Source organism: Streptomyces sp. NPDC044984 (genome assembly GCF_040646935.1).
Classification (GTDB): Bacteria; Actinomycetota; Actinomycetes; order Streptomycetales; family Streptomycetaceae; genus Streptomyces.
Genome location: NZ_JBEZBE010000043.1, coordinates 1 through 55,838, shown reverse-complemented (window position 1 = coordinate 55,838; position 55,838 = coordinate 1). Strand labels below are relative to the sequence as shown.

Below are 55,838 nucleotides of genomic sequence, written 5' to 3'. Positions count from 1 at the left end.
AACCCGTCCGTACCGAGCACCTTGTCCACGTGCTCCGCCAGCTCCGCCGGCATCCTCCGCGTCCCCCGCTCGATCTCGCTGAGGTGGCTCGGCGGAAACCCCGTGCGGCACGGCGCGTACGCGCGTCAGGCGGCCTCAGGCTCCAGTTCACGGGCGTACGGCGGTTCCGCGCCCGCGCGTGAGCAGGTGATCGCCGCCGCGCGCGCCGCGAAGCCGAGCAGCTCCGCCCAGCCCTCGCCGCCCAGCGCGGCCACCCCCGCTTCACTGAGCGCGTCCCGCACCGCGAGTCCGTGCAGCAGCGCCGCGTTCACCGTGTCACCGGCGCCGATCGTGTCCACCACCTCGACCCGTTCCCCCGGCACGGCGTACTCGCCGCCGTCGCGGGTGAACACGGTCAGTCCGTCACCGCCCCGGGTGACCACGACCGCCGCCGGACCGGCCGCCAGCCACTCCTTCGGGGACCCGCCGAGCCACTCGGCGTCCTCCGCGGACAGCTTCAGCAGTGACACCGACGGCAGCCAGCTCCGGAACCGGGCCCGGTAGGCGTCGGGGTCGGGGATGAGACCCGCCCGGATGTTGGGGTCCAGCGCGGTGAAGACGCCCCGCGCGAAGGCGGCGCGCATCAGCTCCTCGTAGGCGCTCGCGCCCGGCTCCAGCACGAGCGAGCAGGTCCCGAAGGACACCGCGCGGGTACCCGTCGGCAACGCCTCGGGGGCCGTGAACAGCCGGTCCGCGGTCCCCTCCACATAGAAGGAGTACGCCGCGGAGCCGTCCGCGCCGACCGTGGCCACGGCGAGCGTCGTCGGCTCGTCGCCGCGCTGCACCGACGACACGTCCACACCGGTCTCCCGCAGCCGGTCCAGCAGCGCCGCACCGAAGGCGTCACGCGACACCCGGGAGCAGAACGCGGTGGGGGAGCCGAGGCGACCCAGTGCCACCGCCGTGTTGAACGGGCCGCCGCCGAGCGCCGGCGTCAGCGCCGCGAGCGCGCCCGCACCGCGCGGTACCAGGTCGATCAGTGCCTCACCGGCTACGACGATCACGAGGAGTTCCCTTCTTCGAAGGACCGGGCTTCCCGGTCCCCGACTTCGCACAGCTGTGCACCGCGTGCCACTTCTGGGGTGGGGACCGTATCCCATCCGCCGGACGTGCGTAAACGCTTGTGGACGCCTGCTCGGCCACCCCACGACAGCACCCGCCCACAGCCGGAACGGTCACCCCCGGTATCGTCCCCGGTGTCCACCCCGCACCGCCGTCCCACCTGTGGAGCCCGCATGTCCGCCCGCCCCGCCGCGACCCGCCGTACCGTCCTGCGAGGCGCGGCCCTGACCTCCGTGGCCGGACTGGGCCTCACCGCGTGCGGACCCACCGAGAAGGGCGCCGCCCCGCTGACCGGTCCCGTCGAGCTGGGCCCCGAGGACGAGGTCGCCAAGGGCGGCGCGAAGCTGTACCGGGACCACAACGTCGTGGTCAGCCGGAGCGGGGACGGCACCCTCAAGGCGTACAACACCGTCTGCACACATGCGGGATGCCCCATCAACAAGCTCGAGGGCACGAAGCTGATCTGCCCCTGCCACGGCAGCGAGTTCGACGCCACCACCGGCAAGGTACTGCGCGAGCCGGCCGTGGCCCCCCTGAAGACGCTGGCCGTCGGGGTGGAGAACGGCACGCTGGTCGCCAGGCCGCAGGCCTGACCGGGGTCAGTCCCAGTCCCAGGCGATCCCCACGTAACCCGACCGCACGCGCGGTTCCACCAGGTGCACCGAGCGGTGCCGCCCGCTGAGGGCCAGCTCCTGATGGCCGCCGCGCGGTGCCGCCGCCGAGTGCTGGGTGAACCGGTGGCAGCGCACCGGGAGAACCCCGGAGCCGAAGCACACCTGGAGCGCGTACTGGCCGCCGGGGGACTCCGCCCCGCGCACGTACTCGCGCGAGACGCCCGCCGTGCCGTCCTCGACGGCGTAGCGGAAGAGGAAGGTGTCACCGGCCCGCAGCCGGGTGTCGAAGAGCAGCTCGGCGGCGAGCACCCCGGTGTCGTGGTGCCAGCGCACACGCCCGGTACGACAGTTCTCCAGCGCCTGCACGGTCATCCGCTCCGGCGCGGCACCGGGGTCGCCGTGGTGGACGGCCACATAGCGGTCGACGCCGTCCCGGTGGGCGCGCACGATGTGGTGCGACTCGCGCTCCGCCAGTTCGCGGCGCGCCCCGATCCGTATCCGTTCGTGGTGCCCCAGGGTGTGCAGTCCGCCGTCGCGCGGGGCGCCGAACTCCGCCAGCAGTCGTTCCCGTACGCCCGAGGCCTCGACCAGGGAGCGGTAGGACCGCCCCGGGGAGTGCCGGTCCGCCGCGTGCTCGTCCGGCTGGGCGAGCAGCCGGATCAGCGACTCCTCCGGCAACTGCAGGATCTCCTCCAGCGCCCGTACGGCCCGCAGCGACTCCGGGCGCTGCGGGCGGCGGGCGCCCTGTTGCCAGTAACTCAGACTGGTGACGCCGACCTTCACGCCGTGGCGCGACAGATGGTGCTGCACCCGCTGCAACGGCAGCCCCCGCGCGGCGATCGCCGCGCGCAGGGCGACGTGGAAGGGGCCGCCGCGCAGGGCCGAGTCCAGTTCCGCGGTGACGAGGTCCGCGTGCGGTGTGGCGTGCGGCATGCAGGGGCCTTTCTGTGAAGTCCGCGACGGCTGGTCAGACCGTCGCGCGGGCACCCCGGAGCCGCCCCCGCCGGCGCGGCGGAGTCTTCACGTCCGTACGCCGTCGTTCAGGTCCCGGAGTTCCCCCGCATTGAAGCGTGTTGACCAAGCCCCGACAACACCTGACGCCCGACAGCGGCCCGCCCCGGCCCTGCGACGCGCCGCTCCCGCCCCGGCCCTACGACGCGCCGCCCCCGTCCCGGTCCTCCAGCCGCGGCCGCAGGCGCTTCGCGCGCACGATGTCGGGATCGCGCGGGTCGAGGGAGTCGAGGAGGCCGGACGTCTCGTCCGCGTACCGGCGGGTCCGGGCCGGCCGTCGTGTCTTCCCGATCCGCGTCCGTCGCATCCGACCAGCCCTCCGACTCGTGACCGCCCTCGTGACCGTCCGCCGATCACCCGAGGGACGGACCCCCCACCTTCCCGCTTCCCGCACGCCGTAACCCCTCCGGACCCGGCCGGGCCCCCGCGTCCACAGGCCCGCCGCGGTGTCGGTCCCCGCCAGTAGGGTGTGAGACATGGCCGACCCCTCCAGCTACCGCCCCAAACCGGGTGAGATCCCCGACTCGCCGGGGGTCTACCGGTTCCGCGACGAACACCGCCGGGTGATCTACGTCGGAAAGGCGAAGAGCCTGCGCCAGCGCCTGGCGAACTACTTCCAGGACCTGGCCGGGCTGCACCCGCGCACCCGCTCCATGGTCACCACGGCCGCGTCCGTGGAGTGGACGGTGGTGTCCACGGAGGTCGAGGCGCTCCAGCTGGAGTACTCCTGGATCAAGGAGTACGACCCCCGGTTCAACGTCAAGTACCGCGACGACAAGAGCTACCCGTACCTCGCGGTGACGATGAACGAGGAGTTCCCGCGCGTCCAGGTGATGCGCGGTCACAAGAAGAAGGGCGTCCGGTACTTCGGCCCGTACGCGCACGCGTGGGCGATCCGGGACACCGTGGACCTGCTGCTGCGCGTCTTCCCGGTACGCACCTGCTCGGCCGGGGTCTTCAAGAACGCCGCCCGCACCGGCCGCCCCTGTCTGCTCGGCTACATCGACAAGTGCTCGGCGCCGTGCGTGGACCGCATCTCCGCCGAGGACCACCGCGCGCTGGCCGAGGAGTTCTCCGACTTCATGGCCGGCCGCACGGGCACCTACCTCCGCCGTCTGGAGCGGCGGATGACGGAGGCGGCCGAGGAGATGGAGTACGAGCGGGCCGCCCGCCTGCGCGACGACATCGGGGCCCTGAAGAAGGCCATGGAGAAGAGCGCGGTCGTGCTCGCCGACGCGACCGACGCCGACCTGATCGCGGTCGCCGAGGACGAGCTGGAGGCGGCGGTCCAGATCTTCCACGTGCGCGGCGGACGCGTGCGCGGCCAGCGCGGCTGGGTCACCGACAAGGTCGAGGAGATCACCACCGGCGCCCTCGTCGAGCACGCGCTGCAGCAGCTCTACGGCGAGGAGACCGGCGACGCGGTCCCCCGGGAGGTCCTGGTCCCGGCCCTGCCCGATCCGGTGGAGCCGGTCCAGCAGTGGTTGACGGAGCGGCGCGGTTCGGGCGTGTCCCTGCGCATCCCGCAGCGCGGCGACAAGAGGGCCCTGATGGAGACCGTGGAGCGCAACGCCCAGCAGGCGCTCGTGCTGCACAAGACCAAGCGCGCCTCCGACCTGACCACGCGCTCGCGCGCGCTGGAGGAGATCACCGACGCCCTGGAGCTGGACAGCGCCCCGCTCAGGATCGAGTGCTACGACATCTCCCACCTCCAGGGCGACGACGTGGTGGCCTCCATGGTCGTCTTCGAGGACGGACTGGCCCGCAAGAGCGAGTACCGCCGCTTCCAGATCAAGGGCTTCGCCGGGCAGGACGACGTCCGCTCCATGCACGAGGTGATCACCCGCCGCTTCCGGCGCTACCTCGCGGAGAAGGAGCGGACGGGGGAGTGGACCGACGGCGAGGAGCCCGGGGCCGAGGCCCCCTCCGCGGGCCTCGCCGAGCCGCCCGCGAACACCCTCACGGAGGACGACGGCCGCCCCAGGCGTTTCGCCTACCCGCCGCAGCTCGTCGTCGTCGACGGCGGCGCGCCGCAGGTCGCGGCGGCCCGGCGGGCGCTGGACGAGCTGGGCATCGACGACATCGCCGTGTGCGGCCTCGCCAAGCGGCTGGAGGAGGTCTGGCTGCCGGGCGAGACCGACCCGGTGGTGCTGCCGCGCACCAGCGAGGGCCTCTACCTGCTCCAGCGGGTCCGCGACGAGGCCCACCGGTTCGCGATCACCTACCAGCGCACCAAGCGCGCCAAGCGCTTCCGGGCCGGCCCGCTGGACGACGTGCCCGGCCTCGGCGAGACCCGCAAGCAGGCACTGATCAAGCACTTCGGTTCGGTGAAGAGGCTGCGATCGGCGACAATCGACCAGATCTGCGAGGTTCCGGGCATAGGCCGCAAGACGGCTGAGACGATCGTCGCGGCGCTCGCCCGGGCGGTGCCCGCCGCCCCCGCCGTGAACACGGCGACGGGCGAGATCATGGACGACACGGGCGAGATCATGGATGACATGGGAGAACCCGGGCAGGCGACGGATTCTCCCGGGGAGCCCGTGTCCACGGGCGCCCCGGACGAACGACGGGGGCAGGAGCGATGACCGAGCACGAGACGGGGCCCGCGCCGGAGCGGGACCGGACCCAGCAGGAGACGGGCGGGGAAGGCGCCGGCCCGGCCGCCGCCCGCCAGGACGACGGAGCACAGGTGAGTACGGGCAAGGAAAAGGCCGGGGCGCCCGAGGTGGCCATCCCCGAGCTGGTGATCATCTCCGGTATGTCCGGGGCCGGCCGTTCGACGGCCGCGAAGTGTCTGGAGGACCTCGGCTGGTTCGTCGTGGACAACCTGCCGCCCGCGCTGATCCCCACCATGGTGGAGCTCGGCGCGCGCTCCCAGGGCAACGTGGCGCGGATCGCGGTCGTCGTCGACGTCCGCGGCCGGCGCTTCTTCGACAACCTCCGCGAGTCCCTCGCCGACCTCGACGCGCGGGGCGTCACCCGGCGGACCGTCTTCCTGGAGTCCTCCGACGACGCCCTGGTGCGCCGCTTCGAGTCGGTGCGCCGCCCGCACCCCCTCCAGGGCGACGGCCGCATCGTCGACGGCATCGCGGCCGAACGGGAGCTGCTGCGCGAGCTGCGCGGCGACGCCGACCTCGTGATCGACACCTCCAGCCTCAACGTGCACGAGCTGCGCGCCAAGATGGACGCCCAGTTCGCCGGCGAGGAGGAGCCCGAGCTGCGGGCCACCGTCATGTCCTTCGGCTTCAAGTACGGCCTCCCGGTCGACGCCGACTTGGTCGTGGACATGCGGTTCCTGCCCAACCCGCACTGGGTACCCGAGCTGCGCCCGTACACCGGCCTCAACGAGGAGGTGGCGTCGTACGTGTTCAACCAGCCCGGTGCCAAGGAGTTCCTCGACCGGTACGCCGAGCTGCTGCGGCTGGTCGCCGCGGGCTACCGTCGTGAGGGCAAGCGCTATGTGACCATCGCCGTCGGTTGCACCGGCGGCAAGCACCGGTCGGTCGCCATGTCGGAGAAGCTCGCCGCCCGGCTCGCCGCCGAGGGCGTGGAGACGGTGGTGGTCCACCGGGACATGGGACGGGAATGACACGACGTACTCCGCGGCTGAGCCGGCTGCGCAGGGCGGTCCCCGAGGGACGCGCGAGTCGGCCGGCCGAGACCCGTGGCGCGAGACCGCGCCGCCGGGGCGCCCAGCCCAAGGTCGTCGCCCTCGGCGGCGGCATGGGCCTGTCCGCCTCGCTCGCCGCGCTGCGCCGGATCACCGGTGACCTCACCGCCGTCGTCACCGTGGCCGACGACGGCGGCTCCAGCGGGCGCCTGCGCGACGAGCTGGGCGTGCTGCCGCCCGGCGACCTGCGCAAGGCCCTGGCCGCGCTGTGCGGCGACGACGACTGGGGCCAGACCTGGGCCCGCGTCATCCAGCACCGCTTCCAGTCCCAGGGCGATCTGCACGAGCACGCGGTCGGCAATCTGCTGATCGTCGCCCTGTGGGAGCAGCTCGGCGACCACGTCCAGGCGCTGGACCTGGTGGGCCGGCTGCTCGGCGCGCACGGGCGGGTGCTGCCCATGTCCGCCGTGCCGCTGGAGCTCCAGGCCCTGGTCAAGGGCCACGACCCCGACCGGCCCGACGAGGTCGGCACCGTCCGCGGCCAGGCCACCGTCGCCCTCACCCCGGGCGAGGTGCAGTCCGTGCACCTCGTGCCGAACGACCCGCCCGCCGTCCCCGAGGCGGTCGCGGCGGTCCTCGACGCCGACTGGGTGGTGCTCGGCCCCGGTTCCTGGTTCTCCTCGGTCATCCCGCACCTGCTCGTGCCGGAACTGCTGGACGCCCTCATCGAGACCAAGGCGCGCCGGGTACTCTCCCTTAACCTCGCCCCGCAGCCAGGAGAAACCGAGGGCTTCTCCCCGCAGCGTCATTTGGAGGTTTTGGGGCGACACGCCCCTAAACTCGCCCTGGACGTGGTGCTGGCCGACGAGGCCGCCGTGCCCGACCGCGACTCGCTGACCGACGCCGCCCGGCGGTTCGGCGCCGCGGTCGAGCTGGCCCCGGTGGCCAGGCCCGACGGAAGCCCCCGGCACGACCCGGAGCTGTTGGCCGCCGCGTACGACCGTATTTTTCGGATGCATGGAAGGATCGGCCCATGGCGATGACGGCAGCGGTGAAGGACGAGATCTCCCGGCTCCCCGTCACCCGGACCTGCTGCAGGAAGGCGGAGGTCTCCGCCGTTCTGCGGTTCGCCGGCGGCCTCCACCTGGTGAGCGGGCGCATCGTGATCGAGGCGGAGCTGGACACAGCGATGGCGGCCCGCCGCCTCAAGCGGGACATCCTGGAGATCTTCGGCCACAGCTCCGAACTGATCGTGATGGCCCCGGGCGGACTCCGCCGCGGCTCGCGCTACGTCGTCCGGGTGGTCGCGGGCGGCGACCAGCTGGCCCGTCAGACCGGCCTGGTGGACGGCCGCGGCCGCCCGATCCGCGGTCTGCCCCCGCAGGTGGTCTCCGGGGCCACCTGTGACGCCGAGGCGGCCTGGCGCGGTGCCTTCCTGGCCCACGGCTCCCTCACCGAGCCCGGCCGCTCCTCCTCCCTGGAGGTGACCTGCCCCGGTCCCGAGGCCGCGCTCGCCCTGGTCGGCGCCGCCCGCCGGCTGTCGATCGCCGCCAAGGCGCGCGAGGTGCGCGGCGTGGACCGGGTCGTGGTCCGTGACGGCGACGCGATCGGCGCGCTGCTCACCCGGCTCGGCGCGCACGAGTCGGTGCTGGCCTGGGAAGAGCGCCGGATGCGCCGCGAGGTGCGCGCCACGGCGAACCGGCTGGCCAACTTCGACGACGCCAACCTGCGCCGCTCCGCCCGCGCGGCCGTGGCGGCCGGTGCCCGCGTCCAGCGCGCCCTGGAGATCCTCGCCGACGACGTCCCCGAGCACCTCGCCGCGGCCGGCCGGCTGCGCATGGAGCACAAGCAGGCCTCCCTGGAGGAGCTGGGCGCGCTCGCCGACCCGCCGCTCACCAAGGACGCCGTGGCCGGCCGGATCCGCCGGCTGCTGGCGATGGCCGACAAGCGCGCCTCCGACCTCGGCATCCCCGGCACGGAGGCCAACCTCGGCGAGGAGCTGGACGACAAGCTCATGGTCTGACGGCCGATCAGGGGACCGGCGTCGGCGCCCACTCGGGTGGCCGGCGCCGGTTTCCACGTGTCGCGACGGCACCCTTGACTCGATCATGATGTGTCATGAGCCTGGCATCTGTTCGCCGCTGTGGCGGACCACTTCCAGGGGGGCTCATGAGACACAGAGCGAGATCGATCCTCGCTGTCGGCACGCTCCTGATCGGCGGAGCGAGCCTCGCACCTATCGCCCAGGCACAACCCGGAAACCCCGCGGCCTCGGACACCGACGAGGTCAAGGTCTTCCGCGCCGACGTCACCAAGGAGCAGGTGTCCCTGCTCCTCGCGGCGGGGCAGGACGGCCACGAACTCGGTGAGCGGGTGCCCGACAAGGGCACGGCCACCGTGGAGGTCTACCTCACCGAGGGGCAGGCCGAAAAGCTGGAGGAACAGGGCGTCGACCTCACCGAGCACACGCTCTCCGCCCAGGCCGAGACCCGTGTCGAGGACGCCGCCGAGGGCGTGTTCCGCCCGTACAGCGGTGAGGGCGGTCTGCGGGAGGAGATCCTGCGCACCGCGCGGGAGAACCCCGACCTCACCAAGGTCGTCTCCATCGGCAGGACGGTCAAGGGCCAGGACATCCTCGCCCTGAAGCTCACCAAGAAGGCCAAGAAGACGAAGGACGGGTCGAAACCGGCCGTCCTCTACCTGTCCAACCAGCACGCGCGCGAGTGGATCACGCCGGAGATGACCCGGCGGCTGATGCACCACTACCTGGACTCGTACCGGACGGACAAGCGGATCAAGAAGATCGTCGACACCACCGAACTGTGGTTCGTCCTCTCCGCCAACCCCGACGGCTACGACCACACCTTCGCCGACGAGGACAACCGCCTCTGGCGCAAGAACCTGCGGGACGTCAACGGGGACGGCGCCATCGGCACCGGCGACGGCGTCGACCTCAACCGCAACTTCCCCTACAAGTGGGGCTACGACGACGAGGGCTCGTCCCCCAACCCCACCAGCCAGACCTACCGCGGCGCGAGCCCCGGCTCCGAGCCCGAGACCAAGGCCGTCGACGCCTTCCAGAAGCGCATCGGCTTCACCTACGGCATCAACTACCACTCCGCGGCCGAACTCCTCCTCTACGGGGTCGGCTGGCAGGTGGCCACGCCGACCCCCGACGACGTCCTCTACGAGGCCCTGGCCGGCACGCCCGGCAACTCCGCGATCCCCGGCTACCACCCGCAGCTCTCCTCCGAGCTGTACACCACCAACGGCGAGGCCGACGGCCACGCGGCCAACGTCAACGGCATGGCGATGTTCACCCCCGAGATGTCGACCTGCCAGACCGTCTCCGAGTCCGACCCCGACGACGAGTGGAACGCCGGCGACTGCCAGTCGGGCTTCAACTTCCCCGACGACGAGAAGCTGATCCAGCAGGAGTTCGCGAAGAACATCCCGTTCGCGCTCTCCGTCGCCGAGTCCGCCTCCCACCCCGACCGGCCGTCCTCCGCGGTCGGCCTGGAGGCCGCGGACTTCACCCCGGCGTCCTTCGGCACGTCGTACGCGCGCGGCGCCGGCCAGGAGGTCTCCGTCGTCGTCCGCAAGGCCGTGCGCGACAAGGAGCTGAAGTACCGCGTCAACGGCGGCCGTACGCACGACGTGGACCTCAGGCCCTGGAAGGGCGGGGAGCGGTACGGCGGTGAGGACAACCTCTACTTCGACGAGTACCGGGCGAAGGTGAGGCACGGCGGGCCCGGCGACAAGGTCGAGGTGTGGTTCACCGGGGAGAGCCGCGGGGGCAGGGACGTCTCCAGTGAGCACTTCACCTACACCGTCGCCGAGCGGCCCCGCGCGGACGTCCTCGTCGTCGCCGAGGAGGGCGCGAAGAGCACGCAGGCCCAGAAGTACGTCGACGCGCTGAAGGCCAACGGCCGCCGCGCGGCGGTCTGGGACGTCGCCGAGCGGGGAGCCCCGGACGCGCTCGGCGTGCTGGGCCACTTCGACACGGTCGTCCACCACACCGGCGCCGCCACCCCGGGCATCGCCACCCAGCTCCAGCTGCGGGCCTTCCTCAACGAGGGCGGCCGGCTGATCGAGGCGGGCGAGCAGGCCGGCGGCAGCGTCGACCTCGGCGGCGGCACCCTGTCCGACGACTTCAGCCAGTACTACCTGGGCGCCTACTCCCGCACCTCCACCCCCGGGGCCACGGCGTTCACCGGCTCCGGCGGCCTGGACGGCTTCACCGGCCCGCTCGGCGACACGCCCGGCAACCCGCTGGACGAGGCCGGCACCTACGGGGTCACCTCCGACGAGCTGCCCGCCGAGCGGTACCCGCAGTTCGCGAGCGCCGGTGCCGGGCGGTTCCCCGGCACGGTCAACCCGTACGGGCCCTACGCCGGCTCGTACATGGCGGCCGCCGTGCACACCGACGACGGCTACAAGCGCCTCACCCGCACCATCGACCTCACCGGCACCGCCGCGGCCGACGCGCCCGCCCTGCGCACCCAGCTGCTGTGGGACACCGAACCGGGCTACGACCACGTCGTCGTCGAGGCGCGCACCACCGGCGCCGACGACTGGACGACCCTGCCCGAGGCGGGCGGCGCGACCCGCACCACCGTGCCGAGCGAGTGCGCGGCCGGGTTCTACATGGGCGAGCACCCCTGGCTGGAGCACTACCTGACCCTGGGCGACGACGGCTGCGCCGCGACCGGCACCACCGGTTCCTGGAACAGCCTCACCGGCTCCTCCAGCGGCTGGCAGCAGGTGGAGTTCGACCTGAGCGCCTACGCAGGCAAGATGGTCGAGGTCTCCCTCGCCTACGTTACCGACCCGGGCAGCGGCGGCCACGGCGTCCTCGCCGACGAGGCCTCGCTCGTGACCGGCGGCACCGCGGCCGGCACCGAGGGCTTCGAGAGCTCGCTCGGCGCCTGGACGGTGTCCGGACCGCCCGCGGGCAGCCCGGCCGTCCTGAAGGACTGGACGCGCACCGGAGCGCTGTTCCAGACCTACGGAGCGGTCACCACCGGCGACACCGTGCTGCTGGGCTTCGGCCTGGAGCACCTCACCTCCGCGGCCGACCGGACCGCACTGCTGAGGAAGGCGCTGGCCGCCCTGGACGGGTGACACCTCGCGTCGACGCACGCTGACGATCCGTAGCGAGATCGAGTGACGACGGAGCGTCGGACGGGGCGGTCCGCACCCTACTGACGGGTACGGGCCGCCCTGCCGGGTATGGGGCAACTCGATGTCACGGCCGGGGCCCCGGAGAGGTAGGGTCGGCAGTGGTCGGGGACATCCCAAATACAGCTCGCCGGCGACGAGAGCCGGCGTACCAACGAGGAGATCGGTTCGTGACGATCCGCGTAGGCATCAACGGGTTTGGCCGCATCGGTCGCAACTACTTCCGCGCATTGCTGGAGCAGGGCGCCGACATCGAGATCGTGGCCGTCAACGACCTGGGTGACACGGCGACCACTGCGCACCTGCTGAAGTACGACACCATCCTGGGCCGCCTCAAGCAGGAGGTCTCGCACACCGCCGACACGATCACCGTCGCCGGCAAGACGATCAAGGTGCTCTCCGAGCGCAACCCCGCCGACATCCCGTGGGGCGAGCTGGGCGTCGACATCGTCATCGAGTCGACCGGCATCTTCACCAAGAAGGAAGACGCCGAGAAGCACATCGCCGGCGGCGCCAAGAAGGTCATCATCTCCGCCCCGGCGAAGAACGAGGACATCACCCTCGTCATGGGCGTCAACCACGAGCAGTACGACGCGGCCAACCACCACGTCATCTCCAACGCCTCCTGCACCACCAACTGCGTGGCGCCGATGGCGAAGGTGCTCGACGAGAACTTCGGCATCGTCAAGGGTCTGATGACCACGGTGCACGCGTACACGAACGACCAGCGCATCCTGGACTTCCCGCACAAGGACCTGCGCCGCGCCCGTGCCGCCGCCGAGAACATCATCCCGACCACCACCGGTGCCGCCAAGGCCACCGCCCTGGTGCTCCCGCAGCTCAAGGGCAAGCTGGACGGCATGGCCATGCGCGTCCCGGTCCCGACCGGCTCGGTCACCGACCTGGTCGTCGAGCTCTCCCGCGAGGTCACCAAGGAAGAGGTCAACGCCGCCTTCCAGAAGGCCGCCGAGGGCGAGCTCAAGGGCTACCTCGAGTACACCGAGGACGAGATCGTCTCCTCCGACATCGTCAACGCCCCGGCGTCCTGCACCTTCGACTCCTCCCTGACCATGGTCCAGGAGGGCAAGAGCGTGAAGGTCATCGGCTGGTACGACAACGAGTGGGGCTACAGCAACCGCCTCGTCGACCTGACGGTCTTCGTGGGCAACCAGCTCTGATCGCGGAGCGGGCAGCCTGATATGAGTGCAGGGCTCGGCCGGTGCGGCAACGCGCTGTCCGAGCCCTGACGCACGTATCGGAACGGTCGCCCGCTTTCGATCACGAGCGAACACGAGCGAACACGAGCTCTAGCCAGGGAGCCCCCATGAAGACGATCGACGAACTCCTCTCCGAAGGCGTCGCGGGCAAGCGGGTCTTCGTCCGCGCCGACCTCAACGTGCCGCTGGACGGCACCACCATCACCGACGACGGCCGCATCCGCGCCGTGCTGCCCACCGTCAAGGCCCTCGCCGAGGCGGGCGCCCGCGTGGTCGTCGCCTCCCACCTGGGCCGCCCCAAGGGCGCCCCGGACCCCGCCTTCTCGCTCGCCCCGGCCGCCGCGCGCCTCGGGGAACTCCTCGGCGCCGACGTCGCGTTCGCGACCGACACCGTCGGCGAGTCCGCGACCGCCACCGTCGCGGGACTGGCCGACGGACGGGTCGCGGTCATCGAGAACCTGCGCTTCAACGCCGGTGAGACGGCCAAGGACGACGCCGAGCGCGGCGCCTTCGCCGACCGGCTCGCCGCCCTCGCCGACGTGTACGTGGGCGACGGCTTCGGCGCGGTGCACCGCAAGCACGCCTCGGTCTTCGACCTCCCGGCGCGGCTGCCGCACTACGCCGGCCACCTCATCGCCACCGAGGTCGGCGTCCTGAAGAAGCTCACCGACGACGTCCAGCGGCCCTACGTCGTCGCCCTCGGCGGCGCCAAGGTCTCCGACAAGCTCGCCGTCATCGACGAGCTGCTCGGCAAGGCCGACCGCATCCTCATCGGCGGCGGCATGGCGTACACCTTCCTCAAGGCCCAGGGCCACGAGATCGGCACGTCCCTGCTGCAGGAGGACCAGATCCCGGCCGTCCTGGAGTACCTGGAGCGCGCCGAGAAGAACGGCGTCGAGCTGGTGCTGCCCGTCGACACGCTGGTCGCCGCGGAGTTCCCCGACATGAGGACCAAGGCGCCGTCCCACCCCGCCAACGTGGCCGCGGACGCCGTCCCGGCCGGCCACATGGGCCTGGACATCGGTCCCGAGACCCGCAAGCTGTACGCCTCGAAGCTCGCCGACGCCGCCACCGTCTTCTGGAACGGCCCCATGGGCGTCTTCGAGCACCCCGATTACGCCGAGGGCACCAAGGCGGTCGCCCAGGCCCTCATCGACTCCCCGGCCTTCACCGTGGTCGGCGGCGGCGACTCCGCCGCGGCCGTCCGCATCCTGGGCTTCGACGAGCAGGCATTCGGCCACATCTCGACCGGCGGCGGCGCCTCCCTCGAATACCTCGAGGGCAAGACGCTCCCCGGCCTCGCCGCACTGGAGGACTGACCCCGATGACCACCCGCACGCCGCTGATGGCGGGCAACTGGAAGATGAACCTCAACCACCTCGAGGCCATCGCCCACGTCCAGAAGCTCGCCTTCGCCCTCGCCGACAAGGACTACGAGGCCGTCGACGTCGCCGTCCTGCCGCCCTTCACCGACCTGCGCTCCGTGCAGACCCTGGTCGACGGCGACAAGCTGAAGATCACGTACGGCGCCCAGGACATCTCGGCGCACGACGGCGGCGCCTACACCGGCGAGATCTCCGGCCCGATGCTGGCCAAGCTGAAGTGCACCTACGTCGCCGTCGGGCACTCGGAGCGGCGCCAGTACCACGCCGAGACCGACGAGATCGTGAACGCCAAGGTGAAGGCCGCCTACAAGCACGGCATCACCCCCATCCTCTGCGTCGGCGAGGAGCTGGAGGTCCGCGAGGCGGGCAACCACGTCGCCCACACCCTCGCCCAGGTCGAGGGCGGTCTGAAGGACCTCCCGGCCGAGCAGGCCGAGACGGTCGTGATCGCCTACGAGCCGGTGTGGGCCATCGGCACCGGCAAGGTCTGCGGCGCCGAGGACGCGCAGGAGGTCTGCGCCGCCATCCGCGGCAAGCTCGCCGAGCTGTACGGCCAGGAGCTGGCCGACAAGGTCCGCATCCAGTACGGCGGCTCGGTCAAGGCCGGCAACGTCGCCGAGATCATGGCGCAGGCCGACATCGACGGCGCCCTGGTCGGCGGCGCCTCGCTGGACGCCGACGAGTTCGTCAAGATCGTTCGTTTCCGCGACCAGTGAGTATGCGGTAACCACGTTTCGTCGTACCCTTGCGGGGTCCAGCACTGTGCTGGGCCCCGCGTCGTCCATCCGAATCCGAGGAAGTTGGTCCAGCCGTGGTTATGGGGTTCTCCATCGCCCTGATCGTCTTCAGCCTGCTGCTGATGCTGCTGGTGCTGATGCACAAGGGGAAGGGCGGCGGCCTCTCCGACATGTTCGGTGGTGGCATGCAGTCCTCCGTCGGCGGCTCCTCGGTCGCCGAGCGCAACCTCGACCGGATCACCCTCGTGGTCGGTCTGCTCTGGTTCGCGTGCATCGTCGTGCTCGGCATCACCATGAAGATGAACAACTGATCCGAGGGCGCGTCGCGCACCCATTTCCCAAGCATTCCGCACGTAAGGCCCCATGTTCGGTACGCGCAGCTGAGCGCGGCCTATCATGGGGCCTACGTCTGGATACGGGGTCGGTAACTCCCCACACTGGACGTGCGTTGGGCCTTACGTAGACTGAGGCGCTCGCAGCGAAGCGGAACGCCGACTCGCTTCGCGGCACCATCACGCAGGGAGTTACGACCGTGGCAAGTGGCAACGCGATCCGGGGAAGCCGGGTCGGGGCGGGCCCGATGGGCGAGGCCGAGCGCGGCGAGTCCGCGCCCCGGCTGCGCATCTCCTTCTGGTGCTCCAACGGGCACGAGACACAGCCGAGCTTCGCGAGCGACGCGCAGGTGCCCGATACCTGGGACTGCCCCCGCTGTGGGTTCCCGGCCGGGCAGGACCGCGACAACCCGCCGGACCCGCCGCGCACCGAGCCCTACAAGACGCACCTCGCCTACGTGCGGGAGCGGCGCAGCGACGCGGACGGCGAGGCGATCCTCGCCGAGGCGCTCGCCAAACTGCGGGGCGAGATCTAGCAACCGCGGGGCGAGACCGGGAAACCGCGGGGCGAGATCTGGACCGGTCCGCTTCGGTTTCCTTCCGTCTTCTTCTTCCGTCCTGTTCACCACTGATCAATTAGGTTGGACACAGCGGGGACACCCAAGGAAGAAGGCTGAAGTCCGAGATGAACGCAGACGGTCGTACCAGGCTCAACCAGACGCCCGAGTGGACCGCACTGGCCAAGCACCGTGAGGAGCTCGGCGAGGTGCGGCTGCGCGAGCTGTTCGCCGCCGACCCCGGCCGCGGCACCGGGTACGCCCTCCGGGTCGGTGACCTGTACGTCGACTACTCCAAGCACCTGGTCACCGACGACACCCTGCGGCTGCTGAGGGAACTGGCCGTCGCCACCGACGTGTTCGGGCTGCGCGACGCCATGTTCCGCGGCGAGAGGATCAACACCACCGAGGACCGGGCCGTCCTGCACACCGCGCTCCGGGCCGCCCCGGACGCGGTGACCGAGGTCGACGGGGAGAACGTCGTCCCGGCCGTGCACGCCGTCCTCGACAAGATGGCCGGCTTCGCGGACCGCGTCCGCTCCGGCGAGTGGACCGGTCACACCGGCAAGCGCATCCGCACCGTCGTCAACGTCGGCATCGGCGGCTCCGACCTGGGCCCCGCCATGGCGTACGAGGTGCTGCGCGCCTTCACCGACCGCGACCTCACCGTCCGCTTCGTGTCCAACGTGGACGGCGCCGACCTGCACGAGGCGACACGGGACCTGGACCCGGCGGAGACGCTGTTCGTCATCGCGTCCAAGACCTTCACCACCATCGAGACGGTCACCAACGCCACCTCCGCGCGCAGTTGGCTGCTCGACGCACTGGGTGACGAGGAGGCGGTCGCCCGGCACTTCGTCGCCCTGTCGACCAACGCCCAGAAGGTCGCCGAGTTCGGCATCGACACGGCCAACATGTTCGAGTTCTGGGACTGGGTCGGCGGCCGCTACTCGTTCGACTCGGCGATCGGCCTGTCGCTGATGATCGCCATCGGCCCGGACCGCTTCCGGGAGATGCTCGACGGCTTCCGCCTCGTCGACGAGCACTTCCGCACCGCCCCCGCCGAGTCCAACGTCCCGCTGCTGCTGGGCCTGCTGGGCGTCTGGTACGGCAACTTCCACGACGCGCAGTCGCACGCGGTCCTGCCGTACTCGCACTACCTGTCGAAGTTCACCGCCTACCTCCAGCAGCTCGACATGGAGTCCAACGGCAAGTACGTCGGCCGGGACGGGCGCGAGGTCGACTGGCAGACGGGACCGGTGGTGTGGGGCACGCCGGGGACCAACGGACAGCACGCCTACTACCAGTTGATCCACCAGGGCACGAAGCTGATCCCGGCGGACTTCATCGGCTTCGCCGAGCCCGTCGCCGAGCTGAGCGACGAACTCAAGGCCCAGCACGACCTGTTGATGGCCAACTTCTTCGCCCAGACCCAGGCCCTGGCCTTCGGCAAGACCCCGGACGAGGTGCGCGCCGAAGGGGTGCCGGAGGAACTGGTCCCGCACAAGACGTTCAAGGGCGACCACCCCACGACCACGATCCTCGCGCGGGAGCTCACACCGTCCGTGCTCGGCCAGCTCGTCGCGCTCTACGAGCACAAGGTGTTCGTGCAGGGCGCGATCTGGAACATCGACTCCTTCGACCAGTGGGGCGTCGAACTCGGCAAGGTCCTCGCCAAGCGCGTCGAGCCCGCCCTCACCGAGGGCGCCGACGTGCCGGGCCTGGACGCCTCCACCAAGGCCCTGGTCGCCACCTACCGGGAGCTGCGCGGCCGGCAGTGAGCACGGTGCGGGAAGCGGGCGGCGGGATGCCGCCCGCTTCCCGCGGGATCCCCGGAGACCACCACGGCGGCCGACCGGCCCGGACCCGGGCCTCAGGCCACCGCGCCCAGGGTGTCCGCGAGACGGCGGCGGGCCGCTCGCGCGGCCGGCAGGGCGGCGAGAGCGGCGGCCCCCAGCACCGCCGCCGCGCCGAGCGGCACGAGCAGCGCGGGGGAGGGCAGCTGGGCGATCCCGGCGCCGATGCCGCTCGACCTCCCCTGGGCGTCGATCAGCCAGCGGGCCAGCGGCAGCCCCAGGGCCGTGGCGAGGAGCACGGCCGCCAGGGCCGTACCGGCCGTGGCGGTGACCGTGACGGCGGTGATCTGCCGGGGGGTCAGGCCGATGGCCTTGAGCGCCAGCAGATCGCGTTCGCCCTCGCGGACCGTGCCGCCGATCGCCGTCAGCAGCTCGATCAGCCCGATCAGCGCGAGGACCACGACCAGCCCGAGGACGACCGCGCGCAGCGGGGACAGCTCGTCGGCGGGGTTGGCCACGGTGTGCACGTCCAGGTGGCCGCGGCCCGCCGCGGTCAGCCGCTCGGCGACCGCGGCCGGGTCCGCGCCGGAGTCCAGCCGGAGCTGGTAGAGGGCAGGACGCAGGTCCGGGTCGCCTGCGCGGAGGGTGTCCAGCGAGGTGGAGATGGTCCGGCCGGCGTTCTCCGGTTCGATGCTGCGGCCGACGATGTGCAGGATCTGCGGCCGGTCGCCGACGGTCATCCGCACCCAGTCGCCGACCCGTACGTGCAGCAGGTCGAGCAGCCCCTGCCCGGCCACCGCCTCGTCCGGCCCGCGCGCGGCGCGCCCCTCGGCCAGCGTGAACGGGTACGGCTCCTCGCGCGTGCCGAGACCGCGCAGGGCGATGGTGGCGGTCTGGCCGGGGACCAGCGCGGCCACCTCCACGCCCGGGTAGGCGGCGGCGACCTGAGGGTCGCGCTCCAGCAGCGCGCGGATCTCCCGGTCGCCCAGCGAGGCGTCCGCGCGGACACCGAGCGCCGTGGGCAGACCCATCCGCTCCGGACTGCTGTGGAAACGGTCGATGGTGGTCCAGGCGCTCAGCGCCACCACGATCAGCAGCAGCGGCAGCGCCAGTCTGCCCACCGCGCCCAGCGAACGCGGCCGGCGGGCGAACGCCTTGTGCCAGCCCAGGACCAGCGCCGGCGGCACCCGCGCCCCCAGCGCCCGCCGCGCCACACCGGTCAGCCGCCCGGCCGGGGGCGCCGCCGGGCGCGGCACCGGCACCGGCGGCACCCGTCCCGCCCGCCAGGCGGCCAGCCCGGTGGTCGCGCCGATGAACAGCACCGCCCCGACCGGTACGGCGAACAGCGCCGCGGTGTGTCCGGGCAGCCCCTGCCACACGTCGACCGCGTCCCCGAGCCGCCCCGGCACCGCGCCGCCCAGCGCCTCGGTGAGCACGGCGGCGGCCACGGCACCGAGCAGGGCGTAGAGCAGGTGCTGGAGCAGGAAGACGCGGACGACCTGACCGGGCGTGAAACCGATCGCCTTGAGGATCGAGATGTCCCGCAGATGCCCCCGGATGCGGGTGGTGATCGCCCCGTGCACGGCGAACCCGGCGGCGGCCAGCGCGCCCAGACCGAACAGGCCGATCACCTGCCCGAGCAGCCGGTTGTCGCCCTGCGCCTCGGCGCGCGCCTGCTGCCAGGTGGCCACCTCGCCGATCGCCCCGGCGCCCAGTTCGGTCACCGCCCGCTGCACGGCGTACCCGGTGTCGCCCGGGTCGCTCAGCCGCAGCCCGACCACCCGGCCGCCCGGGTCCGGCACCGCCGACGGCAGGGCCCACACCAGGCCCGCCCGCTCACCCGGCCGGTAGCGCGGCTCGGCGCTGTCGGCGACGCCCACCACGGTCAGCCGCCGCGCGGTACCGGGCACGGTGAGCGTGTCACCGGGGGCGGTCAGCAGCGCACGCGCGAGCCGGCTCTCCAGGACCACGCCGTCGGGGGTCGCCGGGTCCAGCCAGTGCCCCGAGGTGATCAGCGGGCGGCCCACCTCGGGCGTCCCGGAGGTGCCGCGCAGTTCCACGGAGGCCCGGCCGCCCACCGAGGCGAGGGTGAGCGCGGCCGTCGGGTAGGGGCCGGCGACGGACTCCACGCCGTCCAGGCCGGCCAGCCTCCCCGCGTCGGCGGAGGCGGTGGTGTGCAGCGTGACGTGCGCGCCGCGCGCCTGGGCGAAGACGCGCTGCCAGGGGTTGGTGGCGTACCCGAACAGGGCCGTGGCCAGCAGCAGGGACGCGACGATGCCCGCGGTGGCGAGCACCAGGAACAGCGCCTCGCCGCGGTGCGTGCGCAGATCGGAGTGCGCCCAGCGCAGGGTGGCTCGCACGGGCCTCAGCCCCTCGGCGCGGGTCGGTCGTGGACGTGCATGTCAGTCCTTGAGCTCCAGCACACCGGACGCCCCGGTCCGGCGCGGCGGTGTGCCGCCGTCGAGCGCGGCGTCGTCGGCGATCCGGCCGTCGAAGAAGCTGATCACCCGGTCCGCCGCGCTCGCCAGCCGCGCGTCGTGCGTGACCAGCAGGATCGTCTGCCCGCGCGCGTGGAAGCGGGAGAGCAGCCGCATCACCTCGCGGGTGCCCTTGCTGTCCAGGCTGCCCGCGGGCTCGTCGGCCAGCAGCAGCGGCGGATGGTTGACCAGCGCGCGGGCCAGCGCGACCCGCTGCTGCTCACCGCCGGACAGCTCGCCCGGCATGCTGCGCTCCTTGCCCTCGAGCCCCAGCTCGGCCAGGAGTTCCTCCCGCCCGGCGCGCGCCTTCCTCGGCGGTACCCCGGCGAGCAGGGCGGGCAGTTCCACGTTGTCGGCGACCGACAGGTCGGACACCAGGTTGAAGAACTGGAAGACGATCCCGATCCGCTTGCGGCGCTCCACCGCCCAGCGGGCCTCCCCGTAGCCGTCCGTGCACGCGCCGTCCAGCCAGATGCTGCCCGCGTCGGGCCGCTGGAGCCCGCCGAGCAGGTGCAGCAGCGTCGACTTGCCCGCGCCGGACGGGCCGGTGATCGCCACGAACTCGCCGCGCGCCACCCGCAGGTCGACGCCGCGCACGGCGTGCGCCGGGGCGCCCTCGCCGTGGTGCGTCTTGACCAGGCCCTCGGCGCGCAGCACGGGAGCGTCGCTCTCGCTCACGGAAGCTCCTCCAGCTCCTCCTGGCACCGCTCCAGCCAGTCGAGGTCGGCCTGCAGGTGCAGCATCGCGCCCTCGATCAGCAGGTGGGAGATGCGGTTGTCCCGGTCCTCGGCGGCGGCCAGCCTCGACAACTGCCGCATGGTGTTCAGGTACTGGCGCCGCTGCCGGTTGATCAGCGCGATCCGGTCGGCGAGACCGGTCTGCGGGGCCAGGGCCAGCTTCATGAAGAACTCGTCCCGCACCCGCGGCTCGTCCGCCGTCTCCTCGTACCAGGCGCGCAGCGCCTCCCGCCCGGCGTCGGTGAGGTGGTAGACCTTCTTGTTGGGCCGGCTCGACTGCTCGACGTCCTCGCCCTCGATCAGCCCCGACTTCTCGAGGCGGCCGAGGGTGACGTAGATCTGGCCGACGTTCGGCTGAGGGTACGCGGAGCCCAGCAGGTGCTCAAGGTCCTGCTTGAGCTCGTAGCCGTGGGCCGGGCCACGGGCGAGCAGCGCCAGGAGGGGCAGCCGCACTCGCGCTCTCCTCCTCGCGTCCTGTGGGCAATGTGCCGCAGGCCCTAGTATCGCGCATACCTAACGGGTATACATGGCCTCTGACCCCCGGACGATGATGCCCGGGTGCCGGTGTACAGGGAGGAACCTATGCGGTGGATCCATGCCGCGGGTAGGGGCCTCCTCGTCCTGATCGTCGTCCTGACCGGTCACGTCGCCTCCGGGGCGCGGGCCGGGGAGGCCGGCGGGGACGGGCGGGGACCGCTCACCCTGGCCACCGCCGGTGACCTCACCGGCTACCTCGGCTCCGTGCTGGAGGGCTGGAACCGCACCCACCCCGGCGAGGAGGTCACCCTCGTCGAGCTGCCCGACTCCGCCGACGAGACCCGCGCGCAGATGATCACCGACCTGCGCGGCGGCGAGCGCGGCCGGTTCGACGTGCTCAACATCGACGTCAGCTGGACCTCGGAGTTCGCCGCCGCCGGCTGGATCCGTCCGCTGCCCCGCGACCGCTTCCCGCTCGGCACCTTCCTGCCCCGGGTCGTGGACACGGCGACGTACGACGGACGCCTGTACGCCGTCCCGTACGTCACCAACGCCGGGCTGCTCCTGTACCGCGAGGACGTCCTCGCCGAGGCGGGCGTCCCGCCGCCGCGCACCTGGGCCGAGCTGGAGCGGGCGGCGAAGACCCTCGCCCCGGAGCACGGACTCGACGGCTACGCCGGCCAGTTCCTGCCCTACGAGGGCCTGACCGTCAACGCGGCCGAGGCCGTCTACTCGGCGGGCGGCACCGTCCTCGGCGACGAGGGCGAACGCGTCACCGTGAACTCGCGGGCGGCCCGGGACGGCATCGGCTTCCTCGCCCGCGGAGTCCGCGAGGGCTGGATCCCCCGGGAGGCGCTGGCGTACAAGGAGGAGGAGTCCAAGCAGGCCTTCCAGGACGGCCGGCTGCTCTTCCTGCGCAACTGGCCCTATGCCTACGTCGCCGCCTCCGCCCCGGGCTCGAAGGTGGCCGGCAGGGTCGGTGCCGTACCGCTGCCGGGGCCGGACGGTCCGGGCACCAGCGTCCTCGGCGGCTCCAACCTGGCCGTCGCCGGCCACGCCCGGCACCCCGACTCCGCCGCGCGCCTGATCGCGTACCTCACCGGCGAGCGCGTCCAGCGCCAGGTCCTCACCCGCGGCGCGCTGCCGCCCGTACGGGCCGACCTGTACGACGATCCGGAACTGGTCCGGCGGTTCCCGTACCTGCCGACCCTGCGCGAGAGCGTGCTCGCCGCCGCTCCGCGCCCCAAGAGCCCGCACTACGACCAGGTGAGCCTGGTGGTGCAGGCGGTGGTGCACGACGCGATGACCGGGCGGCAGACGCCCGGGGCCGCGGTGCGCCGGCTGGCGGCCGAGCTCGCCGCCGTCTCCTCGCGATAACGCTCCCCCTAGTTACATGTTAGGTAACGCGGACATCTCAAACGTGCCCGTTGTGCCCGCTTAAGTCATCGTATGGGCTCCTCAACTCCGCAGTAGTCTGCGTACGTTCATTGACACCCTCGCGACACCGCTACCTAACATGCATGCATAACGAGCACTCCTCACAGACAGGTCAATGGGGTGAACAGGCACCACTGGTGGCGTGACGCGGTGATCTATCAGGTGTACGTCCGCAGCTTCCTGGACAGCACCGGCGACGGCATCGGCGATCTCGCCGGGGTCAGGGCGGGGCTGCCGTACCTGAAGAAGCTCGGCGTGGACGGGATCTGGCTGAGCCCCTTCTACCCCTCGCCGCAGCACGACCACGGCTACGACGTGGCCGACTACACCGGCGTCGACCCGGTCTTCGGCGACCTCGCCGAGTTCGACCTGCTGGTCGACGCCGCCCGGCGGCTCGGCGTCAAGGTGCTGCTGGACATCGTCCCCAACCACTGCTCCAGCGAGCACCCCTGGTTCCGCGCGGCCCTCGCCGCGGCCCCGGGCAGCCCCGAGCGCGCCCGCTTCCACTTCGCCGACGGCCGCGGCCCCGACGGCGCCGAGCCGCCCAACAACTGGCACGCCATGTTCGGCGGCCCCGCCTGGACCCGGATCACCGAGCCGGACGGCCGGCCCGGCCAGTGGTACCTGCACATGTTCACGCCCGAACAGCCGGACTGGAACTGGCGCGAGCCCGAGGTGGCCGCCGAGTTCGACCGCATCCTCCGCTTCTGGCTGGACCGGGGCGCCGACGGCTTCCGCATCGACGTCGCCGCCGGCCTCTACAAGCACCCCGACCTGCCCGACTCCCCGGACCCGGAGGCCGACGCCCGCACCCGCGACTCGGTCAACCCGCTCGCCTGGAACCGGCCCGAGGTGCACGAGGTGTGGCGGCACTGGCGCGCGGTGTGCGAGGAGTACACCGCCCGCGACGGCCGCGAACGCCTCCTGGTCGGCGAGGTCTCCGTCCCCACCGCCCGCGAACACGCCCGCTACGTCCGCCCGGACGAACTCCACCAGGCCTTCTTCTTCGACCTCCTCGGCGCCCCCTGGGACGCCGACGCCTTCCGCAAGGTCGTCTCCGAGGCCATGCAGGACATCGCCGGCACCGGCTCCACCGTCACCTGGGTCCTCAACAACCACGACCAGGTCCGCACCGTCACCCGCTACGGCGAACCCGCCCCGGAGGGCAGCGGACTCGGCCCCGCCCGCGCCCGCGCCGCCGCCCTGCTGATGCTGGCGCTGCCCGGGGCCGCGTACATCTACCAGGGCGAGGAACTGGGCCTGCCCGAGGTCGTGGACCTGCCCGACGACGTGCTCACCGACCCGATCTTCCGCCGCACCGGCAGCCGCGCCCGGGTCCGCGACGGCTGCCGGGTGCCGCTGCCCTGGTCCGGACAGGCATCACCGTTCGGCTTCACCTCCGGCGCCGAGGGCGTACGGCCCTGGCTGCCGCAGCCCGAGTGGTTCGCCGAGCACGCCACCGACCGGGCGCTCGCCGACACCCGCTCCTCCTGGCACCTCTACCGCGACGGCCTGCAACTGCGTGCCGCACTGGACCAGTTGGGCGAGGGCACGCTCCGCTGGCTGGACACCCAGCCCGGCGTCCTCGCCTTCACCCGCGGCGACGACCTCGTCTGCGCCGTCAACTTCGGCACCGCCCCCGTACCCGCCCCGGTCGCCGGCACCCCGCTGCTCGCCAGCGCCCCCTGCCCACCCGGGACGCTCCCCGGCTCCACCGCCGCCTGGTGGATCGACGGCTCCTGAAACCCCCACCCACGAAGGGACATCGACGATGATGCGACGACGTACCACCCTGCTCACCGGATGCACCGCCCTCGTCCTCGCGCTCGGCGCGACCGCCTGCGGCAACGGCGAACCCGTCGCGGCCGGCGGCGGCGACCGGGCGCTCGGCGGCCAGACCGTCACCGTCGCCGGCGTCTGGTCCGGCAGCGAGCAGAAGAACTTCCAGAAGGTGCTCGACGCCTTCACCGAGAAGACCGGAGCCGAGACCGCCTTCGTCTCCACCGGCGACAACGTCTCCACCGTCGTCGGCAGCAAGATCGAGGGCGGCAACGCCCCCGACGTCGTCATGGTCCCCCAGGTCGGCGTGCTCAAGCAGTTCGCGGAGAAGGGCTGGCTCAAGCCGCTGGACAAGAAGGTCCAGGACGCGGTGTCGGCCAACTTCGCCGAGGTCTGGCAGGACTACGGCAGCGTCGACGGCACCCTGTACGGCCTGTACTTCAAGGCCGCCCACAAGTCGACCGTCTGGTACAGCCCCGAGGCCCTCGAACAGGCCGGCGTCACCCCGCCGAAGACGTACGACGCCATGCTGGAGAACGGACGGACCGTCTCCGACTCCGGTCTCGCCGCCTTCTCGGTGGCCGGCCAGGACGGCTGGACGCTCACCGACTGGTTCGAGAACGTCTACCTCTCCCAGGCCGGACCCGAGAAGTACGACGCCCTCGCCGCGCACGAGATCGAATGGACCGACCCGACCGTGGTCGAGGCGCTCACCACCCTCGGCAAGCTCTTCAAGGACGAGCAGCTCGTCGCGGGCGGCCGGAAGCAGGCCCTCAACACCGATTTCCCCGGCTCCGTGGAGAAGGTCTTCGGGCCGAAGGCGGAGGCCGCCATGGTCTACGAGGGCGACTTCGTCGCCGGTGTCGCCAAGGACCAGTTCGGCAGGACCATCGGCACCGACGCCGACTTCTTCCCCTTCCCGCCGGTCGGCGACGGCAAGGCGCCCGTGGTCAGCGGCGGCGACGCGGCCGTCGTCCTCAAGGACGGCAGGAACAGCGAGGCCGGCATGGCACTCGTGGAGTACCTGGCCGGCCCGGAGGCCGCCGCGGTGTGGGCCGAGGCGGGCGGCTTCCTCTCCCCGAACAAGAAGCTCGACCTCTCCTCCTACGGCGACGACGTCACCCGCGCCACCGCCGAGTCCCTGATCGAGGCCGGCGACTCGGTCCGCTTCGACATGTCCGACCAGGCCCCCGCGGCCTTCGGCGGCACCAAGGGCACCGGCGAGTGGAAGATCCTCCAGGACTTCCTGCGCGACCCGGCCGACCCGGAGAAGACCGCCGCCGAGCTCGAGAAGGCCGCGGCCAAGGCGTACGGGAACTGACGGCCGTGACCGCCACACTGGTGAAGGAGACGAGCCCCCCGGCGCCCGCGCACCCCGACGGCGCGCGCGGTGGGCGCCTGCGCCGGCGGGGGCGCGTCGTCGCCCTGCTGTTCGCGCTCCCCGCGCTGCTCCTGCTGGGTGCCCTGGTCGTGTACCCGGTGCTGTTCTCCGTCGGCCGCAGCTTCTTCGACGCCTCCGGCACCGCGTTCGTGGGCGGCGAGAACTACGCCGAGATGTTCCGCGACCCGACCACCCTCAAGGCCATCCGGAACACCGCGATCTGGGTCGTCGTGGCGCCGACGCTGCTGACCGGGCTCGGGCTGATCCTGGCCGTCCTGGTCGAGAAGGTCCGCTGGGCCACCGCCTTCAAACTGCTGCTGTTCATGCCGATGGCGGTGTCCTTCCTCGCCGCCGGCATCATCTTCCGGCTCGCCTACGACGACGACCCGGACAAGGGCGTGCTCAACGCGGCCGTGGTGTCCGTGCACGACGCCTTCAAGGGCACGTCCTCCTATCCGACCGCCCGCGCGCGGGACGGTGAGGGGCTGACCGAGACGGCGGACGGGTCGTACGTCACCGGGGCGGACGTCTCGCCCGGCGGGACGGCGGCGGTGCTGGGGCTGGTCGGAGTGGCTCCCAAGGACCTGCCGGGGGATGCCGGACCCGCCGCTGCCGCCGCAGGGGGGAAGGCCGGTTCCGACGAGGTGCGCGGTGTGGTGTACCTCGACTTCACGCCCGGCGGGGGAGGGGAGCCGGGGGTGGTCGACCGGGAGGAGAGCGGACTGCCCGGGATCACGGTCGAAGCGGTGCGCGGCGGGGAGACGGTCGCCCGTACGACCACTGCCGCCGACGGCTCGTTCCGTTTCGCCGGGCTGGACGGCGGCTCGTACGCCCTGAAGCTGCCGTCGTCCAATTTCGCGGCGCCCTACGACGGCGTCTCCTGGCTCGGCCCGGCGCTCGTCACCCCGGCGATCATCGGGGCGTACCTGTGGATCTGGACCGGGTTCGCGATGGTGCTGATCGGGGCGGGGCTTTCCACCCTGCCGCGGGACGCGCTGGAGGCGGCGCGGATGGACGGCGCCAACGAGTGGCAGATCTTCCGGCGCATCACGGTGCCGCTGCTCGCGCCCGTGCTCACCGTCGTCTTCGTGACGCTGGTGATCAACGTGATGAAGGTCTTCGACCTCGTCTACATCATCGCGCCCGGGCCCGTGCAGGAGGACGCGACCGTGCTCGCGACGCAGATGTGGCTGGTGTCGTTCGGCGGCGGCAACAACCAGGGGCTGGGCAGCGCGCTGGGCGTGTTGCTGCTGCTCCTGGTCATTCCGGCCATGGTGTTCAACGTCCGTCGTTTTCGGAGGAGTCAGCGGTGAGCGCGGTGCGGCGTGTCCTGGGGAACGCGGTGGTGCAGGCGTTCCTGGTGGTGATCGGGCTGGTGTGGATGACTCCGCTGGCCGGGCTGTTCCTGTCCTCGCTGCGGTCGGCCGAGGAGACGGCGGAGGGGGGCTGGTGGACGGTGTTCACCAGCCCGGGGGAGTTGTCCTTCGAGAACTACTCGGCGCTGCTGGGGAATTCGGGGATCACGCAGGCGTTCTGGAACACCGTGCTGATCTCGGTGCCGACGACCGTGCTGGTCGTGGTGGTCGCCGCGCTCGCCGGGTACGCCTTCGCGTGGCTGGACTTCCCGGGACGGGAGCCGGTGTTCCTGGTCGTGGTCGCGTTGCTGGTGGTGCCCGTGCAGATCGGGTTGCTGCCGGTGGCGAAGCTCTTCGGGCAGCTGGGGCTGTTCGGGACCATTCCCGGGGTCGTGCTGTTCCACGTGGCGTACGGGCTGCCGTTCGCGGTGTTCCTGCTGCGGAACTACTTCGCGGAGATGCCGAAGGAGATGCTGGAGGCCGCGCGGATGGACGGGGGGAGCGAGTGGCGGATCTTCACGCGGCTGGTGCTGCCGGTGGGGCGGCCGGCGATCGCCAGTCTCGCGATCTTCCAGTTCCTGTGGGTGTGGAACGACATGCTGGTCGCCCTGCTCTTCGCCGACAGCTCCTCCCAGCCGCTGACGGTGCAGCTGCAGTCGCAGATCCGGCAGTTCGGGAGCAACATCGACGTGCTCGCGCCGGGGGCGTTCCTGTCGCTGGTGGTGCCGGTCGTCGTGTTCTTCGCGTTCCAGCGGCACTTCGTGCAGGGGGTGATGGCCGGGTCGGTGAAGTGACCGGAGTCCCCTCCCGCATCATTTGTCCATATCTTTCACAACAAACGCATACCAGGTCATGGATCTTCAGGGTGTCGGAAGATCCCAGCTGATAGGCAGGTACCTCCAGGGGGGCCTGCGAGGTCGGTCGCCCCTGTGCGTTGCTCAGGAGGTACCAGCCCATGTCCCACCCGCCGCGGACCGTGTCCGCTGCTGCCGGCGATGCCGGTCTCCGCCGGTTGCAGGCCGTCCTCGACGGCTGGCGCGGCTCCCTGCTGGACATGGGCGGGCGGAACCGACTGCTGAACTTCCGCCACAGCCGGACGGCGACGCTGGAGATCTCCTCGCCCGGTGCCGGTGCTCTTCTGGGCGGCCTCGCGAAGGGCTGGGACTTCGCGCCGGTCGTGGAGGCGGAAGCGGACGGGGCCGAGCCCGCGGCACGTGGGGCCCGGCCCGGGCTGGTCACGCAGAAGACCACCCAGCCGGCCCTGGACAGCTCGCTCTACCAGCTGCGCCAGAAGTCGGGCCAGATGTACAACGACTACGGTCTGTGGGTGCTGTGGCTGGGCGTCGGCATGCTGGACTGGCGCGAGGCCGACGCTCACGAGAGCAGCTCCGCGCCACTGCTCCTGGTCCCGGTCGAGCTGCGCCGGGACAGCCACCGCCGCTACCGGCTCCACCTGGCCGACGACCAGGACCGGATCCACAACCCGGCGCTCGCCGTGAAACTGGAACGGCTCGGCGTCGACTGGTCCACGGTCACCGCCACCGACGTCGGTGACCTGCCCGCGGTGCTCTCCGCCGCCCGCTCGGCCGCGGCCGGCCTCAAGGGCTGGTCGGTCGCCGACCGGGTGGTGCTCGGCCTGTTCGCCTCGCACCGGGAGGCGATGTACCAGGATCTCCAGCAGAACGAGGACCAGATCCTCGCCCATCCGCTCGTGCGGGCGGTGGCGCTCGGACCCGACGCCGGTCTGCCCGACGACCTGATCGCCTTCGACCCTCCGGAGCTGGACCGTATCGACGACGTCCAGCTGCCCGAGAGGACACCCCTCGTCCTTGACGCCGACGCCTCGCAGCGGCAGTGCATAGCCGCGGCACTCGACAACCGGTCGTTCGTGATGAGCGGCCCGCCCGGCACCGGCAAGAGCCAGACCATCACCAACATGATCGCCGCGCTGATGCACGCCGGCCGCAGCGTGCTGTTCGTCAGTGAGAAGGCCGCGGCGCTGGACGTCGTACGCAACCGGCTGCGCGGCGTGGGTCTCGGCGACTTCGTGATGGCGCTGCACAGCGGGGACACGAGCAAGAAGGCGGTCGCCGCCGAACTCGCCCGGGTGCTCACCACCGAGGCCCGCGTCACCGGGGCCGCCGAGCACGAGCTGGAGCGGGCCCGGAGACTGCGCGAGGAGCTGTCCTCCTACGCGGCCGCCATGAACCAGGTCAGGGAGCCGTTGCAGCGCACCCTGCACGACGTCCTCGGTCGTCTCGTCCTGCTGGACCAGGCGGACACCCCGGCCCTGTCGTCGGCCACCGAGAACGCCGAAGTCGTCCGCACGCTGAGCGCCGGCTCCCTGCAGGAACTCGCCACCGCGTCGAAGGCGGTCAGCCGTGCCTGGCGTCCCGCGGCCGAGGGCGACGGCTTCCCCTGGCGCGGCCTGGTCGGCACGGGTGCCCATCAGGTCGTCTCCGAGGCCGCCGACGCGCTGGCGGCCGTGCTGACGGCGACCGGCCGACGCCCGTTCGCACCGACCCAGCCCGAACCCGGGTCGGTGCGGGAGGTACAGCAGCTGGTGCGCTCCCTGTCGGCCGGGCTTCCGTCCCAGGCCGTGGCGGCGGACGGCGCCCTGCCGGACGACGTCACCGCGCAGGTCGCGCAACTCGCCGACCTCTTCGGCATGCCCGAGGCGGACCACGCCGAGGCCGCGTTCCGGCTGTGTGAGCTCGCCGACCTGACGACCACCGGCCATCGCCCGCCGCGCGGATGGTTCGACGCCGACACCCTGCGCCGGGCCCATGCGGCGGCGAACGACCTGCGCCAGGCCCTGGAGACCGAGGCCGCGGCCCGCGACGCGGCCGGGGACGTCTTCGGTGAACAGGTCCTCACCGCCGCCGGACTGACCGAGCTGGTGAGCCGCTTCAACGACCAGCACCGCGGACTGATGACCCGCTTCTCCGCCCAGTACAAGGCCGACCGCGAGAAAGTGGCGTCGTTGACCCACAGCGGGGCCTGGAAGAAGTCGCTCGTGGGCCGACTGGAGCAGGCTCTGGCGTGGCACCGCGCAGCCGCCGAAGTCGCCCGCCTGGCCGAACGGCACAGCGCTCTCCTCGGCAGGTACACCCCGCGGAGCCGGGACGCGCTCACCGGTCTCGAACAGGCCTTGTCGACGGCGGAGCGGATCGCCGCACTGGGCCGCGACGCCGACCGGCGAGAGCTGCTCGCCGACCGCCTCGCCGACGACGCCGAGCCCGACCGTCTCCCGACGCTGCTCGCGGACACCGTCCGGGACGCGCTCGGCGCGTGGTGCGCGGCCGTCACCGCGCGCACCGAACGTTGGTCCCGCTGCGTGACCGCCCTGCTCGACCTGTTCGACACGGCCCGCCGCACCCAGCTCTCGCCGGCCCTGCTGGGCTCCTTCGGCCAGGCGCGGCAGGTGGTCGACACGCTGCGTGCCGATCAGCAGGGTCCTGACGTGTGGCACGCCTACGTGGACGGGCTCACCGTCCTCGCCAGGCACGGGGTGGACGGTCTCGTGGTGAACGCGGCCGAGCGGGGAGTGGACCCGCGGCAGCTGCCCGACATCGTGGAACAGGCACTGCTGCGGGCGTGGGCCGACGGTGTCCTCGCCACGGACGGACGCCTGCGCAGCACCCGCTCCGACGACCTCGACGCACGGGTCGCCGACTTCCAGGAGGCGGACCGCCGGCTGATCGCCGCCGCGGGCGGGGCGGTGATCGAGGCGTGCAACGGGCGCCGGCCCCGGCGGTTCGCGGGCGGCGCGGGCGCGGTGATCATCCGTGAGGCGGAGAAGAAGACCCGTCACATGCCGGTGCGGGAACTGCTCGGACGGACCAGAGAGGTCGTCCAGGCCGTCAAGCCCTGCTTCATGATGAGCCCGCTGACGGTCAGCCAGTTCCTGCCGGCGGACTTCCACTTCGACGTGGTCGTCTTCGACGAGGCCTCCCAGGTCCGCCCCAGCGACGCGGTCAACTGCATCTACCGGGGACGCGCCCTGGTCGTCGCCGGTGACGACAAGCAGCTCCCGCCGACCTCCTTCTTCGACTCCTCGGTCGACGACGACTCCGACGAGTACGCCGAGGACGTCCCGGACTCCTTCGAGTCCCTGCTGCACGCCTGCAAGGCCGGTGCCATGCGCGAACTCCCCCTGCGCTGGCACTACCGCAGCCGCCACGAGGACCTGATCACCTTCAGCAACCGCGAGTTCTACGGCAACTCGATGGTGACCTTCCCCGGAGCCGTCGACCAGGGCAACGACGTCGGTGTCGCCTTCCTCGAGGCCGACGGCGTCTACGACCGGGGAGGGCGCCGGGACAACCGCGCCGAGGCGGACTTCGTCGCCCGGCGCGTCATCCACCACTTCGACACCCGCCCCGGCAGGACCCTGGGGGTCGTCGCGCTCTCCCAGGCCCAGGCCTCGGCCATCGACCAGGCCGTGCAGCAGGCCCGGCTGGAGCGCCCCGACCTGGACCACTGCTTCACGGAGGACCGCCTGGACGGTTTCTTCGTCAAGAACCTGGAATCCGTGCAGGGCGACGAACGCGACGTCATGATCATGTCGGTGGGATACGGCCCCGACGAGCACGGCAGGCTGGGGCTGAACTTCGGCCCCATCAACAAGGGCGGCGGCTGGCGCCGCCTCAACGTGGCGGTGACCCGGGCCCGCTACCGCATGGAGGTCGTCGCCTCCTTCCGAGGCACCGGCCTGCCCGACAGCGCCAACGAGAGCGTGCAGTACCTGAAGCGCTACCTCGAATACGCCGAGAACGGACCGTCCGTCCTCGCCAGGGACGTCGTCCAGCCGGACGCCGAGCCGGACAGCCCGTTCGAGGAGTCCGTCCTCGCGGTCCTGCGGGGCTGGGGCTACCGCGTCCAGCCGCAGGTCGGCGTCGCCGGCTACCGCATCGACCTCGGCGTGCGCCATCCGGAGCTGCCCGGTGCGTACGCGCTCGGCATCGAGTGCGACGGCGCCATGTACCACTCCTCCAAGGCGGCACGCGACCGCGACCGGCTCCGCGAACAGGTACTGGCCGGACTCGGCTGGCAGTTGTACCGCATCTGGGGCACCGACTGGTACCGGGGGCGTGCGGCCGCGGAGCTGCGGTTGCGCGAGGCCGTCGAGCAGGCCGTCGCCCGGGGGCCGCTCCCGGTGGCGGCAGCGGTACCGCCGGCGGCCGGTCCGGAAGGCGCGCGGCCCGGCACCGGGACAGCCCCGGCCGGAGCTCCGGAGCAGGCCGGGACGCTGCCCGCGGTGCCGAAGCCGAGGGTGCCGGCGCAGGTGGAGACGGAGGTGGAGTACGAACGGGTACCGGTCGACACCGGAACGGAACGCGCGTGGAGCGCGCCGTACCGGGCCAGCGCGGTCGTGGTCAGTCCTCACCACGAACTGCACACGCAGGAGGCCCGGCCCGCCCTGCGGAAGGTGCTGGCGCAGATCATCGAGGTGGAGGGCCCCATCCATGAGGACCTGCTGGTGCAGCGCGCGCGAGAGGCCTGGGGCGTCGGCCGGGCAGGCAGCCGCATACGGGACAACGTCCGGGAGGTGGCACGCGCCCTGGTCCATTCGGGCCTTGCCTCGTCCGACGGTGCGTTCTTCGACTCGGCGGGGCGGGACACGCTGAAGGCCCGGGTACCGGAGGGGAGCGGGGCGGTGCGCAAGATCACGCACATCGCCCCGACCGAGCGGTACCTGGCACTGTACGAGCTGGCCGCGGAGTGCCCGGGGATGACCCAGGACGAGTTGATCAAGCAGGCGTGCGAGTTCTTCGGCTGGCGCCGCATCGGCAAGGACATCCGTGACTGTCTGGCGGCCGACATCACCGTGCTGCACCGGCAAGGCCGGTTCGAGGGAGGACCGGAGCGCGTCAGCGCGGTACGCGGGTGAGCGGCGGACCCGGAAGGAACGGGCCGGGACGCCAGGAGACGACAGCCTCCCGGCGCACCCGGCCCGTGCGCCTCACGCCGATGCCTGTGGATACAGCGAGCGTGGCAGTCGTGAGGCCGCCGCCTTGTCCAGGAGCCACAGGGTGCGGGCGCGGCCGTACGCGCCCGCTGCCGGGGCCTGGATCTCGCCCGCGCCCGCCAGGGCGATCTCCGCCGCCTCCGCCTTGTCCTCGCCGGCCGCCAGGAGCCAGACCTCGCGGGCCGCGCGGATCGCGGGGAGGGTCAGCGTCACCCTCGTCGGCGGGGGCTTGGGGGCGCCGTGGACGCCCACCACCGTGCGTTCCGTCTCCCGGACCGCCGGGAGCTCCGGGAAGAGGGACGCCACGTGCGTGTCCGGGCCGACGCCCAGCATCAGGACGTCGAAGGTCGGGACCGGGCCATGGTTCTCCGGGCCGGCCGCCGCGGCCAGTTCTTCCGCGTAGGCCGCCGCCGCCGCGTCCACGTCCGTGCCGTGCGGGCCGTCCGACGCGGGCATGGCGTGCACGCGCTCCGGGTCCAGCGGCACCGCGTCGAGCAGCGCCTCACGGGCCTGGGTGACGTTGCGCTCCGGGTCGCCCTCCGGGAGGAAGCGTTCGTCGCCCCACCACAGGTCGAGCCGGGCCCAGTCGATCGCGTCCCGCGCCGGGGCGGCGGCCAGCGCGGCCAGCAGGCCGTTGCCGTTGCGGCCGCCGGTCAGGACCACGGACGCCGAACCCCGCGAGGCCTGCGCGTCCACGATCCTCGTGATCAGCCGGGCCGCCGCGGCCTGCGCCATCAGCTCCTTGTCCCGGTGCACGACCAGCTGCGGTGCCGTACTCACTTCGCCGCCGCCTTCTTCACCGGGGCCTGCGCCGTCGCCTGGGCCGCGGGAGCTTTCGCAGCCGACTCGACGGGAGCGGGGACCGCTTCCCGTTCTCCTTTGGCCGGAGCGTCACCCTCACCCGACGACTTCAGGCGCTCCACGCCGTAGCGCAGCGCCGAGGCGTACGTGTCGTCCGGGTCCAGACGGCGCAGCTCCTCCGCGATCAGCTCCGCCGTGTCGCGGCGCTTCAGCGCCACCGCACGCTTCGGCTGACCCTGGATGGACAGCGTCGCCAGCGAACCGTCGGCACGGTCCAGCACGATCGGCCCGCAGTCGGTGTCCATGCGGACCGCCGTGAGCCCCGGCCCGGTGGAGTGCGAGCGCTTGACGGGGACGTCCAGCCGGTCCGCGAGCCACATCGCCAGCAGCTCGCAGCTCGGGTTGAACTCCTCGCCCTCCACCTCGACGCCCTGCACCTCGCAGGCGATCTGGTCCAGCGCCGCGGCCAGCATCGAACGCCAGGGCGTGATGCGGGTCCACGACAGGTCCGTGTCGCCGGGGGTGTAGGCGTCGGCGCGGGCGGCGAGCTCCTCCACCGGCTTCTCGCAGGCGTAGGTGTCGGTCACCCTGCGCTGGGCCAGCGCGCCCAGCGGGTCCTTCGCCGGGTCCAGCGGGGCGTTGACCGGCCACCAGACCACCACCGGGGCGTCCGGCAGCAGCAGCGGCAGCACCACCGACTGGGCGTGGTCGACGACCTCGCCGTACAGACGGAGGATGACGGTCTCGCCGGTGCCGGCGTCCGCGCCCACCCGCACCTCGGCGTCGAGGCGGGACTGGGTGCGGTCACGGGGGGAGCGGGAGACGCGCTTGACGACCACCAGCGTGCGCGAGGGGTGCTCGCGCGAGGCGTCGCCGGCCGCCTTCAGCGCGTCGTAGGCGTTCTCCTCGTCCGTGACGATGACCAGGGTGAGCACCATGCCGACGGCCGGTGTGCCGATGGCCCGGCGGGCCTGCACCAGCGCCTTGTTGATCTTGCTGGCCGTGGTGTCCGTGAGGTCTGTCTTCATGGCCGGCGCCAGCTCCGTCCGTCTCGCTCGAGCATTTCGTCCGCCTCGACGGGTCCCCACGTTCCGGCCGGGTACTGGGCCGGCTTGCCGTTGGCGTCCCAGTACTCCTCGATCGGGTCGAGGATCTTCCAGGACAGCTCGACCTCCTCCGTGCGCGGGAAGAGGTTGGAGTCGCCCAGCAGGACGTCCAGGATCAGCCGCTCGTACGCCTCCGGGCTGGACTCGGTGAACGACTCGCCGTAGGCGAAGTCCATCGACACGTCCCGGATCTCCATCGACGTGCCCGGCACCTTGGAGCCGAACCGGACCGTGACGCCCTCGTCCGGCTGGACGCGGATCACGATCGCGTTGGAGCCCAGCTCCTCGGTGGCGGTGGTGTCGAAGGGGGAGTGCGGCGCCCGCTGGAAGACCACCGCGATCTCGGTGACCCGCCGGCCCAGCCGCTTGCCGGTGCGCAGGTAGAAGGGGACGCCCGCCCAGCGGCGGTTGTCGATGCCCAGCTTGATCGCGGCGTAGGTGTCGGTCTTCGAGGAGGCGTCGATGCCCTCCTCCTCCAGATACCCGACCGCCTTCGCGCCGCCCTGCCAGCCGGCCGCGTACTGCCCGCGCACGGTGTCCCGGCCCAGGTCCTTCGGCAGCCGCACGGCACCGAGCACCTTGGTCTTCTCCGCGGCCAACGCGTCCGCGTCGAAGGAGGCCGGCTCCTCCATCGCGGTCAGCGCCAGCAGTTGCAGCAGGTGGTTCTGGATGACGTCACGGGCGGCGCCGATGCCGTCGTAGTACCCCGCGCGGCCGCCGATGCCGATGTCCTCGGCCATGGTGATCTGCACGTGGTCCACGAACGACCGGTTCCATATGGGCTCGAACATCGTGTTGGCGAAGCGCAGCGCCAGGATGTTCTGGACCGTCTCCTTGCCCAGGTAGTGGTCGATGCGGAAGACCTGGTCCGGGGCGAAGACCTCGTGGACGATCGCGTTCAGCTCCTCGGCCGACCGCAGGTCGTGCCCGAACGGCTTCTCGATCACCGCGCGGCGCCAGGAGCCGTCCTTCTGGTCGGCCAGCCCGTGCTTCTTCAGCTGCTGGATGACCACCGGGAAGGAGCGCGGCGGCACCGACAGGTAGAAGGCGAAGTTGCCGCCCGTGCCCTGCGCCTTGTCCAGCTCCTCGATCGTGTCGCGCAGCCGCTCGAACGACTCGTCGTCGTCGAAGGTGCCCTGCACGAAGCGCATGCCCTGGATGAGCTGCTGCCAGACCTCCTCGCGGAAGGGGGTGCGGGCGTGCTCCTTGACCGCGTCGTGGACCTCCTGGGCGAAGTCCTCGTTCGCCCACTCCCGGCGGGCGAAGCCCACCAGCGAGAAACCCGGCGGCAGCAGGCCCCGGTTGGCGAGGTCGTACACGGCCGGCATCAGCTTCTTGCGGGACAGGTCGCCCGTCACGCCGAAGATGACCAGGCCCGACGGCCCCGCGATACGCGGGAGCCGTCGGTCCGCCGGGTCACGCAGCGGGTTGCTGCTCGACAAGGTCTCAGCCCTCCGAGGGGGCGAGGCGCTGGAGCTCCGCCTCGGTCGACTTCAGCAGGTCGTTCCAGGAGCCCTCGAACTTGTCGACGCCCTCGTCCTCGAGGAGCTGCACCACCTCGTCGTACGAGATGCCGAGCGCCTCGACCGCGTCCAGGTCGGCGCGGGCCTGCTCGTAGGTGCCGGAGACGGCGTCGCCCCGGATCTCGCCCTGCTCCTCGGTGGCGGCCAGCGTCGCCTCCGGCATGGTGTTCACCGTGTTCGGCGCCACCAGCTCGTCGACGTACATCGTGGCCTTGTACGCCTTGTCCTTCACACCGGTCGACGCCCACAGCGGACGCTGCTTGTTGGCGCCCTCGCGCTCCAGCGCGCTCCAGCGGTCGGTCGAGAAGACCTCCTCGTACGCCTGGTAGGCCAGGCGCGCGTTGGCGATGGCGGCCTTGCCGCGCAGCGCCTTGGCCTCGTCGGTGCCGAGCGCGTCGATCCGCTTGTCGATCTCGGTGTCCACGCGGGACACGAAGAAGGACGCCACGGAGTGGATCTTCGACAGGTCCAGGCCGCGCTCCCTGGCCTTCTCCAGGCCGGTCAGGAACGCGTCCATGACCTTGCGGTAGCGCTCCAGGGAGAAGATCAGCGTCACGTTGACGCTGATGCCCAGACCGATGACCTCGGCGATCGCCGGGATGCCGGCCTCGGTCGCCGGGATCTTGATCAGCGTGTTGGGCCGGTCCACCAGCCACGCCAGCTGCTTGGCCTCGGCGACCGTCGCGCGGGTGTTGTGCGCCAGACGCGGGTCGACCTCGATCGAGACCCGGCCGTCCTGGCCGTCGGTGGCGTCGAAGACCGGGCGCAGGATGTCGGCGGCGTCGCGGACGTCCGCCGTGGTGATCATGCGAATGGCCTCTTCGACGGTGACCTTGCGGGCGGCGAGGTCGGCCAGCTGCGTGTCGTAGCCGTCGCCCTCGGAGATCGCCTTCTGGAAGATCGTCGGGTTGGTGGTGACGCCCACGACGTGCTGCTGGTCCATCAGCTCGGCGAGGTTGCCGGACGTGATCCGCTTGCGCGAAAGGTCGTCCAGCCAGATCGCGACGCCTTCCTCGGAAAGGCGCTTCAGTGCGTCCGTCATGGAAATTCCATCTCCTACGTGTCGTGTATGGGCGTCAGCGCTGGGCTGCGGCGATCGATTCCCGCGCGACGGCGGCCACGTTCTCGGCGGTGAAGCCGAACTCCTCGAACAGCACCTTGCCGTCGGCGGAGGCACCGAAGTGCTCCAGGGAGACGATCCGGCCGGCGTCCCCGACGTACTTGTGCCAGGTGAGACCGATGCCGGCCTCGACGGCCACGCGTGCCTTGACGGACGGCGGCAGGACGCTGTCCCGGTACCCCTGGTCCTGCTCCTCGAACCACTCCACCGACGGCATGGACACCACGCGCGTCGGCACACCGTCCGCCTGCAGCCGCTCGCGCGCCTCGACGGCGACGTGCACCTCGGAGCCGGTCGCGATCAGCACGACCTCGGGCTCACCGCCCTCGGCGTCGAACAGGACGTAGCCGCCCTTCGCCGCGTCCTCGTTCGGCTCGTACGTCGGCACGCCCTGACGGGTCAGCGCCAGACCGTGCGGGGTGCCCTTGCCGAACTCCTTCGTCCAGCGGGTGAGGATCTCCCGCCAGGCGATCGCGGTCTCGTTCGCGTCCGCCGGGCGGACCACGTTCAGGCCCGGGATGGCGCGCAGCGAGGCCAGGTGCTCGACCGGCTGGTGCGTCGGGCCGTCCTCGCCGAGGCCGATGGAGTCGTGCGTCCACACGTACGTCACCGGCAGGTGCATCAGTGCCGACAGGCGCACCGCGTTGCGCATGTAGTCGGAGAACACCAGGAAGGTGCCGCCGTAGATCCGGGTGTTGCCGTGCAGCGCGATGCCGTTCATCTCCGCGGCCATGGCGTGCTCGCGGATGCCGAAGTGGATCGTGCGCCCGTACGGGTCCGCCTCGGGCAGCGGGTTGCCGACCGGGAGGAACGACGACGCCTTGTCGATCGTGGTGTTGTTGGAGCCCGCCAGGTCGGCCGAGCCGCCCCACAGCTCCGGGATCACCGCGCCGAGCGCCTGCAGCACCTTGCCGGAGGCGGCACGGGTGGCCACGCCCTTGCCCGGCTCGAACACCGGGATCTTCTCCTGCCAGCCCTCGGGCAGCTCACCGGCGGCGATCCGGTCGTACTCGGCGGCGCGCCCGGGGTTGTTGTCCCGCCACTGCTGGAAGGACTTCTCCCACACCGCGCGGGCCGCCTGGCCCCGCTCCAGGGCCTTGCGGGTGTGGCCGATGACCTCGTCGGTGACCTCGAAGCTCTGCTCCGGGTCGAAGCCCAGGACGCGCTTGGTGGCCGCGACCTCGTCGTCGCCGAGCGCCGAGCCGTGCGCGGCCTCGGTGTTCTGCGCGTTGGGGGCGGGCCAGGCGATGATCGACCGCATGGCGATGAAGGACGGCTTGTCCGTGACCTTCTTCGCCTCCTGGATCGCGTCGTAGATCGCGTTCGGGTCCAGGTCGCCGTCCGGCTTCGGGGCCACCCGCTGGACGTGCCAGCCGTAGGCCTCGTACCGCTTGACGACGTCCTCGGAGACGGCCGTCTCCGTGTCACCCTCGATCGAGATGTGGTTGTCGTCCCACAGCAGCACCAGGTTGCCCAGCTTCTGGTGCCCGGCCAGCGAGGACGCCTCGGCGGAGATGCCCTCCTGGAGGCAGCCGTCACCGGCGATGCAGTAGACGAAGTGGTCGAAGGGCGACTCGCCCGCGGCGGCCTCCGGGTCGAACAGACCGCGCTCGTAGCGCGCGGCCATCGCCATGCCCACGGCGTTGGCGACGCCCTGGCCCAGCGGGCCGGTCGTGGTCTCCACCCCGGTGGTGTGCCCGTACTCCGGGTGGCCCGGCGTCTTCGAGCCCCAGGTGCGGAACGCCTTCAGGTCGTCCAGCTCCAGGCCGAAGCCGGCCAGGTACAGCTGGGTGTAGAGGGTCAGGGACGAATGGCCGGCGGACAGGACGAAACGGTCGCGCCCGACCCAGTCGGCGTCCGCCGGGTCGTGCCGCATCACCTTCTGGAAGAGGGTGTAGGCGGCGGGCGCCAGACTCATCGCCGTACCCGGATGGCCGTTACCGACCTTCTGTACGGCATCGGCGGCCAGGACGCGGGCGGTGTCGACGGCCCGCTGGTCCAACTCGGTCCACTCGAGGTCTGTGGTGGTCGGCTTGGTGCTCACCCTGAGTCAGGGCTCCTCTCCACATGGATTCGGACGGCCGGTGACTGCCCACCGGCGAGGTCGAGCCTACCCCCGTAGGACGTGCCTTCTCCCGGGTCGTTCCAGAGTGCGGGCACTCGCGTCGATCCGCCTCCTGACCGGTCCGTTTTCCCCGTTCGGCAGATGAATACGGAGCCGCTCATCCGGGTGCTCAATCGAGCTTCCAGGTGCACCTCGGAGGGGGTCTTCCAACACGAGCGGACCCCCGCGGATGTCCGGGTCTGGGCAACGTCTACAGTGGCGTGGTACGCGCGAGCCTTTACCCCCGCTTCACGCGGGGAGGCTTGCTGGAATCTCTGTAGGGGTGTGCGTGACGGCCGTTGAATCCCGTCCAGCGGGGGTGCTGGGGACGAGTCAGAGCCCTGCCCATCGGCCGTTCGGGGCCCGTGTGATGGCATTCGTGGCTCTCACCAAGCCGCGAATCATCGAGCTGCTGCTCATCACCACCGTCCCGGTGATGTTCCTGGCGCAGCAGGGGGTGCCCGACCTGACGCTGGTGCTGCTGACCTGCGTCGGCGGCTACCTGTCGGCGGGCGGCGCCAACGCGCTCAACATGTACATCGACCGCGACATCGACGCGCTGATGGACCGCACCTCGCAGCGTCCGCTGGTGACCGGCATGGTCAGCCCGCGCGAGTGCCTGGCCTTCGGCGTCACCCTGGCGGTCGTGTCGACCCTGCTGTTCGGGCTCGCCGTCAACTGGCTGTCCGCGTGGCTCTCCCTCGGCGCACTCCTCTTCTACGTCGTCGTCTACACGATGATCCTCAAACGGCGTACGTCGCAGAACATCGTGTGGGGCGGCATCGCCGGCTGCATGCCGGTGCTGATCGGCTGGTCCGCGGTCACCGACTCGCTGTCGTGGGCGCCGGTCATCCTCTTCCTCGTCATCTTCTTCTGGACGCCGCCGCACTACTGGCCGCTGTCCATGAAGGTGAAGGACGACTACGCGCGCGTCGGCGTGCCGATGCTGCCGGTCATCGCCGGCAACAAGGTGGTCGCCAAGCAGATCGTGCTCTACAGCTGGGTCATGGTCGCGGTGTCGCTGCTGCTCACCCCGCTCGGCTACACCGGCTGGTTCTACACGGCGGTCGCCCTGGCCGCGGGCGGCTGGTGGCTGTGGGAGGCACACGCGCTGCTGAACCGCGCGAAGGCCGAGGTGACGGGCGGCAAGCTGAAGGAGATGCGCCTGTTCCACTGGTCCATCACCTACGTGTCGCTGCTCTTCGTGGCCGTCGCGGTGGACCCGTTCCTGCGGTGACCGCTTCTGGCACGCCGATCGGGCGGGGCACGTGGCCAAGGCCACGGACCCCGCCCGTCGCCGTTCGAGCTACCCGTCGGTAGCATCCTGGTCATGGCAGACACGCAGCAGGTGGACCCGAAGGCCGAGCAGAAGGCGGCCCGGCTCGCCAAGCAGATCAGCGGCTTCGCCAAGGCGCACGGCGGCGCCGAGGGCCAGGTCGCGTACCTCGGACAGCGCGGCGCCCGCATCGTCCTCGTCGGCGAGGACGGCGACTGGGGCGACGTGTTCGCCCCGTCCGTGGAGATCGCCGAGAAGGCCGTGGAGAAGGCGGGCATCACCGTCCACGAGGACTTCGACGGCGAGTTCGCGGCGAAGGTGAGGACGGGCCCGTACGAGTGGAGCCGCATGGCGGGCATCCAGGTCGGCGGCCCGTCCAACGGCTGAGCGGCGGCCGGCCCGGGGGCGCGGGGCCGTACCGGTGCGCGGCTCCGCCGCGGAGGCGCGAGCGGCCACGGACGGCCCGCACCCGGCAGACGCGCGACCTCTTCCGGGGTTCACCCGTTAGGACGGGTGAAGCACCGACACACGGTCCCGTCCCGGGGGAGCTCCGGATGATCGAAACACCCTCACTCGTGGACCAGCACTGCCACGGAGTGCTCCGCACGGAACTGGGCCTCGGCACCTTCGAGGCCCAGCTCGCCCGTACCGAGGGCCCGCCCGCCCCCGGCACCACCCTCTTCGACACCCAGACCGGCTTCGCCGTGCGCCGCTGGTGCCCGCCCCTGCTCGGTCTGGAGCCGCACTGCCCGCCCGCCCGCTACCTCGCCCGGCGCCGTGAACTCGGCGTCCTCGAGGCCGGGCGCCGGCTGCTGCGCGGCAGCGGCATCACCGCCTACCTCGTCGACACCGGACTGCCCGGCGACCTCACCGGACCCACCGAGCTGGGCATGGCCGGGGACGCCGAGGCCCACGAGATCGTCCGCCTGGAACAGCTCGCCGAACAGGTCGCCGACACCTCCGGCACCGTCGAGTCCTTCCTCGCCAACCTCGCCGAGTCCGTGCACGGCGCCGCCGCGCACGCCGTCGCCTTCACCTCCGTCGCCGGCGCACGGCACGGCCTGGCACTCGCCCCCGAACCGCCCGGACCGGGCGAGGTGCGCGGCGCGGCGGGGCGCTGGCTGGCCGCCCGCCGGGCCGGGGACGAACTGAGCGACCCCGTGCTGCTCCGGCACCTGCTGTGGATCGCCGTCGCCTCGGGCCGGCCCGTCCAGCTCCACGCCGGTCCCGCCGCACCGGGCGCCCGCATCGACCGCACCGACCCGGTCCTGCTCGCCGACTTCGTCCGGGCCACCGCCGGTCTCGGCACCGACCTCGTGCTGCTGCACGGCTACCCGTACCACCGCCACGCCGCCCACCTCGCCGGCGTCTTCCCGCACGTCTACGCCGACTGCGGCGCCGCCCTGGTCCGCACCGGCGCCCGCGCGGCGACCGTCCTCGCGGAGATCCTGGAACTCGCCCCCTTCGGCAAGATCCTCTTCTCCAGCGGCGCCCGCGGCCTCCCCGAGCTGCACGTCGTCGGCGCCCACCTGTTCCGCGAGGCCCTCGGCCGGGTGCTCGGCACCTGGGTCGCCGAGGGCGCGTGGTCGCTGGACGACGCGCAGCGGGTGGCCGGTCTGATCGCCTCGGGGAACGCGGGCAGGGTGTACGGACTGCGCTGAGGCGTGAAGACTGGGCGGATGCCGACCGACGCCCTGCTCGACCGCTTCCTCACCGGCCTGGCACCGCTCACCCCCGTCGCCGTGTGGGCGCACGGCTCACTGGCCGGCGGCGACTACGTGGAGGGCCGCAGCGACCTGGACGTGATCGCGGTCCTGGACCACCCGGTCACGGCCCGGACGGCGTGGCGCGTCGCGCTGCTGCACGCGCGGCTGCGGGCCGAGCCGCTCGCCGACCGGCTGCACTGCACCTACCTGACGCCGGACACCGCGGCGGGCGCCGGGCGGCGCCACCTGACCTGGGCGCACGAGCAGCTCTTCAAGCGTCCCGTCACCCCGGTCACCCGCACCGAGCTGCACACCTTCGGCCGGGTCCTGCACGGGGTGCCGCCCGCGGACGCGCTGCCGCCGGTGCCGGACGGCGAACTCGCCGGCTTCGTGGTGCGCGACCAGCGCGACTACTGGCGGCGGGAGGTGGACCGGGCCGCCAACTGGACCCAGGACGTGTGGGTCGACCTGGGCCTGCTGACCTTCGCCCGCGCCACCGTCACCCTCCGCGAGGGCCGCCTGATCACCAAGCGGGAGGCCCTGGACGTCCTGCCCGGCCTCGGCGCGCCCGGCGAGGTCGTCGAGGACATCCGGAGGCGGCGCTACGGCGCTGCCGCGCCGCCCGCCGAGGAGTGGACCGCCCGCCGGGCCCGGCTGACCCGGGACTACCTGGGACCGGCGATCGACGCGCTGGTCGCGGGCTCCTGAGCGGCCGGTACGACCGGGTCCGGCGCCGTCGCCGCCGGGCGCTCGCGCAGCGACAGCAGCACGCGCAGCACCCAGATCCACATCACGCACGAGCCGAACATGTGCAGGCCGACCAGGACCTCGGGGAGGTCGGTGAAGTACTGGACGTAGCCGATGGCACCCTGCGCGAGCAGGATCAGGAACAGCTCGCGGGTGCGGGCCAGGGGCCCCTCGGGGGCGTCGACCGCCTTCAGGACGAACCACAGGGCGAACGTCAGCGTCACCACGATCCACGCCAGTACGGCGTGCAGCTTGCTGACCGTCTCCCAGTCGAGCGGCATCCGCGGGACGTCGCTGGAGTCACCCGCGTGCGGGCCCGCGCCGGTGACCACCGTGCCGACCGCGATCAGCAGCACGGAGGCGGCCACCATGGACCACACCAGCTGCTGCACGGCCTTGCCGACCAGCGGCCGGGGCTCCGCGTCGCCCTCCCGGGTGCGCTGCCACATCACCGTGGCGACCGCGATCAGCGCGGTGGAGAGCAGGAAGTGCGCCGCGACCGTGTACGGGTTCAGGCCGACGAGGACCACGATGCCGCCGAGGATGGCGTTGCCCATGACGACCCAGAACTGCGCCCAGCCCAGCCGGGTCAGGCTGCGCCGGTACGGCTTCTCCGAGCGGGCGGCGATGATCGCCCAGCCGACGGCGGCGCACAGCACGTACGTCAGCAGGCGGTTGCCGAACTCGATGACGCCGTGCAGGCCCATCTCGCTGGTCGTGGTGAGCGAGTCGTCGGTGCACTTGGGCCAGGTCGGGCAGCCCAGGCCGGAGCCGGTCAGCCGTACGGCACCGCCGGTGACCACGATGACGACCGCCATGACGAGCGCGGCGAGGGCCGCCCGCCGGACGGTCCGGGGATCCGGGGTCCAGCGTGCGGCGATGAAGGCGAGCGGGTTGCGCAGGGCCGCCTGGGCGTCGGCGCGGGTCACGTTTGGCACGCGTCCCATCGTAGGACGCCGCTTGTGCATGCTTTCACGAGGGTCCGCCCCGGACCCGGCCCGCTACTCCCAGCGGAAGAACCGTCCGGCCGCCGCGAGACCCGCGACCGCCCACACGGCGAGGATCCCGAGGCTGTCCCACGGCGTTCCGGCCCCGTGCTGGAGCACGTCCCGCAGGCCTTCCGACAGTGCGGAGATCGGCAGCAGGCCCAGCACGTCCTGCGCCGCGTCCGGGAACCTGTCCAGCGGTACGACCACCCCGCCGCCGACGAGCAGCAGCAGGAACACCAGGTTGGCGGCGGCGAGCGTCGCCTCGGCCCTGAGGGTGCCCGCCATCAGCAGGCCGAGCCCGGAGAAGGCGGCGGTGCCGAGGACCAGCAGCAGGAACACGGAGAAGGGGCCGCCCTGCGGGGACCAGCCGAGCGCGAGGGCGATCACCGTCACGAGGATCACCTGGAGGACCTCGGTGACCAGCACCGACAGCGTCTTCGCGGTCATCAGGCCCCAGCGCGGCAGCGGGGAGGAGGCCAGCCGCTTCAGCACGCCGTACCGGCGCTCGAAGCCGGTCGCGATCGCCTGCCCGGTGAACGCCGTCGACATCACCGCGAGCGCGAGGACGCCCGGGGCGAGGAAGTCCACCGCCTCGCCCTCACCGGTGTCCACGACGTCCACGGTGCTGAACAGCACCAGCAGCAGGGTGGGGATGATCACCGTCAGCAGCAGTTGCTCGCCGTTGCGCAGCAGCATCCTCGTCTCGAGCGCGGCCTGCGCGGCGATCATGCGGGCCAGGGGTGCCGCACCCGGTTTCGGTGAGTAGGTGCCGGTGGCCGTCACGAGCGCAACTCCTTGCCGGTGGGCTCCAGGCTGTGTCTTTCCGGGGGGCGACCCCCGGGCCCCCGGCCGGTTTCCGTCTGGGCCGGAATCATGAGCGCAACTCCTTGCCGGTGAGCTCCAGAAAGACGTCTTCGAGGGTGTGCCGTTCCACCGAGATCCGGTCCGGCATCACCCCGTGCTGCGCGCACCAGGACGTCACCGTGGCGAGCAGCTGCGGGTCGACCCGGCCGACGATCCGGTACGAGCCCGGGGCCACTTCGGCGCCCGAGGAGTCGGCGGGCAGCGCCTTCAGCAGGGACGCCACGTCCAGCCCCGGCCGTCCGGAGAAGCGGAGCGTGTTCTCGGCGCCGCCCCTGCACAGCTCCTCGGGGGAGCCCTGGGCGATCACCCGGCCGGCGTCGATGATCGCCACGTCGTCGGCGAGCTGCTCGGCCTCGTCCATGTGGTGGGTGGTGAGGATGACGGAGACGCCGTCCGCGCGCAGATCGCGGACCAGGTCCCAGGTGGCGCGGCGGGCCTGCGGGTCGAGGCCGGCGGTCGGCTCGTCCAGGAACACCAGCTCCGGGCGCCCCACCACGGCCATCGCGAGCGCGAGCCGCTGCTGCTGGCCGCCGGAGAGCCGCCGGTACGACGTACGGCCGCAGGAGCCGAGCCCGAGGCGCTCGATCAGCGCGTCCACGTCCAGCGGATGCGCGTGCAGCTTCGCCACGTGCCGGAGCATCTCGTCCGCCCGCGCGCCCGAGTAGACGCCGCCGGACTGGAGCATCACCCCGACGCGGGGCCGCAGCGCCGCGGACTGCTTCACCGGGTCGAGGCCCAGGACGCGCACCGTGCCGGAATCCGGCCGCCGGTACCCCTCACAGGTCTCGACCGTGGTCGTCTTGCCCGCCCCGTTGGGGCCGAGCACGGCGGTCACGCCCTGCCGGGCCACCAGGTCGAGGCCGTCCACCGCGGTCTTCGTGCCGTACCGCTTCACCAGGGCCTGCACCTGGACCACGGGCTCACTTCGCATGGGTCACGAGTCTAGGGAGACGGCCGGGGCCTCAGACCGCGGGGTGCTGGATCCCCTCCTCACGGGGGCGGTGCACCGGCAGCCAGCGTTCGGCGTAGGCCACCGCGTCCGCCACGGGGAACAGCCGCGCCTCGGCCGCCCCGACCCGGCCGCGCACGACGGGACGGTCCCGTTCGAAGTCGTGCCCCAGCTCGTCGAAGCGCTCGGAGGTGATCGACACCTCGACGACCGTCTCCCAGCCGTCCGGGCCGGGGCGGCCCACCTCGACGAGCGGGGACGGGACGCGGTACTCGGCGAGGTGGAAGCCGGTGCAGGTGTCGTACCCGGCGCCGAGCAGCAGCACCCGCGCGCCGAGCCGCTCCAGCGCGGCCAGCGGGCTCCGCTCGCCGAGGCGGCAGTCGGGCGCGTGCCCCGCCGTGATCTCCGCCGCGCGGGCGCCGACCGCCGCGAACGACGTCTGGGGGTGCGCGCTGCGCACCGCGCCCGGCCAGGTCCGTACGGTCTCCGGGATCACCCCGACCCCGCGCGAGGGGGTGGTCAGCGGGTCGTAGGCGGGCATGGTCGCCCGGACGGTCTCCCACCACTCCTCGGGCACCGGCGGTGCCTGCCACAGCGCCGGGTCGGAGAGGTCGCCGGACTGGGTGGGGACCACCAGCGTGCCGTTCGGACCCAGCGCGTCCAGCAGCGCCCGGACGACCGTGACCGGTCCGCCGTTGACCCAGCCCAGGGAGCTGAGCGAGGTGTGCGCGAGGAGGGTCTCACCGGGCCGCACACCGAGCTCGCGCAGCTGCGCGGTGAGGGTGTCGCGGGTGACAAGAGGGCCGGTCGGAGGGGGTGTGGGCATGGTCCGGGAGTGTCCCCGAAGCCGCCGCCGGGCGCCACCGTTTTGATCGATCAAAGATCGTTTCCGCAGGTCACGTTAGGTATGCCTAAGTGATGCAGCGCACCTTCGGGCCGTTCGGGCGCGGCTTGCCCGGCTCGGATGAATTACGCAACAATGGCGTTGTGAAAAACGTCGGCGAGGCTCCCCACGAGGAACTGGCAACCGGTGAGCGGTCCACCCGCAACCGTGTCGCCCGCTCCGTCCTGGACCACGGCCCGTCGACCGTCGCCGAGCTCGCCGAGCGGCTCGGGCTCACCCAGGCGGCCGTACGCCGGCACCTGGACGCGCTGGTCGCCGACAACGTCGTGGAGGCACGCGAGCGGCGCGTGTACGGCACGCGCACGCGCGGGCGCCCGGCCAAGGTGTTCGCCCTCACCGACTGCGGGCGGGACGCCTTCGACCAGTCGTACGACACACTGGCCGTGGACGCCCTGCGGTGGATCGGTGAGCGGGAGGGCGGCGACGAGGCGATCGCCGCGTTCGCCCGCGCCCGGATCGCCGCCCAGGCGGACGCGTACCGCAAGGCGGTCGAGGCCGCGGCCCCCGAGGACCGGACGGAAGCCCTGGCCAAGGCCCTCAGCGCGGACGGGTACGCTGCGACTGCGCGCAGCGCGCCGGTCGGTGAGCAGCTCTGCCAGCACCACTGCCCGGTCGCCCACGCCGCCGAGAAGTTTCCGCAGCTGTGCGAGGCCGAGACGGAATTTTTCGCCGAGCTCCTCGGTACGCATGTGCAGCGACTGGCCACCATCGCGCACGGCGACGGCGTCTGCACGACGTTCATCCCCAAGATTTCCCACCACGCATCTGAAAGCACGTCCGGGAGGAACCCCGCATGACTCTCCCCACGGAGACTGCCCACCCCGAGCTGGAGGGTCTGGGCAACTACGAATACGGCTGGGCCGACCGTGACGAGGCCGGTGCGTCGGCGCGCCGCGGCCTGAACGAGGAAGTCGTCCGGGACATCTCCGCGAAGAAGGACGAGCCGGAGTGGATGACCAAGCTCCGCCTCAAGGGCCTGCGCCTGTTCGAGAAGAAGCCCATGCCGAACTGGGGCTCCGACCTCTCCGGCATCGACTTCGACAACATCAAGTACTTCGTGCGGTCCACGGAGAAGCAGGCGGAGTCCTGGGAGGACCTGCCCGAGGACATCAAGAACACCTACGACAAGCTGGGCATCCCGGAGGCCGAGAAGAAGCGCCTCGTCGCCGGTGTCGCCGCCCAGTACGAGTCGGAGGTCGTCTACCACCAGATCCGCGAGGACCTGGAGCAGCAGGGCGTCATCTTCCTCGACACCGACACCGCCCTGAAGGAGCACCCGGAGCTCTTCAAGGAGTACTTCGGCACGGTCATCCCGGTCGGCGACAACAAGTTCGCGTCGCTGAACTCCGCGGTGTGGTCCGGCGGCTCCTTCATCTACGTCCCGCCGGGCGTGCACGTCGAGATCCCGCTCCAGGCCTACTTCCGGATCAACACCGAGAACATGGGCCAGTTCGAGCGGACCCTGATCATCGTCGACGAGGGTGCCTACGTGCACTACGTCGAGGGCTGCACCGCCCCGATCTACAAGTCGGACTCGCTGCACAGCGCGGTCGTCGAGATCATCGTCAAGAAGAACGCCCGCTGCCGCTACACGACCATCCAGAACTGGTCGAACAACGTCTACAACCTGGTCACCAAGCGCGCCGTGGCCTACGAGGGCGCGACCATGGAGTGGGTCGACGGCAACATCGGCTCCAAGGTGACGATGAAGTACCCGGCCGTCTACCTGATGGGCGAGCACGCCAAGGGCGAGACGCTGTCCATCGCCTTCGCCGGCGAGGGCCAGCACCAGGACGCGGGCGCCAAGATGGTCCACATGGCCCCGAACACCTCGTCCAACATCGTCTCCAAGTCGGTGGCGCGCGGCGGCGGCCGCACCTCCTACCGCGGTCTGATCGAGATCGGCGAGGGCGCCCCGGGCTCCAAGTCCAACGTGCTCTGCGACGCGCTGCTCGTCGACACCATCTCCCGCTCGGACACCTACCCCTACGTGGACGTCCGTGAGGACGACGTGTCCATGGGCCACGAGGCGACCGTCTCCAAGGTCTCCGAGGACCAGCTCTTCTACCTGATGAGCCGCGGTCTGAGCGAGTTCGAGGCGATGGCGATGATCGTGCGCGGCTTCGTCGAGCCGATCGCCAAGGAACTGCCGATGGAGTACGCGCTCGAGCTCAACCGGCTGATCGAGCTGCAGATGGAAGGCGCGGTCGGCTAGCACCACGCCGTTCCGTCAAGCCCCTTACGCAAAGGAAAGCGAGCACTACGACAGCCATGGCTGAGGCTCAGAACATCCCCGTGGGTTCCACCACCGCGGGCTCGATCGCGGTCGCCGCCGAGTCGACCGTCGCCACCCGCATGAGCGCGCCCCCGTCCTTCGACGTGGCGGACTTCCCCGTCCCCCACGGCCGCGAGGAGGAGTGGCGGTTCACCCCGCTGGAGCGGCTGCGCGGCCTGCACGACGGCACCGCCACCGCCACCGACGGGGGCGTCGAGGTCACCGTCGAGGCGCCCGAGGGCGTCACCGTCGAGACCGTCGGCCGCGACGACGCGCGGCTCGGCCGCGCCGGCACCCCGGTGGACCGCGTCGCCGCCCAGGCGTACTCCGCCTTCGAGCGGGCCTCGGTCGTGACCGTGCCGAAGGAGACCGTCCTCACCGAGCCGATCCGCATCGCGGTGCACGGCGAGGGCGGCACCGCCTACGCCCACCAGGTGGTCGAGCTCGGCGCCTTCGCCGAGGCCCTCGTGGTCATCGACCACACCGGTGACGCGGTGCTCGCCGCCAACGTCGAGTACGTGCTCGGCGACGGCGCCAAGCTGACCGTCGTCTCGGTCCAGGACTGGGACGACAAGGCGGTGCACGCCGCCCAGCACGACGCCCTCCTCGGCCGCGACGCCTCCTTCAAGTCGGTGATCGTCACCTTCGGCGGCGACCTCGTACGCCTCCACCCGCGCGTGACCTACGCCGGCCCCGGCGGCGAGGCCGAGCTGTACGGCCTGTACTTCACCGACGCCGGCCAGCACCAGGAGCACCGCCTCCTGGTCGACCACAACGTCCCGCACTGCACGTCGAACGTCGCCTACAAGGGCGCGCTCCAGGGCGACGACGCGCACGCCGTGTGGATCGGTGACGTGCTCATCGAGGCCAAGGCCGAGGGCACCGACACCTACGAGATGAACCGCAACCTGGTCCTCACCGACGGCGCCCGCGTCGACTCCGTGCCCAACCTGGAGATCGAGACCGGCGAGATCGTCGGCGCCGGCCACGCCTCCGCGACCGGCCGCTTCGACGACGAGCAGCTCTTCTACCTGATGGCCCGCGGCATCGCCGAGCAGGACGCCCGCCGTCTGGTGGTCCGCGGCTTCTTCGCCGAACTCGTCCAGCAGATCGGCGTCCCGGACATCGAGGAGCGTCTGATCGCCAAGATCGAGGAGGAGCTGGAGGCGGCGGTCGCATGACCTTCGTACGCGCCTGCGGGCTGAGCGAGCTGGAGGAGGACACCCCGAAACGGGTGGAGCTCGACGGCACGCCGGTCTCCATCGTGCAGACCGAGGGGGAGGTGTTCGCGATCCACGACATCTGCTCGCACGCGAACGTCTCCCTCGCGGAGGGCGAGGTGGACGACTGCCACATCGAGTGCTGGCTGCACGGCTCGCGTTTCGACCTCCGTTCCGGCAAGCCCGACGCCCTTCCGGCGACGCGCCCCGTCCCCGTATACCCCGTAAAGATCGAAGGGGACGACGTGCTCGTCTCCCTCACCCAGGAGTCCTGAGGCACCCATGGCAACGCTTGAAATCCGAGACCTGCACGTCACCGTCGAGGCCGACAACGCCACGAAGGAGATCCTCAAGGGCGTCGACCTCACCGTGAAGCAGGGCGAGACGCACGCCATCATGGGCCCCAACGGCTCGGGCAAGTCGACCCTCGCCTACGCGCTCGCCGGTCACCCCAAGTACACGATCTCCGGCGGCACCGTCACCCTCGACGGCGAGGACGTGCTGGAGATGTCCGTCGACGAGCGCGCCCGCGCCGGCGTGTTCCTCGCCATGCAGTACCCGGTCGAGGTCCCCGGCGTCTCGGTCTCCAACTTCCTGCGCACCTCCGCCACCGCCGTCCGCGGCGAGGCCCCCAAGCTGCGCACCTGGGTGAAGGAGGTCAAGGAGGCCATGGAGCGCCTCAACATGGACCCCGCCTTCGCCGAGCGCAACGTCAACGAGGGCTTCTCCGGCGGTGAGAAGAAGCGCCACGAGATCCTCCAGCTCGAGCTGCTCAAGCCGAGGATCGCGATCCTCGACGAGACCGACTCCGGTCTGGACGTCGACGCCCTGCGCATCGTCTCCGAGGGCGTCAACCGCGTCCGCGAGTCCGGCGAGGTCGGCACCCTGCTGATCACGCACTACACGCGCATCCTGCGCTACATCAAGCCCGACCACGTCCACGTGTTCGCCGGCGGCCGCATCGTCGAGTCCGGCGGCCCCGAGCTCGCGGACAAGCTGGAGAACGAGGGCTACGAGGCATACGTGAAGGGTGGCGCATCCGAGTGACACAGCTGCCGGGCCTCCTCGACACCGAGGCGATCCGCAAGGACTTCCCCATCCTGGACCGGCAGGTCCACGACGGGCGGAAGCTCGTGTACCTGGACAACGCGGCGACCTCGCAGAAGCCGCGCCAGGTGCTGGACGCCCTGAGCGAGTACTACGAGCGCTACAACGCCAACGTCCACCGCGGTGTGCATGTGCTCGCCGAGGAGGCCACGGCGCTGTACGAGGGCGCGCGCGACAAGGTCGCGGAGTTCGTCAACGCCCCCTCGCGCGACGAGGTGATCTTCACCAAGAACGCCTCCGAGTCGCTCAACCTCGTGGCCAACATGCTCGGCTGGGCCGACGAGCCCTACCGGGTGGACCACGAGACCGAGATCGTCATCACGGAGATGGAGCACCACTCCAACATCGTGCCGTGGCAGCTGCTCGCGCAGCGCACGGGCGCGAAGCTGAAGTGGTTCGGCCTCACCGACGACGGCCGGCTCGACCTGTCCAACATCGACGAGGTCATCACCGAGAAGACGAAGATCGTCTCCTTCGTGCTGGTCTCCAACATCCTGGGCACGGTCAACCCGGTCGAGGCGATCGTGCGCCGCGCCCAGGAGGTCGGCGCCCTGGTGTGCGTCGACGCCTCCCAGGCCGCGCCGCACATGCCGCTGGACGTCCAGGCCCTCCAGGCCGACTTCGTGGCCTTCACCGGCCACAAGATGTGCGGCCCGACCGGCATAGGCGTGCTCTGGGGCCGCCAGGAGCTGCTGGAGGACCTGCCCCCGTTCCTCGGCGGCGGCGAGATGATCGAGACCGTGTCGATGAGCTCGTCGACCTACGCGCCGGCCCCGCACAAGTTCGAGGCGGGCACCCCGCCGATCGCCCAGGCGGTCGGTCTCGGCGCGGCGATCGACTACCTGTCGGCCATCGGCATGGACAAGATCCTCGCCCACGAGCACGCCATCACCGAGTACGCGGTCAAGCGCCTGGCCGAGGTCCCGGACCTGCGCATCATCGGCCCCGCCACGGCCGAGGAGCGGGGCGCGGCGATCTCGTTCACGCTCGGCGACATCCACCCGCACGACGTGGGCCAGGTCCTCGACGAACAGGGCATCGCCGTCCGGGTCGGCCACCACTGCGCGCGCCCCGTCTGCCTGCGGTACGGAATTCCTGCGACCACGCGAGCGTCGTTCTATCTGTACTCCACGCCGGCCGAGATCGACGCACTGGTCGACGGCCTGGAGCACGTACGGAACTTCTTCGGATGAGGGGCTGAGGCGTGAAGCTGGACTCCATGTACCAGGACGTCATCCTGGACCACTACAAGAACCCGCACGGGCGTGGTCTGAGGGACGGCGACGCCGAGGTGCACCACGTCAACCCGACGTGCGGCGACGAGATCACGCTCCGCGTGAAGTACGACGGCACGACGATCAGCGACGTCAGCTACGAGGGGCAGGGCTGCTCCATCAGCCAGGCCTCCGCCTCCGTGCTGAACGACCTGCTGGTCGGCAAGGACCTGGCCGAGGCGCAGAAGATCCAGGAGACCTTCCTGGAACTGATGCAGTCCAAGGGGAAGATCGAGCCCGACGACGCGATGGAGGAGGTCCTGGAGGACGCGGTCGCGTTCGCCGGGGTCTCCAAGTACCCGGCCCGGGTGAAGTGCGCCCTCCTCAGCTGGATGGCGTGGAAGGACGCGACGGCCCAGGCGCTGGACGCCGACGCCGAAAGGACAACGGCATGAGCGAGACCGTGGAGATGAAGCCGGCCTCGGAGGAGGAGCTCCGCGAGGCCCTGATGGACGTCGTCGACCCCGAGCTGGGCATCGACGTCGTCAACCTGGGCCTGATCTACGGCATCCACGTCGACGACTCCAACGTGGCGACCGTCGACATGACCCTGACCTCCGCGGCCTGCCCGCTGACGGACGTCATCGAGGACCAGGCCAAGTCCGCCACGGACGGTCTGGTCAGCGAGCTGCGCATCAACTGGGTCTGGATGCCGCCGTGGGGCCCCGACAAGATCACGGACGACGGCCGTGAGCAGCTGCGGGCGCTGGGCTTCAACGTCTGAGCGAGCGGTTCGAGGAGTGGCCCCCGGCGCGAGGTGAAGCCGGGGGCCGCTTCGCGTGCGGCCGTCCCTGGCTACGATCGGCCGTCATGGGGTACGCACTGCTCGCCGGAGCCATCGCAGCGGAAGTGGTCGGGACGACCGCCATGAAGTACAGCGAGGGGTTCACCCGGCTGTGGCCCTCGGTCGTCACCGTCGCCGGGTACCTGGTGGCGTTCGCGCTGCTCGCGCAGACCCTGAAGACCCTGTCGGTCGGAACGGCGTACGCCATCTGGTCGGGGGTCGGGACGGCCGCCATCGCGGTGATCGGCACGATGTTCATGGGCGAGGGACTCACCCTCGCCAAGGCCGGCGGCATCGCGCTGATCATCGCCGGAGTGGTGGTGCTCAACCTGGGCGGGGCGCACTGACCGGTGCCGGCCGGCGGGGCGGGCCGCCCGCGCGGACCGCACGCCGAGACGGGGTCCGCACCGGTTCGCGTCCGCGGCCACCCGTTGGTTAGGTTGCCCTCATGACCGACACGACTGCTCACAGCACCTCCGGCGCGGTGGCCGCCGGCCTCGCCACCATCGCCGCCGACGGCACCGTTCTCGACACCTGGTTCCCCGCCCCCGCCCTGGCCGACCAGCCCGGCCCGTCCGGCACCGAGCGGCTCTCCGCCGAGCAGGCCGCGGAACTCCTGGGCGGCGGGGCCACCGCGGCGGTCGGCCCGGACGCCCGCCGGGGCGTCGAGGTGGTCGCGGTCCGCACGGTCATCTCGTCGCTGGCCGAGAAGCCGGTCGACGCGCACGACGTCTACCTGCGCCTGCACCTGCTCTCGCACCGCCTGGTCCGGCCGCACGGCCAGAACCTGGACGGCGTCTTCGGCCACCTCGCCAACGTCGCCTGGACCTCGCTGGGCCCGGTCGCCGTGGACGACCTCGAGAAGGTGCGGCTCAACGCCCGCGCCGAGGGCCTGCACCTGGCCGTGACGTCCGTCGACAAGTTCCCCCGCATGACGGACTACGTCGCCCCCAAGGGCGTCCGCATCGCCGACGCCGACCGGGTGCGGCTCGGCGCGCACCTCGCCGAGGGCACCACCGTCATGCACGAGGGCTTCGTCAACTTTAACGCCGGCACGCTCGGCACGTCGATGGTCGAGGGCCGCATCTCGGCCGGTGTCGTCATCGGCGACGGCTCCGACATCGGCGGCGGCGCCTCCACCATGGGCACCCTGTCCGGCGGCGGCAACGTGCGCATCACCATCGGCGAGCGCTGCCTGGTCGGCGCCGAGGCGGGCGTCGGCATCGCCCTCGGTGACGAGTGCGTGGTCGAGGCCGGCCTGTACGTCACCGCGGGTACCCGCGTCACCATGCCCGACGGTGAGATCGTCAAGGCCCGTGAACTGTCCGGCGCCTCCCACATCCTGTTCCGCCGCAACTCCGTCACCGGCACGGTCGAGGCCCGCCCGAACAACGCGGTCTGGGGCGGTCTGAACGAGATCCTGCACAGTCACAACTGAGCCGGCCGTCACCCCCGTACGCCCTCGTACGGGTTACTCCCCGTGTCTTCGGGGTCGTTTTGGCAGATGAACGGGTGGACACAGGGTCCGATCAGAAGCCGGGACGACTGACATACAGGAATGGGGACGAACGGGCGATGACGAACGAGTGGGTGTGGGGCGTGGTCCGCTGTGCGGTCGGAGTGATGGGAGTGGCGTCCGTGCTGATGCTGTGCGGCACACTGGCCAGTTCCGCACACGCGGACGAGACCAACACGGCCTCCCACAACGGTCACCGCGTCGGGCTGATCAACGCCAACGTCGGTCAGGTCGACGACCCCGCGGAGGACGTACTGGAACACACCCTGCTGTTCGGGGACGGGTACGCCTGGGACTGAGGGGGCGATCCGGCGGTCCGGACCGCGGCGCGTGAGAACGTGCCGCGCGGGCAGGACCAGTAGCCGGTCCGACCACAGGCCGGCCCCCGCAGCCGCCGCCGCGCCCAGGGCGAAAAGCA

Annotated in this window: 48 protein-coding genes and 1 pseudogene; 33 read left to right on the top strand and 16 right to left on the bottom strand. The window is 71.6% G+C overall.

The window, feature by feature from the left end:
• Nucleotides 1-92: pseudogene (locus AB0A94_RS33515) on the bottom strand (XRE family transcriptional regulator); the annotation flags it as partial.
• 33 nt (nucleotides 93-125) lie between these two features.
• Nucleotides 126-1,043 (bottom strand): carbohydrate kinase, encoded by a 918-nt coding sequence (locus tag AB0A94_RS33510; protein ID WP_361750042.1) that lies wholly within the window; start codon nucleotides 1,041-1,043, stop codon nucleotides 126-128.
• A 231-nt stretch (nucleotides 1,044-1,274) separates the two neighbouring features.
• Here AB0A94_RS33510 and AB0A94_RS33505 point away from each other — a divergent pair, with 231 nt between their 5' ends.
• Nucleotides 1,275-1,694, top strand: a complete 420-nt coding sequence (locus AB0A94_RS33505; RefSeq protein ID WP_361750040.1) for a Rieske (2Fe-2S) protein — start codon at nucleotides 1,275-1,277, stop codon at nucleotides 1,692-1,694.
• Nucleotides 1,695-1,700: 6 nt separating this feature from the next.
• Here AB0A94_RS33505 and AB0A94_RS33500 read toward each other — a convergent pair whose 3' ends face one another.
• Both AB0A94_RS33500 and AB0A94_RS33495 read right to left on the bottom strand, forming a co-directional pair.
• On the bottom strand, nucleotides 1,701-2,648 hold the full coding sequence (locus AB0A94_RS33500; RefSeq protein WP_361750038.1) for a hypothetical protein: 948 nt from the start codon (nucleotides 2,646-2,648) through the stop codon (nucleotides 1,701-1,703).
• Nucleotides 2,649-2,865: 217 nt separating this feature from the next.
• The gene (locus tag AB0A94_RS33495) at nucleotides 2,866-3,033 is read right to left on the bottom strand and encodes a hypothetical protein (protein ID WP_361750036.1); all 168 of its coding nucleotides are present in this window, start codon (nucleotides 3,031-3,033) and stop codon (nucleotides 2,866-2,868) included.
• 169 nt (nucleotides 3,034-3,202) lie between these two features.
• Between AB0A94_RS33495 and uvrC the strand changes: the two genes are divergently transcribed.
• From uvrC to pgi, 11 genes are all read left to right on the top strand, one after another.
• Nucleotides 3,203-5,311, top strand: a complete 2,109-nt coding sequence (gene uvrC, locus AB0A94_RS33490; RefSeq protein WP_361750034.1) for an excinuclease ABC subunit UvrC — start codon at nucleotides 3,203-3,205, stop codon at nucleotides 5,309-5,311.
• Nucleotides 5,308-6,315, top strand: a complete 1,008-nt coding sequence (gene rapZ, locus AB0A94_RS33485; protein ID WP_361750032.1) for an RNase adapter RapZ — start codon at nucleotides 5,308-5,310, stop codon at nucleotides 6,313-6,315. The genes uvrC and rapZ overlap by 4 nt, the downstream gene beginning before the upstream one ends.
• The gene (yvcK, locus tag AB0A94_RS33480; RefSeq protein WP_361750030.1) at nucleotides 6,312-7,379 is read left to right on the top strand and encodes a uridine diphosphate-N-acetylglucosamine-binding protein YvcK; all 1,068 of its coding nucleotides are present in this window, start codon (nucleotides 6,312-6,314) and stop codon (nucleotides 7,377-7,379) included. Before rapZ ends, yvcK begins: the two co-directional genes overlap by 4 nt.
• Nucleotides 7,370-8,359 (top strand): DNA-binding protein WhiA, encoded by a 990-nt coding sequence (gene whiA / locus AB0A94_RS33475; protein ID WP_217136308.1) that lies wholly within the window; start codon nucleotides 7,370-7,372, stop codon nucleotides 8,357-8,359. The genes yvcK and whiA overlap by 10 nt, the downstream gene beginning before the upstream one ends.
• A gap of 146 nt (nucleotides 8,360-8,505) precedes the next feature.
• On the top strand, nucleotides 8,506-11,460 hold the full coding sequence (locus AB0A94_RS33470) for a M14 family zinc carboxypeptidase (protein WP_361750028.1): 2,955 nt from the start codon (nucleotides 8,506-8,508) through the stop codon (nucleotides 11,458-11,460).
• Between the two features lie 227 nt (nucleotides 11,461-11,687).
• Nucleotides 11,688-12,695: a type I glyceraldehyde-3-phosphate dehydrogenase gene (gene gap, locus AB0A94_RS33465; RefSeq protein ID WP_361750026.1), complete on the top strand. Its 1,008-nt coding sequence runs from the start codon at nucleotides 11,688-11,690 to the stop codon at nucleotides 12,693-12,695.
• A 146-nt stretch (nucleotides 12,696-12,841) separates the two neighbouring features.
• On the top strand, nucleotides 12,842-14,053 hold the full coding sequence (locus AB0A94_RS33460) for a phosphoglycerate kinase (RefSeq protein WP_361750024.1): 1,212 nt from the start codon (nucleotides 12,842-12,844) through the stop codon (nucleotides 14,051-14,053).
• Nucleotides 14,054-14,058: 5 nt separating this feature from the next.
• Complete coding sequence (gene tpiA / locus AB0A94_RS33455) at nucleotides 14,059-14,835, top strand: triose-phosphate isomerase (RefSeq protein ID WP_361750022.1); 777 nt, start codon at nucleotides 14,059-14,061, stop codon at nucleotides 14,833-14,835.
• A gap of 101 nt (nucleotides 14,836-14,936) precedes the next feature.
• Nucleotides 14,937-15,167 (top strand): preprotein translocase subunit SecG, encoded by a 231-nt coding sequence (gene secG, locus AB0A94_RS33450; RefSeq protein ID WP_030224637.1) that lies wholly within the window; start codon nucleotides 14,937-14,939, stop codon nucleotides 15,165-15,167.
• A 221-nt stretch (nucleotides 15,168-15,388) separates the two neighbouring features.
• Nucleotides 15,389-15,724, top strand: a complete 336-nt coding sequence (locus AB0A94_RS33445) for an RNA polymerase-binding protein RbpA (RefSeq protein WP_003957010.1) — start codon at nucleotides 15,389-15,391, stop codon at nucleotides 15,722-15,724.
• A 149-nt stretch (nucleotides 15,725-15,873) separates the two neighbouring features.
• A complete protein-coding gene (gene pgi, locus AB0A94_RS33440; protein WP_361750020.1) occupies nucleotides 15,874-17,526 on the top strand; it encodes a glucose-6-phosphate isomerase in 1,653 nt (550 codons plus the stop codon).
• Nucleotides 17,527-17,618: 92 nt separating this feature from the next.
• On the opposite strand, the gene AB0A94_RS33435 is transcribed toward pgi, so the two are convergent.
• From AB0A94_RS33435 to AB0A94_RS33425, 3 genes are read right to left on the bottom strand one after another with little or no spacing between them, the layout of a single operon-like run.
• Nucleotides 17,619-19,901, bottom strand: coding sequence for an ABC transporter permease (locus AB0A94_RS33435; protein ID WP_361750018.1), 2,283 nt, complete (start codon nucleotides 19,899-19,901; stop codon nucleotides 17,619-17,621).
• 42 nt (nucleotides 19,902-19,943) lie between these two features.
• Nucleotides 19,944-20,696, bottom strand: coding sequence for an ABC transporter ATP-binding protein (locus AB0A94_RS33430; protein ID WP_361750016.1), 753 nt, complete (start codon nucleotides 20,694-20,696; stop codon nucleotides 19,944-19,946).
• The gene (locus tag AB0A94_RS33425; RefSeq protein ID WP_361750014.1) at nucleotides 20,693-21,208 is read right to left on the bottom strand and encodes a PadR family transcriptional regulator; all 516 of its coding nucleotides are present in this window, start codon (nucleotides 21,206-21,208) and stop codon (nucleotides 20,693-20,695) included. Before AB0A94_RS33425 ends, AB0A94_RS33430 begins: the two co-directional genes overlap by 4 nt.
• 129 nt (nucleotides 21,209-21,337) lie before the next feature.
• On the opposite strand from AB0A94_RS33425, the gene AB0A94_RS33420 reads away from it, so the two are divergent.
• The 6 genes from AB0A94_RS33420 (at nucleotide 21,338) to AB0A94_RS33395 (ending at nucleotide 33,077) form a co-directional block, all read left to right on the top strand.
• Entirely contained in the window at nucleotides 21,338-22,609 is a 1,272-nt protein-coding gene (locus tag AB0A94_RS33420; protein ID WP_361750012.1) for an ABC transporter substrate-binding protein, read from the top strand.
• 180 nt (nucleotides 22,610-22,789) lie between these two features.
• Entirely contained in the window at nucleotides 22,790-24,412 is a 1,623-nt protein-coding gene (locus AB0A94_RS33415) for a glycoside hydrolase family 13 protein (protein ID WP_361750010.1), read from the top strand.
• Between the two features lie 28 nt (nucleotides 24,413-24,440).
• Nucleotides 24,441-25,769 carry an ABC transporter substrate-binding protein gene (locus AB0A94_RS33410; RefSeq protein WP_361750008.1) on the top strand — a complete coding sequence of 443 codons (1,329 nt, stop codon included), beginning with the start codon at nucleotides 24,441-24,443 and terminating at the stop codon, nucleotides 25,767-25,769.
• Between the two features lie 5 nt (nucleotides 25,770-25,774).
• The gene (locus AB0A94_RS33405; protein ID WP_361750006.1) at nucleotides 25,775-27,142 is read left to right on the top strand and encodes an ABC transporter permease subunit; all 1,368 of its coding nucleotides are present in this window, start codon (nucleotides 25,775-25,777) and stop codon (nucleotides 27,140-27,142) included.
• Nucleotides 27,139-27,978, top strand: coding sequence for a carbohydrate ABC transporter permease (locus AB0A94_RS33400; RefSeq protein WP_073937105.1), 840 nt, complete (start codon nucleotides 27,139-27,141; stop codon nucleotides 27,976-27,978). Before AB0A94_RS33405 ends, AB0A94_RS33400 begins: the two co-directional genes overlap by 4 nt.
• 161 nt (nucleotides 27,979-28,139) lie before the next feature.
• Nucleotides 28,140-33,077, top strand: a complete 4,938-nt coding sequence (locus AB0A94_RS33395; RefSeq protein WP_361750004.1) for a DUF3320 domain-containing protein — start codon at nucleotides 28,140-28,142, stop codon at nucleotides 33,075-33,077.
• A gap of 72 nt (nucleotides 33,078-33,149) precedes the next feature.
• Here AB0A94_RS33395 and pgl read toward each other — a convergent pair whose 3' ends face one another.
• Genes pgl through tkt form a run of 5 tightly spaced genes read right to left on the bottom strand, consistent with a single transcriptional unit; the run spans nucleotide 33,150 to nucleotide 39,749 of the window.
• Nucleotides 33,150-33,935, bottom strand: a complete 786-nt coding sequence (gene pgl, locus AB0A94_RS33390) for a 6-phosphogluconolactonase (protein ID WP_361750002.1) — start codon at nucleotides 33,933-33,935, stop codon at nucleotides 33,150-33,152.
• A complete protein-coding gene (gene opcA / locus AB0A94_RS33385) occupies nucleotides 33,932-34,984 on the bottom strand; it encodes a glucose-6-phosphate dehydrogenase assembly protein OpcA (protein WP_361750000.1) in 1,053 nt (350 codons plus the stop codon). The genes pgl and opcA overlap by 4 nt, the downstream gene beginning before the upstream one ends.
• Nucleotides 34,981-36,504, bottom strand: coding sequence for a glucose-6-phosphate dehydrogenase (gene zwf, locus AB0A94_RS33380; RefSeq protein WP_361749998.1), 1,524 nt, complete (start codon nucleotides 36,502-36,504; stop codon nucleotides 34,981-34,983). The genes opcA and zwf overlap by 4 nt, the downstream gene beginning before the upstream one ends.
• A gap of 4 nt (nucleotides 36,505-36,508) precedes the next feature.
• Nucleotides 36,509-37,627: a transaldolase gene (gene tal / locus AB0A94_RS33375; protein ID WP_361749996.1), complete on the bottom strand. Its 1,119-nt coding sequence runs from the start codon at nucleotides 37,625-37,627 to the stop codon at nucleotides 36,509-36,511.
• Between the two features lie 34 nt (nucleotides 37,628-37,661).
• On the bottom strand, nucleotides 37,662-39,749 hold the full coding sequence (tkt, locus tag AB0A94_RS33370) for a transketolase (RefSeq protein WP_361749994.1): 2,088 nt from the start codon (nucleotides 39,747-39,749) through the stop codon (nucleotides 37,662-37,664).
• A gap of 343 nt (nucleotides 39,750-40,092) precedes the next feature.
• On the opposite strand from tkt, the gene AB0A94_RS33365 reads away from it, so the two are divergent.
• The 4 genes from AB0A94_RS33365 (at nucleotide 40,093) to AB0A94_RS33350 (ending at nucleotide 43,499) form a co-directional block, all read left to right on the top strand.
• Nucleotides 40,093-41,046 (top strand): heme o synthase, encoded by a 954-nt coding sequence (locus AB0A94_RS33365; RefSeq protein WP_361749992.1) that lies wholly within the window; start codon nucleotides 40,093-40,095, stop codon nucleotides 41,044-41,046.
• A gap of 93 nt (nucleotides 41,047-41,139) precedes the next feature.
• Nucleotides 41,140-41,472: a hypothetical protein gene (locus AB0A94_RS33360; protein WP_361749990.1), complete on the top strand. Its 333-nt coding sequence runs from the start codon at nucleotides 41,140-41,142 to the stop codon at nucleotides 41,470-41,472.
• A 167-nt stretch (nucleotides 41,473-41,639) separates the two neighbouring features.
• Nucleotides 41,640-42,746, top strand: coding sequence for an amidohydrolase family protein (locus AB0A94_RS33355; protein ID WP_361749988.1), 1,107 nt, complete (start codon nucleotides 41,640-41,642; stop codon nucleotides 42,744-42,746).
• Nucleotides 42,747-42,764: 18 nt separating this feature from the next.
• Nucleotides 42,765-43,499 carry a nucleotidyltransferase gene (locus AB0A94_RS33350; RefSeq protein WP_361749987.1) on the top strand — a complete coding sequence of 245 codons (735 nt, stop codon included), beginning with the start codon at nucleotides 42,765-42,767 and terminating at the stop codon, nucleotides 43,497-43,499.
• Here AB0A94_RS33350 and AB0A94_RS33345 read toward each other — a convergent pair.
• The 4 genes from AB0A94_RS33345 to AB0A94_RS33330 form a co-directional block, all read right to left on the bottom strand.
• Nucleotides 43,457-44,506 (bottom strand): COX15/CtaA family protein, encoded by a 1,050-nt coding sequence (locus tag AB0A94_RS33345; protein ID WP_361749985.1) that lies wholly within the window; start codon nucleotides 44,504-44,506, stop codon nucleotides 43,457-43,459. The genes AB0A94_RS33350 and AB0A94_RS33345 overlap by 43 nt on opposite strands.
• Before the next feature lie 33 nt (nucleotides 44,507-44,539).
• Nucleotides 44,540-45,310 (bottom strand): ABC transporter permease, encoded by a 771-nt coding sequence (locus tag AB0A94_RS33340; RefSeq protein ID WP_361749983.1) that lies wholly within the window; start codon nucleotides 45,308-45,310, stop codon nucleotides 44,540-44,542.
• Between the two features lie 88 nt (nucleotides 45,311-45,398).
• On the bottom strand, nucleotides 45,399-46,322 hold the full coding sequence (locus AB0A94_RS33335) for an ABC transporter ATP-binding protein (protein WP_361749981.1): 924 nt from the start codon (nucleotides 46,320-46,322) through the stop codon (nucleotides 45,399-45,401).
• A gap of 31 nt (nucleotides 46,323-46,353) precedes the next feature.
• A complete protein-coding gene (locus AB0A94_RS33330) occupies nucleotides 46,354-47,166 on the bottom strand; it encodes an AAC(3) family N-acetyltransferase (protein WP_361749979.1) in 813 nt (270 codons plus the stop codon).
• A 161-nt stretch (nucleotides 47,167-47,327) separates the two neighbouring features.
• Here AB0A94_RS33330 and AB0A94_RS33325 point away from each other — a divergent pair, with 161 nt between their 5' ends.
• From AB0A94_RS33325 to AB0A94_RS33275, 11 genes are all read left to right on the top strand, one after another.
• Nucleotides 47,328-48,041: an ArsR family transcriptional regulator gene (locus AB0A94_RS33325; RefSeq protein ID WP_361749977.1), complete on the top strand. Its 714-nt coding sequence runs from the start codon at nucleotides 47,328-47,330 to the stop codon at nucleotides 48,039-48,041.
• Nucleotides 48,038-49,459, top strand: coding sequence for a Fe-S cluster assembly protein SufB (gene sufB, locus AB0A94_RS33320; RefSeq protein ID WP_361749975.1), 1,422 nt, complete (start codon nucleotides 48,038-48,040; stop codon nucleotides 49,457-49,459). Before AB0A94_RS33325 ends, sufB begins: the two co-directional genes overlap by 4 nt.
• 56 nt (nucleotides 49,460-49,515) lie before the next feature.
• Nucleotides 49,516-50,700: a Fe-S cluster assembly protein SufD gene (sufD, locus tag AB0A94_RS33315; protein ID WP_361749973.1), complete on the top strand. Its 1,185-nt coding sequence runs from the start codon at nucleotides 49,516-49,518 to the stop codon at nucleotides 50,698-50,700.
• Nucleotides 50,697-51,014 (top strand): non-heme iron oxygenase ferredoxin subunit, encoded by a 318-nt coding sequence (locus AB0A94_RS33310; RefSeq protein ID WP_344564054.1) that lies wholly within the window; start codon nucleotides 50,697-50,699, stop codon nucleotides 51,012-51,014. The genes sufD and AB0A94_RS33310 overlap by 4 nt, the downstream gene beginning before the upstream one ends.
• A 7-nt stretch (nucleotides 51,015-51,021) precedes the next feature.
• Entirely contained in the window at nucleotides 51,022-51,786 is a 765-nt protein-coding gene (gene sufC, locus AB0A94_RS33305; protein WP_361749971.1) for a Fe-S cluster assembly ATPase SufC, read from the top strand.
• The gene (locus AB0A94_RS33300) at nucleotides 51,783-53,039 is read left to right on the top strand and encodes a cysteine desulfurase (RefSeq protein WP_361749969.1); all 1,257 of its coding nucleotides are present in this window, start codon (nucleotides 51,783-51,785) and stop codon (nucleotides 53,037-53,039) included. The genes sufC and AB0A94_RS33300 overlap by 4 nt, the downstream gene beginning before the upstream one ends.
• 11 nt (nucleotides 53,040-53,050) lie before the next feature.
• Nucleotides 53,051-53,515, top strand: a complete 465-nt coding sequence (gene sufU, locus AB0A94_RS33295; protein WP_361749967.1) for a Fe-S cluster assembly sulfur transfer protein SufU — start codon at nucleotides 53,051-53,053, stop codon at nucleotides 53,513-53,515.
• Nucleotides 53,512-53,844 (top strand): metal-sulfur cluster assembly factor, encoded by a 333-nt coding sequence (locus AB0A94_RS33290; protein ID WP_004989638.1) that lies wholly within the window; start codon nucleotides 53,512-53,514, stop codon nucleotides 53,842-53,844. Before sufU ends, AB0A94_RS33290 begins: the two co-directional genes overlap by 4 nt.
• Before the next feature lie 86 nt (nucleotides 53,845-53,930).
• Entirely contained in the window at nucleotides 53,931-54,251 is a 321-nt protein-coding gene (locus AB0A94_RS33285; RefSeq protein ID WP_361749965.1) for a multidrug efflux SMR transporter, read from the top strand.
• A 101-nt stretch (nucleotides 54,252-54,352) separates the two neighbouring features.
• Complete coding sequence (gene dapD / locus AB0A94_RS33280) at nucleotides 54,353-55,342, top strand: 2,3,4,5-tetrahydropyridine-2,6-dicarboxylate N-succinyltransferase (RefSeq protein WP_361749963.1); 990 nt, start codon at nucleotides 54,353-54,355, stop codon at nucleotides 55,340-55,342.
• Between the two features lie 137 nt (nucleotides 55,343-55,479).
• Nucleotides 55,480-55,719: a hypothetical protein gene (locus AB0A94_RS33275; RefSeq protein ID WP_361749961.1), complete on the top strand. Its 240-nt coding sequence runs from the start codon at nucleotides 55,480-55,482 to the stop codon at nucleotides 55,717-55,719.
• Nucleotides 55,720-55,838 lie beyond the last annotated feature (119 nt).

What these genes read in the sequence shown, in the direction of transcription:
- AB0A94_RS33410 (WP_361750008.1), top strand. Translation starts at nt 24,441, where the DNA reads ATGATGCGACGACGTACCACCCTGCTCACCGGATGCACCGCCCTCGTC.
- AB0A94_RS33335 (WP_361749981.1), bottom strand. Translation starts at nt 46,322, where the DNA reads ATGCGAAGTGAGCCCGTGGTCCAGGTGCAGGCCCTGGTGAAGCGGTAC.
- uvrC (WP_361750034.1), top strand. Translation starts at nt 3,203, where the DNA reads ATGGCCGACCCCTCCAGCTACCGCCCCAAACCGGGTGAGATCCCCGAC.
- pgi (WP_361750020.1), top strand. Translation starts at nt 15,874, where the DNA reads ATGAACGCAGACGGTCGTACCAGGCTCAACCAGACGCCCGAGTGGACC.
- AB0A94_RS33330 (WP_361749979.1), bottom strand. Translation starts at nt 47,166, where the DNA reads ATGCCCACACCCCCTCCGACCGGCCCTCTTGTCACCCGCGACACCCTC.
- AB0A94_RS33460 (WP_361750024.1), top strand. Translation starts at nt 12,842, where the DNA reads ATGAAGACGATCGACGAACTCCTCTCCGAAGGCGTCGCGGGCAAGCGG.
- AB0A94_RS33350 (WP_361749987.1), top strand. Translation starts at nt 42,765, where the DNA reads ATGCCGACCGACGCCCTGCTCGACCGCTTCCTCACCGGCCTGGCACCG.
- opcA (WP_361750000.1), bottom strand. Translation starts at nt 34,984, where the DNA reads ATGAAGACAGACCTCACGGACACCACGGCCAGCAAGATCAACAAGGCG.
- secG (WP_030224637.1), top strand. Translation starts at nt 14,937, where the DNA reads ATGGGGTTCTCCATCGCCCTGATCGTCTTCAGCCTGCTGCTGATGCTG.
- dapD (WP_361749963.1), top strand. Translation starts at nt 54,353, where the DNA reads ATGACCGACACGACTGCTCACAGCACCTCCGGCGCGGTGGCCGCCGGC.
- AB0A94_RS33505 (WP_361750040.1), top strand. Translation starts at nt 1,275, where the DNA reads ATGTCCGCCCGCCCCGCCGCGACCCGCCGTACCGTCCTGCGAGGCGCG.
- AB0A94_RS33355 (WP_361749988.1), top strand. Translation starts at nt 41,640, where the DNA reads ATGATCGAAACACCCTCACTCGTGGACCAGCACTGCCACGGAGTGCTC.
- AB0A94_RS33395 (WP_361750004.1), top strand. Translation starts at nt 28,140, where the DNA reads ATGTCCCACCCGCCGCGGACCGTGTCCGCTGCTGCCGGCGATGCCGGT.
- yvcK (WP_361750030.1), top strand. Translation starts at nt 6,312, where the DNA reads ATGACACGACGTACTCCGCGGCTGAGCCGGCTGCGCAGGGCGGTCCCC.
- AB0A94_RS33310 (WP_344564054.1), top strand. Translation starts at nt 50,697, where the DNA reads ATGACCTTCGTACGCGCCTGCGGGCTGAGCGAGCTGGAGGAGGACACC.
- AB0A94_RS33275 (WP_361749961.1), top strand. Translation starts at nt 55,480, where the DNA reads ATGACGAACGAGTGGGTGTGGGGCGTGGTCCGCTGTGCGGTCGGAGTG.
- sufC (WP_361749971.1), top strand. Translation starts at nt 51,022, where the DNA reads ATGGCAACGCTTGAAATCCGAGACCTGCACGTCACCGTCGAGGCCGAC.
- AB0A94_RS33290 (WP_004989638.1), top strand. Translation starts at nt 53,512, where the DNA reads ATGAGCGAGACCGTGGAGATGAAGCCGGCCTCGGAGGAGGAGCTCCGC.
- tal (WP_361749996.1), bottom strand. Translation starts at nt 37,627, where the DNA reads ATGACGGACGCACTGAAGCGCCTTTCCGAGGAAGGCGTCGCGATCTGG.
- AB0A94_RS33345 (WP_361749985.1), bottom strand. Translation starts at nt 44,506, where the DNA reads ATGCACAAGCGGCGTCCTACGATGGGACGCGTGCCAAACGTGACCCGC.
- tpiA (WP_361750022.1), top strand. Translation starts at nt 14,059, where the DNA reads ATGACCACCCGCACGCCGCTGATGGCGGGCAACTGGAAGATGAACCTC.
- AB0A94_RS33360 (WP_361749990.1), top strand. Translation starts at nt 41,140, where the DNA reads ATGGCAGACACGCAGCAGGTGGACCCGAAGGCCGAGCAGAAGGCGGCC.
- whiA (WP_217136308.1), top strand. Translation starts at nt 7,370, where the DNA reads ATGGCGATGACGGCAGCGGTGAAGGACGAGATCTCCCGGCTCCCCGTC.
- rapZ (WP_361750032.1), top strand. Translation starts at nt 5,308, where the DNA reads ATGACCGAGCACGAGACGGGGCCCGCGCCGGAGCGGGACCGGACCCAG.
- sufB (WP_361749975.1), top strand. Translation starts at nt 48,038, where the DNA reads ATGACTCTCCCCACGGAGACTGCCCACCCCGAGCTGGAGGGTCTGGGC.
- AB0A94_RS33285 (WP_361749965.1), top strand. Translation starts at nt 53,931, where the DNA reads ATGGGGTACGCACTGCTCGCCGGAGCCATCGCAGCGGAAGTGGTCGGG.
- AB0A94_RS33470 (WP_361750028.1), top strand. Translation starts at nt 8,506, where the DNA reads ATGAGACACAGAGCGAGATCGATCCTCGCTGTCGGCACGCTCCTGATC.
- AB0A94_RS33420 (WP_361750012.1), top strand. Translation starts at nt 21,338, where the DNA reads ATGCGGTGGATCCATGCCGCGGGTAGGGGCCTCCTCGTCCTGATCGTC.
- sufD (WP_361749973.1), top strand. Translation starts at nt 49,516, where the DNA reads ATGGCTGAGGCTCAGAACATCCCCGTGGGTTCCACCACCGCGGGCTCG.
- AB0A94_RS33500 (WP_361750038.1), bottom strand. Translation starts at nt 2,648, where the DNA reads ATGCCGCACGCCACACCGCACGCGGACCTCGTCACCGCGGAACTGGAC.
- AB0A94_RS33495 (WP_361750036.1), bottom strand. Translation starts at nt 3,033, where the DNA reads ATGCGACGGACGCGGATCGGGAAGACACGACGGCCGGCCCGGACCCGC.